Source organism: Microbispora sp. ZYX-F-249, from assembly GCF_039649665.1.
Classification (GTDB): Bacteria; Actinomycetota; Actinomycetes; order Streptosporangiales; family Streptosporangiaceae; genus Microbispora; species Microbispora maris.
The window spans coordinates 1-57208 of record NZ_JBDJAW010000019.1; the positions used below are offsets into that span (position 1 = coordinate 1).

51 protein-coding genes (1 of these 51 cut by a window edge) are annotated in these 57208 nt (G+C 71.5%); 24 read left to right on the plus strand and 27 right to left on the minus strand.

Annotation, left to right across the window (positions count from 1 at the left end; genetic code table 11):
- Positions 1-378, minus strand: a 378-nt coding sequence (locus tag AAH991_RS22365; protein ID WP_346227834.1) for a carboxymuconolactone decarboxylase family protein, incomplete at its 3' end; no start/stop codon positions are given.
- A gap of 136 nt (positions 379-514) precedes the next feature.
- Positions 515-1312 carry a helix-turn-helix transcriptional regulator gene (locus AAH991_RS22370; protein WP_346227835.1) on the minus strand — a complete coding sequence of 266 codons (798 nt, stop codon included), beginning with the start codon at positions 1310-1312 and terminating at the stop codon, positions 515-517.
- 71 nt (positions 1313-1383) lie between these two features.
- On the opposite strand from AAH991_RS22370, the gene AAH991_RS22375 reads away from it, so the two are divergent.
- Positions 1384-2100, plus strand: a complete 717-nt coding sequence (locus tag AAH991_RS22375; protein ID WP_346227836.1) for an SDR family oxidoreductase — start codon at positions 1384-1386, stop codon at positions 2098-2100.
- Between the two features lie 15 nt (positions 2101-2115).
- Here the strand turns inward: AAH991_RS22375 and AAH991_RS22380 are convergent, their stop codons facing one another.
- From AAH991_RS22380 to AAH991_RS22395, 4 genes are all read right to left on the minus strand, one after another.
- Positions 2116-6534 (minus strand): cation-translocating P-type ATPase, encoded by a 4419-nt coding sequence (locus tag AAH991_RS22380; RefSeq protein WP_346227837.1) that lies wholly within the window; start codon positions 6532-6534, stop codon positions 2116-2118.
- A gap of 216 nt (positions 6535-6750) precedes the next feature.
- Positions 6751-7101, minus strand: a complete 351-nt coding sequence (locus AAH991_RS22385; RefSeq protein ID WP_346227838.1) for an STAS domain-containing protein — start codon at positions 7099-7101, stop codon at positions 6751-6753.
- A gap of 201 nt (positions 7102-7302) precedes the next feature.
- Complete coding sequence (locus AAH991_RS22390) at positions 7303-8160, minus strand: SAM-dependent methyltransferase (protein WP_346227839.1); 858 nt, start codon at positions 8158-8160, stop codon at positions 7303-7305.
- Positions 8161-8476: 316 nt separating this feature from the next.
- On the minus strand, positions 8477-8980 hold the full coding sequence (locus tag AAH991_RS22395) for a VOC family protein (protein ID WP_346227840.1): 504 nt from the start codon (positions 8978-8980) through the stop codon (positions 8477-8479).
- 194 nt (positions 8981-9174) lie between these two features.
- Here AAH991_RS22395 and AAH991_RS22400 point away from each other — a divergent pair, with 194 nt between their 5' ends.
- Complete coding sequence (locus tag AAH991_RS22400) at positions 9175-9387, plus strand: hypothetical protein (protein WP_346227841.1); 213 nt, start codon at positions 9175-9177, stop codon at positions 9385-9387.
- Between the two features lie 64 nt (positions 9388-9451).
- Positions 9452-9904 (plus strand): hypothetical protein, encoded by a 453-nt coding sequence (locus AAH991_RS22405; RefSeq protein ID WP_346227842.1) that lies wholly within the window; start codon positions 9452-9454, stop codon positions 9902-9904.
- On the opposite strand, the gene AAH991_RS22410 is transcribed toward AAH991_RS22405, so the two are convergent.
- Positions 9901-11397, minus strand: a complete 1497-nt coding sequence (locus AAH991_RS22410; RefSeq protein ID WP_346227843.1) for an ROK family transcriptional regulator — start codon at positions 11395-11397, stop codon at positions 9901-9903. The genes AAH991_RS22405 and AAH991_RS22410 overlap by 4 nt on opposite strands.
- 202 nt (positions 11398-11599) lie before the next feature.
- Here AAH991_RS22410 and xylA point away from each other — a divergent pair, with 202 nt between their 5' ends.
- The 3 genes from xylA to AAH991_RS22425 all read left to right on the plus strand — a co-directional run bounded on the left by xylA (position 11600) and on the right by AAH991_RS22425 (position 14925).
- Positions 11600-12745, plus strand: coding sequence for a xylose isomerase (xylA, locus tag AAH991_RS22415; protein WP_346227844.1), 1146 nt, complete (start codon positions 11600-11602; stop codon positions 12743-12745).
- 28 nt (positions 12746-12773) lie between these two features.
- The gene (gene xylB, locus AAH991_RS22420; RefSeq protein WP_346227845.1) at positions 12774-14144 is read left to right on the plus strand and encodes a xylulokinase; all 1371 of its coding nucleotides are present in this window, start codon (positions 12774-12776) and stop codon (positions 14142-14144) included.
- 133 nt (positions 14145-14277) lie between these two features.
- On the plus strand, positions 14278-14925 hold the full coding sequence (locus AAH991_RS22425; protein ID WP_346227846.1) for a DUF998 domain-containing protein: 648 nt from the start codon (positions 14278-14280) through the stop codon (positions 14923-14925).
- Positions 14926-15062: 137 nt separating this feature from the next.
- On the opposite strand, the gene AAH991_RS22430 is transcribed toward AAH991_RS22425, so the two are convergent.
- Positions 15063-16088: a PLP-dependent cysteine synthase family protein gene (locus AAH991_RS22430; protein ID WP_346227847.1), complete on the minus strand. Its 1026-nt coding sequence runs from the start codon at positions 16086-16088 to the stop codon at positions 15063-15065.
- 139 nt (positions 16089-16227) lie between these two features.
- On the opposite strand from AAH991_RS22430, the gene AAH991_RS22435 reads away from it, so the two are divergent.
- Complete coding sequence (locus AAH991_RS22435) at positions 16228-16440, plus strand: DUF4287 domain-containing protein (protein WP_346227848.1); 213 nt, start codon at positions 16228-16230, stop codon at positions 16438-16440.
- A 52-nt stretch (positions 16441-16492) separates the two neighbouring features.
- Here AAH991_RS22435 and AAH991_RS22440 read toward each other — a convergent pair whose 3' ends face one another.
- Genes AAH991_RS22440 through AAH991_RS22455 form a run of 4 tightly spaced genes read right to left on the minus strand, consistent with a single transcriptional unit; the run spans position 16493 to position 20507 of the window.
- Positions 16493-17068 (minus strand): GTP-binding protein, encoded by a 576-nt coding sequence (locus tag AAH991_RS22440; protein WP_079314623.1) that lies wholly within the window; start codon positions 17066-17068, stop codon positions 16493-16495.
- Positions 17049-17414, minus strand: a complete 366-nt coding sequence (locus AAH991_RS22445; RefSeq protein ID WP_169985556.1) for a DUF742 domain-containing protein — start codon at positions 17412-17414, stop codon at positions 17049-17051. The genes AAH991_RS22440 and AAH991_RS22445 overlap by 20 nt, the downstream gene beginning before the upstream one ends.
- A 13-nt stretch (positions 17415-17427) precedes the next feature.
- Positions 17428-17835 (minus strand): roadblock/LC7 domain-containing protein, encoded by a 408-nt coding sequence (locus AAH991_RS22450; protein ID WP_346227849.1) that lies wholly within the window; start codon positions 17833-17835, stop codon positions 17428-17430.
- Complete coding sequence (locus AAH991_RS22455; RefSeq protein WP_346227850.1) at positions 17832-20507, minus strand: sensor histidine kinase; 2676 nt, start codon at positions 20505-20507, stop codon at positions 17832-17834. Before AAH991_RS22455 ends, AAH991_RS22450 begins: the two co-directional genes overlap by 4 nt.
- Before the next feature lie 186 nt (positions 20508-20693).
- Here AAH991_RS22455 and AAH991_RS22460 point away from each other — a divergent pair, with 186 nt between their 5' ends.
- The 4 genes from AAH991_RS22460 to AAH991_RS22475 all read left to right on the plus strand — a co-directional run bounded on the left by AAH991_RS22460 (position 20694) and on the right by AAH991_RS22475 (position 24677).
- Complete coding sequence (locus AAH991_RS22460) at positions 20694-21506, plus strand: SDR family NAD(P)-dependent oxidoreductase (RefSeq protein WP_346227851.1); 813 nt, start codon at positions 20694-20696, stop codon at positions 21504-21506.
- A gap of 201 nt (positions 21507-21707) precedes the next feature.
- Entirely contained in the window at positions 21708-22751 is a 1044-nt protein-coding gene (locus AAH991_RS22465; RefSeq protein WP_346227852.1) for an acyltransferase family protein, read from the plus strand.
- Between the two features lie 172 nt (positions 22752-22923).
- On the plus strand, positions 22924-23124 hold the full coding sequence (locus tag AAH991_RS22470) for an NfeD C-terminal domain-containing protein (RefSeq protein ID WP_346227853.1): 201 nt from the start codon (positions 22924-22926) through the stop codon (positions 23122-23124).
- Between the two features lie 44 nt (positions 23125-23168).
- On the plus strand, positions 23169-24677 hold the full coding sequence (locus AAH991_RS22475; RefSeq protein WP_346227854.1) for an SPFH domain-containing protein: 1509 nt from the start codon (positions 23169-23171) through the stop codon (positions 24675-24677).
- A gap of 103 nt (positions 24678-24780) precedes the next feature.
- On the opposite strand, the gene AAH991_RS22480 is transcribed toward AAH991_RS22475, so the two are convergent.
- On the minus strand, positions 24781-25626 hold the full coding sequence (locus tag AAH991_RS22480) for a helix-turn-helix transcriptional regulator (RefSeq protein ID WP_346227855.1): 846 nt from the start codon (positions 25624-25626) through the stop codon (positions 24781-24783).
- 143 nt (positions 25627-25769) lie between these two features.
- Here AAH991_RS22480 and AAH991_RS22485 point away from each other — a divergent pair, with 143 nt between their 5' ends.
- Positions 25770-26798: an aldo/keto reductase gene (locus AAH991_RS22485; protein WP_346227856.1), complete on the plus strand. Its 1029-nt coding sequence runs from the start codon at positions 25770-25772 to the stop codon at positions 26796-26798.
- A 7-nt stretch (positions 26799-26805) separates the two neighbouring features.
- Here AAH991_RS22485 and AAH991_RS22490 read toward each other — a convergent pair whose 3' ends face one another.
- The 6 genes from AAH991_RS22490 to wecB form a co-directional block, all read right to left on the minus strand.
- Positions 26806-28326 (minus strand): MDR family MFS transporter, encoded by a 1521-nt coding sequence (locus AAH991_RS22490; RefSeq protein ID WP_346227857.1) that lies wholly within the window; start codon positions 28324-28326, stop codon positions 26806-26808.
- Between the two features lie 130 nt (positions 28327-28456).
- The gene (locus tag AAH991_RS22495; protein WP_346227858.1) at positions 28457-29116 is read right to left on the minus strand and encodes a response regulator transcription factor; all 660 of its coding nucleotides are present in this window, start codon (positions 29114-29116) and stop codon (positions 28457-28459) included.
- Entirely contained in the window at positions 29104-30387 is a 1284-nt protein-coding gene (locus AAH991_RS22500; RefSeq protein ID WP_346227859.1) for a sensor histidine kinase, read from the minus strand. The genes AAH991_RS22495 and AAH991_RS22500 overlap by 13 nt, the downstream gene beginning before the upstream one ends.
- A gap of 54 nt (positions 30388-30441) precedes the next feature.
- Positions 30442-31371, minus strand: coding sequence for a CPBP family intramembrane glutamic endopeptidase (locus AAH991_RS22505; protein WP_346227860.1), 930 nt, complete (start codon positions 31369-31371; stop codon positions 30442-30444).
- 212 nt (positions 31372-31583) lie between these two features.
- Positions 31584-33653, minus strand: a complete 2070-nt coding sequence (locus tag AAH991_RS22510; RefSeq protein ID WP_346227861.1) for a glycosyltransferase family protein — start codon at positions 33651-33653, stop codon at positions 31584-31586.
- Positions 33654-33719: 66 nt separating this feature from the next.
- Positions 33720-34847 (minus strand): non-hydrolyzing UDP-N-acetylglucosamine 2-epimerase, encoded by a 1128-nt coding sequence (gene wecB, locus AAH991_RS22515; RefSeq protein ID WP_346227862.1) that lies wholly within the window; start codon positions 34845-34847, stop codon positions 33720-33722.
- A gap of 62 nt (positions 34848-34909) precedes the next feature.
- Here wecB and AAH991_RS22520 point away from each other — a divergent pair, with 62 nt between their 5' ends.
- From AAH991_RS22520 to AAH991_RS22550, 7 genes are all read left to right on the plus strand, one after another.
- On the plus strand, positions 34910-36577 hold the full coding sequence (locus AAH991_RS22520) for a glycosyltransferase family 4 protein (protein ID WP_346227863.1): 1668 nt from the start codon (positions 34910-34912) through the stop codon (positions 36575-36577).
- A gap of 98 nt (positions 36578-36675) precedes the next feature.
- The gene (locus AAH991_RS22525) at positions 36676-37938 is read left to right on the plus strand and encodes a nucleotide sugar dehydrogenase (RefSeq protein ID WP_346227864.1); all 1263 of its coding nucleotides are present in this window, start codon (positions 36676-36678) and stop codon (positions 37936-37938) included.
- Positions 37939-37952: 14 nt separating this feature from the next.
- Positions 37953-39041 (plus strand): glycosyltransferase, encoded by a 1089-nt coding sequence (locus tag AAH991_RS22530; RefSeq protein ID WP_346227865.1) that lies wholly within the window; start codon positions 37953-37955, stop codon positions 39039-39041.
- Between the two features lie 113 nt (positions 39042-39154).
- Complete coding sequence (locus AAH991_RS22535) at positions 39155-40981, plus strand: DUF4434 domain-containing protein (RefSeq protein ID WP_346227866.1); 1827 nt, start codon at positions 39155-39157, stop codon at positions 40979-40981.
- A 604-nt stretch (positions 40982-41585) separates the two neighbouring features.
- Positions 41586-42167 carry a hypothetical protein gene (locus AAH991_RS22540; RefSeq protein ID WP_346227867.1) on the plus strand — a complete coding sequence of 194 codons (582 nt, stop codon included), beginning with the start codon at positions 41586-41588 and terminating at the stop codon, positions 42165-42167.
- 118 nt (positions 42168-42285) lie between these two features.
- On the plus strand, positions 42286-42942 hold the full coding sequence (locus tag AAH991_RS22545; protein WP_079314646.1) for an NUDIX hydrolase: 657 nt from the start codon (positions 42286-42288) through the stop codon (positions 42940-42942).
- Between the two features lie 101 nt (positions 42943-43043).
- On the plus strand, positions 43044-44249 hold the full coding sequence (locus tag AAH991_RS22550) for an acyltransferase family protein (protein ID WP_346227868.1): 1206 nt from the start codon (positions 43044-43046) through the stop codon (positions 44247-44249).
- On the opposite strand, the gene AAH991_RS22555 is transcribed toward AAH991_RS22550, so the two are convergent.
- A complete protein-coding gene (locus tag AAH991_RS22555; RefSeq protein ID WP_346227869.1) occupies positions 44228-44953 on the minus strand; it encodes a polysaccharide deacetylase family protein in 726 nt (241 codons plus the stop codon). The genes AAH991_RS22550 and AAH991_RS22555 overlap by 22 nt on opposite strands.
- Before the next feature lie 219 nt (positions 44954-45172).
- On the opposite strand from AAH991_RS22555, the gene AAH991_RS22560 reads away from it, so the two are divergent.
- Positions 45173-45649: a hypothetical protein gene (locus AAH991_RS22560; protein ID WP_346227870.1), complete on the plus strand. Its 477-nt coding sequence runs from the start codon at positions 45173-45175 to the stop codon at positions 45647-45649.
- A 70-nt stretch (positions 45650-45719) separates the two neighbouring features.
- Positions 45720-46778, plus strand: coding sequence for a histidinol-phosphate transaminase (hisC, locus tag AAH991_RS22565; protein ID WP_346227871.1), 1059 nt, complete (start codon positions 45720-45722; stop codon positions 46776-46778).
- 91 nt (positions 46779-46869) lie between these two features.
- Here hisC and AAH991_RS40660 read toward each other — a convergent pair whose 3' ends face one another.
- From AAH991_RS40660 to purD, 6 genes are all read right to left on the minus strand, one after another.
- On the minus strand, positions 46870-47325 hold the full coding sequence (locus AAH991_RS40660; RefSeq protein WP_346227872.1) for a Clp protease N-terminal domain-containing protein: 456 nt from the start codon (positions 47323-47325) through the stop codon (positions 46870-46872).
- Positions 47326-47468: 143 nt separating this feature from the next.
- Positions 47469-48425: an EamA family transporter gene (locus tag AAH991_RS22575; RefSeq protein WP_346227873.1), complete on the minus strand. Its 957-nt coding sequence runs from the start codon at positions 48423-48425 to the stop codon at positions 47469-47471.
- A gap of 36 nt (positions 48426-48461) precedes the next feature.
- Positions 48462-49706 carry a transcriptional regulator gene (locus tag AAH991_RS22580; RefSeq protein ID WP_428834010.1) on the minus strand — a complete coding sequence of 415 codons (1245 nt, stop codon included), beginning with the start codon at positions 49704-49706 and terminating at the stop codon, positions 48462-48464.
- 262 nt (positions 49707-49968) lie between these two features.
- Entirely contained in the window at positions 49969-51246 is a 1278-nt protein-coding gene (murA, locus tag AAH991_RS22585) for a UDP-N-acetylglucosamine 1-carboxyvinyltransferase (protein WP_346227874.1), read from the minus strand.
- Between the two features lie 175 nt (positions 51247-51421).
- Entirely contained in the window at positions 51422-52270 is an 849-nt protein-coding gene (locus AAH991_RS22590; protein WP_346227875.1) for a phosphoribosylaminoimidazolesuccinocarboxamide synthase, read from the minus strand.
- 228 nt (positions 52271-52498) lie between these two features.
- Positions 52499-53740: a phosphoribosylamine--glycine ligase gene (gene purD, locus AAH991_RS22595; RefSeq protein WP_346227876.1), complete on the minus strand. Its 1242-nt coding sequence runs from the start codon at positions 53738-53740 to the stop codon at positions 52499-52501.
- A gap of 419 nt (positions 53741-54159) precedes the next feature.
- On the opposite strand from purD, the gene corA reads away from it, so the two are divergent.
- Both corA and AAH991_RS22605 read left to right on the plus strand, forming a co-directional pair.
- A complete protein-coding gene (corA, locus tag AAH991_RS22600; RefSeq protein ID WP_346227877.1) occupies positions 54160-55278 on the plus strand; it encodes a magnesium/cobalt transporter CorA in 1119 nt (372 codons plus the stop codon).
- A gap of 149 nt (positions 55279-55427) precedes the next feature.
- Positions 55428-56063, plus strand: a complete 636-nt coding sequence (locus AAH991_RS22605; RefSeq protein WP_346227878.1) for a flavin reductase family protein — start codon at positions 55428-55430, stop codon at positions 56061-56063.
- On the opposite strand, the gene wrbA is transcribed toward AAH991_RS22605, so the two are convergent.
- Positions 56053-56706 (minus strand): NAD(P)H:quinone oxidoreductase, encoded by a 654-nt coding sequence (gene wrbA, locus AAH991_RS22610; RefSeq protein ID WP_346227879.1) that lies wholly within the window; start codon positions 56704-56706, stop codon positions 56053-56055. The genes AAH991_RS22605 and wrbA overlap by 11 nt on opposite strands.
- 145 nt (positions 56707-56851) lie before the next feature.
- On the opposite strand from wrbA, the gene sigJ reads away from it, so the two are divergent.
- A protein-coding gene (sigJ, locus tag AAH991_RS22615) for an RNA polymerase sigma factor SigJ (RefSeq protein ID WP_346227880.1) crosses the window boundary here: on the plus strand, positions 56852-57208 show its 5' end (the start). 573 nt of this gene lie beyond the right edge of the window; the window shows 357 of its 930 coding nt (coding positions 1-357); the start codon lies at positions 56852-56854; the stop codon falls past the right edge of the window.

The window sequence follows — 57208 nt, forward strand, 5'->3', positions numbered from 1 at the left end:
GTCGCGCACCTGCTCGACCAGGTCCATGCCCTCGGGCAGTCGTACGGCGGCGAACGCCGCATGGGTGTGGAAACAGAATCGGCAGCGGTTCAGCGCGGAGACGTAGGTGGCGATCAATTCGCGTTCTCCGCGGCTGAGCGTGCCGTCCCCGCGTAACAGAACGTCCACCAGTTGGTTCAGCGGCAGCGCGGCCTCCGGGCGGAACCGGAAAAGGCCGCGAACTCCGGGCTCGTCGGTGGCGAGGGCGATATACGGCCGGGTGGACCCGCGGTGATTGGTGTGTTGCGGCCCGGTCCGCCCGCCCTGTCGTGGAGAAGGGACGATGGACAGTTCCGTGGCGACGTTCGGGCGTGCCGCGGGCGTTACGGTGTGTGTCATTTCCCTGACTTTCTCCTCGTGGTTTTTCCTCCCACCACCACGATGCGAAGAGAAAGGCGGGACAGCCAGGCGGAGGCGGATCAGCAAGATGTCCGCCGCTGGCATTCTTCTGTCAATTCCCGAACTTGACGGCGTCTCAGCCGGCGGCGACCAGGTGGCGCAGGGCCCGCTCGGAGGGGCTGCCCGGGTCCGCGGTGACGAACACCACGTGCTGGTCGTCGCCCGGGACGACGAGCACGTCGCAGTTCAGCCGCAGCCGGCCCGCCCTCGGGTGGACGACGACCTTGGTGCGGTGACCGGGATCGTGCACCGGGTCGGAATCCCAGATCTGGGTGAACTCCTCGCTGCCCGCCCGCAGATCCGCCAGCAGGCGCGCGAGCGCCTCGTCGTGCGGGTAACGCTGCGCGGCGAGGCGCAACCGGGACACGACGACGTGGCCGAACTCCTCGCTGCTCGAACTCTCGTGGTAGCCGCCGAGGAACCGCCTGCGGGCCAGGTTCGGCTGCGTCTCGAGATCGCCCAGCAGCGCGTACGCGAGCGGGTTCCAGGCCACGACGTCGTAGGTGGCGTCGGTGACGATGACCGCCGTGCCGGGGATGCGGTGCAGCAGTTCCGCCACATGGGGGCGGACCCGGCGCACCGGACCCGCGGGCGGCGTCGGGCCCGTGCCGGCGAGGTGGAACAGGTGGATCCGCTCGGCCGGATCCAGCCGGAGCGCGCCGGTGAGGGCGTCCAGGATCCGGGGTGAGGGACGCGGGCCCCGCGCCTGCTCGAGGCGGGTGTAGTAGTCCACGGACATGTGGGCCAGGTCGGCGACCTCCTCCCTGCGCAGGCCGGGAGTCCGGCGGCGCTCGTCGTCGGGCAGGCCGACGTCGCCCGGGCGCAGGCGCTCCCGCCTGTCGCGGAGGAAACGAGCCAGATCCCGTCTCACCACGGTGCCTCCTTCCGCTGCCAGGGATTCGTTGTCCCTGGATGGGTCGCCGCCGCCACGGAATGGTCGATGTCATGAACCTATCCACAGCACTGGTCACGGGTGCGAACAAGGGCATCGGCAAGGAGATCGCGCGGCAGCTCGCCGCCGAGGGGCTGACCGTCTACGTCGGATCGCGCGACGCGGACCGCGGCCGGAGGGCGGTCGAGGAGATCGGCGGCGACGCCCGGCTGCTGGTGCTCGACGTCACCGACGCCGGGAGCGTCGCCGCGGCGGCCAAGGAGGTGGAGAGCCTGGACATCCTGGTCAACAACGCCGGTGTCCAGGTGGACGGCGGATCCGCGCCGGACGCCGGCGTGGACAGCTTCCGGCGTACGTACGAGACGAACGTCTTCGGCGTCCTCGCGGTCACCAACGCGTTCCTGCCGGCGCTGCGCCGCTCGGCTTCGCCCCGGATCGTCAACGTCTCCAGCGGGACCGGATCGCTGACGTGGAGCGCGGATCCGGAGCACCACTTCGCCGCCTCGGCCGGCGCCGCCGCGGCCTACCGCTCGTCCAAGTCGGCACTCAACGCGTTGACGCTCTTCTACGCCCAGGCGCTCGCGGACGAGGGGTTCAAGGTGAACGCGCTGGCCCCGGGCCTGCGGGCGACCGACCTCGCCCCGGGGATCGCCGAGAGCGGTGGGGACCCGGCCGAGGGCGCGGCCGGCGCCGTCAGGCTGGCCCTGCTGCCCGGTGACGGCCCCACCGGCGGCTTCTTCTCCTGGGACGGAACGCCCGTCCCCTGGTAGGACCGGTCGCTCCCGTCAGACGGGGACGGGAACGGGCACGTGGGCCGTGCTCCGGCGGCGCTCGGCCTCGGCGCGGGTCGTCGCCTCCCTGACGGGGCGCCGCACGAGCATCCCCACCAGCGTGGCGGCGGCCGCGCTGCCCAGTCCGATGACCCAGCCCGCCGGGCCGAGCGGCCGGCAGCCGAAGACCGTGCTGACCCCCGGCACCGTGACGATGAGCCACAGGACGGCCAGCGACGACAGCGACGCGAGCACGACGATCCTGTCCCGGCCGCCGCCCGAGAGCGTCTGCAGGAGCTGGGCGGACACGAGCGCGACCAGGCCGATGGTGTCCGCGCGCACGCGGGTGCCGGTCATGCGGCCCAGGATCCACGCGGCCGTCGCCGCCGCCGTCGTGACCGCCGCGCGCAGGTAGATGTCGCGGGTCAGCGACGCGCCCAGCGACGCCTCCGGGCCCTCGGCGAGCAGCTTGTCCGGGTCGGTCGAGGCGGGCGGCCGCACGGCCACCGCCATGGCCGGCACCATGTCGGTGAGCAGGTTGACCAGCAGGAGCTGCCGGGCGTTGAGCGCGCTGCCGCCCGCCAGCAGGTTGGACCCCACGGTGAAGGCGATCTCGCCGATGTTGCCGCCGAGGAGGATGCTCAGCGCGTCGCGCACCGAGGTCCACATCGCCCTGCCCTCGACGATGGCGTCCACGATCGTCTCGATGCGGTCGTCGGTGACGACGAGGTCGGCGGCGGCCCGCGCGGCGGGCGTCGCCCGCGAACCGAGGGCGATGCCCACGTCGGCCGTGCGGATGGCGGGCGCGTCGTTGGCGCCGTCTCCGGTGACGGCGACGACCTCACCCGCCCGGCGCAGGCACGTGACGATCCTGGCCTTGTGCGCGGGGGTGGTCCTGGCGAAAACCGCCACGTCGGGCAGCACCTTGGTCAGCGTCTCGTCGTCCAGTTCGTCCAGCTCGGGGCCGGTCATGACGCGCTGGCCGTTCAACGCGTTCAGCTCGACCGCGATCGCCTCGGCGGTGCTGGGATGGTCGCCGGTGACCATGACGATCCGCACCCCGGCCCGCATGAGGCGCCTGACGCTCTCCGCGGCCGTGGACCTGACCGGGTCGGCCAGGCCGAGGAAGCCGAGGAAGCACAGCTCCTCGATGCGCGACTCGTCGAGGTCGCTCCGGTCGGAGGCGGGCCGCTGCGCGACGGCGAGCACGCGGTATCCCTGCCGGGCCAGCCGTTCCACCTCCTGCTCCAGCTCGGCGCGTACGGTCTCGTCGCAGGGGACGGGACCGGTGTCGCGGTGCACGGTGGTGCAGTGGGTGAGCACGATCTCGGGGGCGCCCTTCACACTGAGCAGGTGCCCGTGCTCGGTGCGGCCGAGCACCGCGTGGTAGCCCCGGCCCGGCTCGAACGGCATCTCGTCCACGCGCTCCCAGCTCTCCAACCCTTCGGCGGGCGTGACGTTCAGCCGCTGGGCGCCGTCGAGCACGGCGCGGTCGGTCGGGTGGGCGATCACCCGTCCCACACCGGACTTGGGACTGGCCCGTACGGCCGCGGCGAGGACGCGCCGCAGCCCGGCGTCCGTCTCCTCGAGCAGCTCCTCGACCGGGCGGCCGGCGCGCCCGTCCGACACGTGCCGCAGGTTGATGCGGCCCTCGGTCAGCGTGCCCGTCTTGTCGAAGCACAGCACGTTGACCCGCCCCAGGGCCTCGATCGTGGACGGGTTGCGCACCAGCGCGGCACGCCTGGACAGCCGCCGCGCCGCGGCCAGCTCCGCCACGGTGGCGATGAACGGGAGCCCCTCGGGCACGGCGGCGACCGTCAGGCTCACGGCCGGCGTGAGCGCCGCGGCCAGCGACCGTCCGCGCAGGAGGTCGGTGACGAGCAGTGCCAGCCCGGAGGCGATCGAGATCGGCAGGATGCGGCTGCTCAGCTCCCGCAGGCGCAGCTCCACCCCCGTGGGCGGGCTCGGCTCGCCCGCGAGCCTGGCGCTGCGCCCCGACTCGGTCATGTCGCCGGTCGCGACGACCACCGCACGTCCGCTGCCCGCCGCGATCGACGTGCCCAGGTAGACCATCGAGCTGCGGTCGGCGATGGCCGCCGCCACGGTCGGCGCGGCCGTCTTGGCGACGAGCTGGGACTCTCCGGTGAGCGTGGACTCGTCCACCTCCAGCCCGACGGCCTTGATCACGCGGGCGTCGGCGGGCACGGCGTCCCCGGCGCGCAGCTCGATGACGTCGCCGGGCGCGAGCTCGGCCGTCGTCGTCTCGACGACTCCCTCGGGGCGGCGCAGCCGTACGAGGACCTCGGTCGACTCGGTCAGGCGGTGCAGCGCCCGGTCGGCCTTGAACCGCTGCACGCCCCCGAGGAACGCGTTGATGACCATCACGCCGCTGATCAGCACGGCGTCGAGGGCCGAGCCGACGAGGGCCGATATCCCCGCGCCGGTGGCGAGGGCGGGCGTGAGCGGGTTCGCGAGCTCCTCCACCGTGGCCCGGGCCAGCGAGTGCGGGCCCTCCGCCTTCTCCGGCGCGGCCTCGGCGCGGCGCCTGCCCGCCTCCTGCTCGGCGATTCCCTGGACGGAGGAGCGGAGCCGGGAAAGCACCTCGTCGGCGGACATGGCGTGCCAGGGCGTGGTGTCGGCGCGCGGCGGGGTGGGGACGCGTCCCGCGTTCTGCCCGGACCATTCGCCCAGCACGATGGCGGCCAGCGAGACGACGGCGCTGGCCAGCTGCGCCCGGCGCAGGGCCGTGGCGGCCGGGCCCGCGACGGCCAGCAGGGTGCCGACCACCGCGCCGGCCGCGCCGAGCCGTACGGCGTTCCCGCTGGTGGCGCGGGCGCGGGGCAGGCAGCGCAGGAACAGGTGGACCCCGTGCAGCTCGCCGGCCACGTCGGCGTCCCAGGGCACGATGCCCTCCGGGCCGGCGGCCTCCGGGACGACCACTCCCACGCCGATGTCGGCCTGGGCGAGCGCGTGCGCGGCGCCCCGGGACACGACGACCACGCACCGGCCCTTCTCCTGCAGGTCGTACACGTGTCCGGCGAGTTCTTCGCCGCCCGGCAGCGTACGGCCGATCGCGAGGCGCTGCGCCAGGCCCTCGTCGCCGCCCGCGAGGAAGACGGCGCCGGCCGCCTTGGCCGCGCCGACGACGGGCACGGCCAGGGCGTCGATCTCCCGCGCGAGCCCGGCGACGGCGACCCGGGTGCCGTTCCTGGACACCTCCACCGCCCGCAGCCCGCGCGACCGCCACAGGGCGGCGTCCGCGACCAGGCCTTCGAGATCGGGCAGCGGCCGGACCGACCAGCCCTTCAGGGTCCGGGCGCGGCCGGGGTCGGAGAAGTCGATGAGGGAGTAGAGCCGGGAGTACAGCTCGTCGGTGTCCTGCCCTTCGAGCAGCGGCTCGACGCGGTCGATCGTCCACGAGCCGGTGGTCAGGGCGGCGGCGTCCAGGACGACGGTGTCGACGCGGTCCATCGTGCGCAGGCAGTCGGCGTCGAAGACGACCGTGTCGTGCTTGCCGAGCGCGCGGCTGATCGCGCCGGCGAACGCCTCGCGGCTGAGGTCGGCGACCCTGGGGGTGGCCGAGATGAGAACGGCGGCGGCCCGCTCGCCGCGGGCGAACACCCGGGCCACCGCGTAGGCGGCGGCGCTGATGGGGGCGACCACGTCCGCGTAGCGTTCGACCGGGCCGTGCGGCAGGTGCGTCGGGCGCCGCCGGGCCTCCGCCCGGATGTGGCGCCAGGCCCCCGGGCGGGAGGCCAGCCGCTCCTCGAGCTCCTCCCAGGCGTACCGGCTCGCCCTGGTCTCGACGTAGCGGCTCACGTTCGCGAAGGCCTGCACGAACAGTGCCACGGGGCGGAGCGTGAGCGTCTGGGTGACGAGGTTGGCGGTGGTGAACAGGGCCTCGGTGGGACCGCGCCCCAGCCGGTGGTCGAGCTGCTCGCGGATGGCGGGCGTGGCGTTGACCAGTTGCACCATCGCGGGGACGGCCGCCGGGAGCTGCGGGGCCCGCAGCGCCCTGCCCAGGAAGATCAGCCCGATCCCGGCGACGCCGGCCGTCAGCCGTACGGTCGCCCGCAGGTGTTCCTCCACGAGGTGGACGGGACTCTCCCGGGCGTGCTCCTCCTGCCCGTCGAGCTCCGCGGTCACGGCCAGGAGCTCGTCCTGGTCGACCCGGCCCGGGTCGCAGGCGACGAAGACGGCGCCGACGCGGCCGTTGACCTCCGCACGCTCGACGCCGTGGACGGCCTCCAGCCGTTCCTCCAGCCGTCCCGCGGCGGCCTCGGAGCCGGGCCGGCCGATCCCGCGCAGGTCGATGCGCAACCCACCGGGGCACAGGCGCATCTCGCGGGGGCACGGAAGCAGATCTCGGAACGGCTCGGGCAGCACGCCGCGCAGCAGGGCCGCGGACGTGTTGAGCACCCGGTTCAGGATCACATCACCCCTCCTCGCGAGAGTCGGGGGGAACTCACGGATGAATCCCGCCTGAACCCGTATGAAGGCTCAGACGCTGGTCATAACGGTCGTACGACCGTCGTCGGTTACCTTTCCTCCATCCGGAGCAGGAGAAACGCGGGATATGGGAAACCCGGAGAACGGTAGACGCGCCGCCCGCGATGGGCGCGGGCGGGGGGCCCGGGTGGAACCGCGGGGTCAGCCGACGGTGAAGGCGGGCCAGTCGAGGAGGGCGAGCAGCCTCCGCAGCGCCGGCGTGGCGTTGTGCAGCCGGATCGGCCGGCCCAGGGGCATGTCGGACAGCAGTGCCAGGGCGCGCAGGCCGTAGAGGTCGATGAACTGGAGTTCGGCGACGTCCACGGTTCCCGTCCCCGGCCTCGTCCACTCCCTGAGGAGGGTGTCGGCCATCGCGTCGCCGTTGGTGAGATCGATCTGCCCGATCAGTCGTACGGAGCCGTCGTCGGAGGTGCGTACGACCAGTTGCTTGTCGAGATAGAGCAGGTTCTGCTTGCGCAGAGCGGATTCGAACGAACCATTGATGGTCATCATGTCGGAGCCGCCTTCCTGTAGAGGGGCAGCCAACTCCGAGCATCACCGTCGCCGCTCGCCGCTGTCAACCGAAGCGCGGTCCCCGCGCCCGCCCCGCCGATCACCGGCCCGCCGTCGCATGGCCCGCGGCCTGCGCCGAAGCCCTATGGGCCGCACGGCGGGACGGTGACGTATTTCACGTTTATCGCCCCGGACGACGTCTCAGGGTTTGTGGGCGACGGCACCGACGAACGTGTGGTAGGTGATGCCGTGTTCGACAAAGTCGCCGGGATCCGGCCGCCACTCGGCGAGCGGCACCAGGCCGGGCTCGAGGATCGGCAGGTCGCCGAAGTAGGCGAGGATCTCGTCGCGGGTGCGCCACCGGCCCGTGCCGAGGTTCTCGTTGAACAGCCTCTCGGCCGACGTGGCCTGCGCCGACACCTCGGGCATGGCCGGCCCCGGGTTGTGGAAATGGGACAGCGCCAGATAGCTGCCGGAGGGCAGGGCCGAGCGGAAACGGGCGGCGATGCCCTGGGGGTCCTCGTGGTCGTTGACGTGGTGCAGGATCGCGAACAGCAGCAGGGCCACCGGCTGGTCGAAGTCGATGAGCGCCCCGACCGAGGGGTGGTTCAGGATCGACTCCGGGTCACGGATGTCGGCCTCGACGACCGTGGTGCTCCCGTTCGTGGCGAGCAGCGCCCGGCCGTGCGCGAGCACGATCGGGTCGTTGTCGACGTAGACGACCCGCGCCTCCGGGGCGATTTCCTGGGCCACCTCGTGCACGTTGCCCTGGGTCGGCAGACCCGAGCCGATGTCGAGGAACTGCCGGATGCCCGCCTCGGCCGCGAGATAACGGACGACGCGCCGGAGGAAGGCGCGGTTCGCGCGGCCCGCCGCGGGAGCGTCCGGCGCGATCAGCAACGTCGCCTCGCCCACCTGCCGGTCGATGGCGAAGTTGTCCTTCCCGCCGAGGAAGAAGTCGTAGACACGGGCGATGCTCGGTTTGCTCGTGTCGATCCTGGTCGCCGCCTGCTCGTCGTCCGCCGGGGCACCGCTCACGTGCTGGTCGTCGTCGGCCATGATCCGTCCTGCTCCCTCGCTGTACGGGTCCAGATCGCGATCATGGTAAATCCCCCGGGGGCCGCGGGGAGGATGTTTGCGATAACTGGCACGAACAGCTCGCCCAACGGGCGAAGCCGGGCGCATCCGGCCAGTCGTGCCTGTCGGACCAGTCGGGGCATTCGGCCGGCCGGGCGCATCGGGTCGGCGGGGTCGGCGGGTGTGGGTCAGTCCGGGTCGGCGGGGTCGGCGGCTGTGGGCCGGCCCGATCGGTCCGGATCGGCCGAGTCGACCGGTGGGCGGCCGCCGAGAGGACGGCCGCCCACCGGTCGCCGAATCAGACGCTGACGCCGACCCCGCCGCGTGTCTGCGCGCCGTACCGCTCCAGCTCCTTGGCCAGGTCGAGCGGCCTGATCTGGCTGCGCCCCGCCAGGGTCTCCTCGGTGAGCAGGTCCGCGGGCACCAGCCAGGAGACCTCGAACTCCAGCCCGTCCGGGTCCTTCGCGTACAGGGCCTTGGTGGTGGAGTGGTCGGAGGCGCCGACCAGGGCGTTCATCTCGGTCAGCGTGGCCGCGATCCGCTGCAGCTCGGCGAGCGTGTCCACCTCCCACGCGAGGTGGTAGAGGCCGACCGTCGCGCGCCCGGCGGACGACGGCCCCGCCTGCGTCCCGATCTGGAACAGCCCGAGGTCGTGGTCGTTCGAGGATCCCTCGGCCTGCAGGAACGCGGCCCCGGGGAACGCCTGGACGACGCGGAACCCGAGGGCTTCCTGGTAGAAGGCCACGCTGCGGGAGACGTCCCGCACGTAAAGCACGGCATGGTTGAGTCGCTGGACCGGCATGACGCCCTCCCGAAAACTTGAACTCTCAAGTAATTGTACCTCGCCGGTTCTCCCGGAAACTGTCGGTGGCAGGTCGTACGGTGGCCAGCGGCAGAGCCGCCAGGGGGTGGCGGGCCGCCCACCGGGGTTCCGTACGGCGCCGGAGCGGGCGGTCAGTAGCGGCGCCGGCGTCGGGGCCGGCAGAGGGGGGCGTCATGATCGTCGACAGGGCGACGCGGGAGCGCGAGGACAACCTGGTCCTGTTCCGGGCGGTGCACGAGGTCGCCGTCCGCCATGCCGGTGCGCCATTCCACCAGGTGATCGCGGCGCTGACCTCCTGCCTGCCCGGCACGCCCCGGCTGGCCGCCGACGAGCTGCGGCGCATCGCCGAGGAGATCAGCCTCGGCCGCGATCCCTCGGGCCTGTGATCCCCGTGGGCCGCACGTGCCGGGTGGGTCCCGGGATCGCCGTCCGGGACAGTGGGGGGCCCGCGTGAACGTCGTGGAGTTCCGCCTCGACCCGCCTGCCGGAGACTGGGCTTTCGGGAACGTGGAGATCCTCGTCGACGGGGTCCCGCTCCGCGACCTGGCCAAGGTCGTCGAAGCGCCCTTCGCCGCATCCGAAGGGCACCCCGGCATCGCAGGCGCGTATGAGGGACTGTCGGAACGGTTGTGCTGGCCCAGCCGCCATTTCCTCGGCGAACCGGAACTGCGGTGGTTCGACGAGGGGGAGACCGTCCTGCTGGGCTGCGACTGCGGTGAGTGGGGCTGCTGGCCTCTGACCGCCCGGGTGGAGGTCACCGGTACGACCGTCGTCTGGAGCGGCTTCCGCAACGGTCACCGGGACGGCCAGTGGGATCTGAGCGCGCTCGGGCCCTTCGTCTTCGAGCGCGGGCAGTACGAGGCCGCGCTGCGGGCCACTCAGCGGGACGACGGCGCCCGCTAGCCCTGCAGGAGGGCGGCGGGGTCGGCCATGACCTGCTCGATCACCTGGCCGGCGGCGCCGAGGGCGGCGGCCTCGGCGCCGAGCCGTGAGACGACCACGGGCGGCACGGCGCCGCGCATCTGCCCGAGGTGGGCCTTCAGCGTGTCGGCGACCGTGTGACCGATCCAGGGGAAGAGCGGTGCGTAGATCCCGCCCAGGACGATCGCGTCGGGGTCCACCAGGTTGACCGCCGACGACAGGGCCACGCCGAGCGCCCACGCGGCCCGCTCACACGCGGCACGCGCGTTCTCGTCGCCCTCCCGGAGCCGGGAAAGCACCCACGACAGGCCCTGCTGCGCGGGAAGGAGCATCTCCGGCGAGGGCGACGCGGACGTCACCACCGCCTCCGCCCAGCTCGTGCGGCCGAGATGCGGCGGCGGCCCGTCGTCGTCCCCGGCCCCTGCGCCGGAGGCCGCGCCTGCTTCGGCGCCGTCCGCCACACGGTGGCTCGTCCCCGCTCCGCCGTCGGCCGTGGTCCCTGCTCCGCCGTGATCCGGCACGCCGGAGGTCGTCAGCGCCCTGTCGCGGGCTCCACCGGTCGCCTGGTCCGTGCCTTCGCGCGGCTCGTCTGCCGGCACCTCCACGGACGCCCCCGCCCGCCGCGTACCGGCGGCGGGACCGATCGGCGCGGCGCCGCGGACGGCGGTCAGGAGGGCGTCCTGCCCGGCGTACTGTTCGAGGCAGCCACGGCCGCCGCAGCGGCACGGCGGGCCGCCGGGGGAGACGACGATGTGCCCGAGCTCGCCGGCCAGGCCGTGCGCGCCCCGGAAGAGCCGGCCGCGGACCACGAGACCGGCGCCGATGCCGATCTCTCCCGACACGTGCAGGAAGTCGGGCAGGCCGGATCCGAACCACAGCTCGCCGAGCGCGGCCAGGTTTGCCTCGTTCTCCACACCTACGGGGAAGGGGAACCGCAGGAGCGACGCCAGCGGCACATCGCGCCAGCCGAGGTTCGGCGCGTTGTGGACGACCCCGCTGGTCATGTCCACAGGACCCGGTACGGCCAGCACGCCGCCGACCACCCGCAGGCCTTTCTCCACAGCTTCGTCCACAACCGTGGCGGCCAAATCCCCAAGTCGCGCGATCACATCCACAGGGGCCGCGGTCCGGTTGTCCACAGCCTGTGTACGGCGCAGCCGTACCGTCCGGGCGAGGTCGACCACGCACACCGCGAGGTAGTCGACGTTGACCTCGAGCCCGAGGGCGGCGATGCGCCGCCCGCTGATCCGGATCTCGACCCCGGGCCTGCCGCGCTCGCCGTCGCGCACGGTCCCGGTCTCCACCACGAGCCCGCCCTCGATGAGGTCGGCGACGAGCTTGGACACCGTCGTCTTGGTCAGGCCGGTGATCTCGGCAAGGGCGGCGCGTGTCACCGACCCCCGGGCGCCGACCGCGCCGAGGACGAGCGCCAGGTTCCGGGCGCGCATCGCGTCATGCCGCAGGGCCTGCGTCATCGCACCTCCTCGCCCGTGGTGCGCACCACCGGTAACGCGGGCGTCATCGCGCTCCTTCACGTGTGTCCCGTCTCACACCCCGCGGCCCGCGTCATCACATCCTCCACTGAGTGGCGTTGATAACACCGACACACCCTCTTGACCGTACGGCTTGTCACGTCCGATATTTAGTCCACAACATAGACTAATTCGGAGGCGATTCATGTACACCCCCACTCCCGAGGACCGATTCACGTTCGGGCTGTGGACCGTCGGCTGGCAGGCGCGCGACCAGTTCGGCGACGCGTCCCGGGCTCCGCTGGACCCGGTCGAGAGCGTCCACCGCCTGGCCGAGCTCGGCGCGTACGGTGTGACCTTCCACGACGACGACCTCCTCGCGGTGGAGCCGGACCGGGCCAAGGCGATCGAGAACCTCAAGAAGGCGCTGGCCGACACCGGCATGAAGGTGCCGATGGCCACCACCAACCTCTTCACCCACCCGATCTTCAAGGACGGCGGGTTCACCAGCAACGACCGCGAGGTCCGGCGCTACGCCCTGCGCAAGGTCATGCGCAACATCGACCTCGCCGCCGAGCTGGGCGCCAAGACGTACGTGTGCTGGGGCGGCCGTGAGGGCGCCGAGTCCGAGGCCGCCAAGGACGTGCGGGTCGCGCTCGACCGCTACAAGGAGGGCTTCGACCTCCTGTGCCAGTACGTGATCGACAAGGGCTACGACATCCGCTTCGCCGTCGAGCCCAAGCCGAACGAGCCGCGCGGCGACATCCTGCTCCCGACGATCGGGCACGCCCTGGCGTTCATCAACTCGCTCGAGCACCCCGAGATGGTGGGCCTCAACCCCGAGACCGGTCACGAGCAGATGGCCGGCATGAACTTCGTGCACGGCATCGCGCAGGCGCTGTGGCACGGCAAGCTGTTCCACATCGACCTCAACGGCCAGCACGGCCCGAGGTTCGACCAGGACCTCATCTTCGGCCACGGCGACGTCAAGAACGCGTTCTTCCTCGTCGACCTGCTGGAGAACGGCGGCTACGACGGCCCGCGCCACTTCGACTACAAGCCGCTGCGCACCGAGGACAAGCAGGACGTCTGGGACTCGGCCGCGGCCAACATGCGGACCTACCTCATCTTCAAGGAGAAGTCGAAGGCCTACCGCGCCGACCCCGAGGTGCAGGAGGCGCTGGAGGCCAGCAAGTGCAACGAGCTGGCCCAGCCGACCCTCGCCACGGGCGAGACCTACGAGGACATCCTGGCCGAGTCGATCGACGTGGACGCGGTGGCGGAGCGCGGCTACCACTTCACCCGGCTCAACCAGCTCGCGCTGGAGCACCTCCTCGGCGTGCGCGGCTGAACGGATCAGTGAGAGCGGAGGGACGACTGTGACGCTGGTCGCGGGGGTCGACTCGTCGACCCAGAGCTGCAAGGTCGTCATCCGGGACGCGGAGAGCGGGGCCCTCGTGCGCGAGGGCCGCGCCCCCCACCCCGACGGCACGGAGGTCCATCCCGACCACTGGTGGACCGCGCTGCAGAGCGCGATCGAGCAGGCGGGCGGCCTGGCGGACGTCGCCGCCGTCAGCGTGGGCGCGCAGCAGCACGGCATGGTCTGCCTCGACGAGGACGGCGAGGTGGTCCGGCCCGCGCTGCTGTGGAACGACACCCGCTCGGCCGGGGCGGCGACCGACCTGGTCGCCGAGCTGGGCGGCCCCAAGGCGTGGGCCGAGGCCGTCGGCAGCGTGCCGGTGGCCTCCTTCACGGTGACCAAGCTCCGCTGGCTCGCCGCGAACGAGCCGGACAACGCGCGCCGTACGCGGTCGGTGTGCCTGCCGCACGACTGGCTCACCTGGCGGCTGGCCGGCCGGCCCGGCACGATCACGACGGACCGGGGCGACGCCTCCGGCACCGGTTACTGGTCGCCCGCGACCGGGGAGTACCGGACGGACCTGCTCGAACTCGCCATGGGCAGGGTGCCGGAACTGCCCCGCGTGCTCGGTCCCGCCGAACAGGCGGGAACGGCCGAGCAGGGCGGCGCGCTGCTCGCGCCCGGCACGGGCGACAACATGGCGGCGGCGCTCGGCGTCGGCATGCGGCCCGGTGACGTGGTCGTGTCCATCGGCACCTCCGGGACGGCGTTCGCCGTCGCCGAGGGGCCGTCCGCCGACCCCTCCGGGGCGGTCGCCGGGTTCGCCGACGCCACCGGGCGCTATCTCCCGCTGGTCTGCACGCTGAACGCGGCGCGGGTGCTGGACGCGGCGGCCCGGATGCTCCGGGTCACTCCCCAGGAGCTGAGCGACCTGGCTCTGCGGGCCCCCGCGGGTGCGGACGGGCTGGTGCTCGTGCCGTACCTGGAAGGGGAGCGCACCCCGAACCGGCCCGACGCCACCGGTTCACTGCACGGCCTGCGGCTGGGCAACTCCACCCCGGAGCACCTGGCAAGGGCCGCGGTGGAGGGCATGCTCTGCGGGCTCGCCGACGCGCTGGACGCTCTCGGCCTCGAGCCGCAGCGCGTGCTGCTCATCGGCGGCGGCGCCCGCTCGGAGGCCGTACGCCGCATCGCGCCGACCGTCTTCGGGCGTCCGGTGCTCGTGCCCACCCCCGGCGAGTACGTCGCGGACGGCGCGGCCAAGCAGGCCGCCTGGCTGCTGTCCGGGGATCCGGAACCGCCGGTGTGGGACACCGGCGCGACCGAGCGGTACGAGGCCGACCCCACCTCCGGCCTGCGTGAGCGGTACCACGAGGCCGCGCAGGAGTGACGTCCCGGGTGGGGCCCCCGGAGACCCTGGGGACCCCGGGGACCCCACCCTGAGACGACCCTGACCCCTTCTCGGGGGGATCTACGCGTTGTCCCGGATGTTAGGAACGGGCCGTACGCGGGATTCTCAACGTATGGTCAAGAGGCTTTACCCCCTGCTCGCCGGCGGCGGCATCCTGCTCGCGGTCGTCACCGTGGTGACGGCGCAGGTGGGCGGGGACGCCTCCTTGAACCCCGTCTCCATGACGATCAGCCAGTACGCCGCCCGCGACGAGGGCGGCGCCATCGAGACGGCCATGGCCGTCCTCGGGCTGGCCTCGCTCGCGCTGCTGGCCGGGATGCGCGCGCTCGACGCGCCGGTGGACGGCTGGCCCGCCCGCCTGATCGGCCTGTGGAGCGTCTCGCTCATCGGTGCCGCCGTGATGCCGTCGGGCACGGCCTGGCAGGGGGACGTGCACGGCGTACTGTCCGCGGTGGCCTTCGTGAGCGTGCCCGCCGCCGCGATCCAGCTGGTGGGCCGCCTGGGACAGGACGAGCGCTGGAAGGCCGCCGCCCGGCCGCTGGAGTGGCTGGCGCTCGCCTCCGGCCTCGGCCTGGCGGTCATCACGTACGTCGCGCTGCCCGGCCACGGCGTCATGATCGGCCTGGTGGAGCGCCTGCTCCTGACCGCCGAGGTGGCCGTCCTCGGAGTGCTCGCCGTACGGCTCGCGCAGCTCGCCTGGGGACCGTGGCTGAGAGTGCGTGCCGCCGGCCGGCGCGCCGGTTTCCTCGTGCACCGCTGACGGTGGGGGGACATCGGGCCGCGCGGGCGCGGGGGCGCCGCGCGGCCCGGTGCTGTCCTGTGGAAGCAGATCCGGTCTGTGGAAGCGGGGTGCGGTCTGTGGAAGCCGGGCGAGGCTTTTGTGGAGAGCGGAGCGGGTCAGGGCGCGCCGAGCAGATCGCGCAGCCGCTCGGCGTACGGCCGCCAGTCGAGGCCTTTGCCCGCCGCCCAGGCGTCGTCGTGGCAGGTCGCGAGATGACGCTCGCCCGCGTCGCCGATCACGCCGACCACCTCGCCGCGCTCGCCCCGATCGCGCATCCGGATGATCAGTTCGAGGGCCGCCCACAGGTTCGTCCCCGTGGCGGGGCCGACCGCGAGCCCGGTCACCCGCCGGACGTGGCGGGCGGCGGCCACGCTCGCCGCGTCGGGCACGGGGACGACCAGGTCGACGAGCGCGGAGTCGAAGGCGGGCTCCATCCGCGGCCGGCCGACGCCCTCGATGCGGCTGGGCATGCCCGTGGCGTAGTCCGGGGCGCCGGTGGCCCAGCCGGGGAAGTAGGCGGAGTTCTCCGGATCGGCCACGGCCAGCCTCCCCGGCAGATCGTGATCCCGCAGATGCCGGCCGATCGCGGCGGACGTGGCGCCGGTGCCCGCCCCGACCACGATCCAGCGGGGGCAGCCGTCGACCTGCCCGAACAACTCGTCGGCCAGGCTCGCGCCACGCCAGTCGACCGCGGCGGCCGAGCGGTAGTGATCGAGGTAGTGCCCGCCGATCTCGTCGGCGAGGCGGGCGGCCTCCTCGTAGACGGCGAGCGGAGGATCGACGTGCCGGCAGGCGCCGCCCAGCCGCTCGACACCGGCCCCGGACGACTTCTTCGGCATCACCGCGATGTACGGCAGGCCGAGCAGCCGGGCGAACCACGCCTCGGCGACCGCCATGGGACCGCCGGTGGCGTCGACCACGGTCGTCCCCTCGGTGATCCGTCCGGAGGCGATCGCCCGGGCGAACAGGGCGCGGGCCAGGCGGTGCTTGAGACCCCCGGTGGGCTGCGCCGACTCGTCTTTCAGCCGCAGCCGCACCCCCCACTCCGCAGGCAGGGGGAACTCGCGGAGCGGAGTCGTGCCGGCCTCCGCCCGCTCCCGGTCGAGGAGCGCGACGGCCTCGGCCGCCCATTCAGAGATCACGGTCGCACCCTAGACGACCGCCGGGGTGGCCGATCCGCGATGCCGGAGATGCGTCCCGCATGCCGGTGAGGCAGACTTGCGGCGCGGCCGCCGGTGCCGACGCGATCGCGATCACGAGTCGGACGGGACAGGACACGACATGACCGAAGCGGTGAAGGGCCCCGCCAGTTACTTCCCCTCGATTGAGAAGAAGCACGGCAGGCCGATCCCCGAGTGGAAGGACCTCATCCGCAGCTCCCCGCTGACCAAGCACATGGAGCTCGTCTCCTGGCTGAAGGAGGAGCACGGGCTCGGGCACGGGCATGCGAACGCCCTCGTCGCGCACACCCTCGCCGAGGACAGCGCCGAGTAGGAGCCGGGGGCAGGGCCGGGGCCGGCACGCGGTCCCGGCCCCGCCGGGCAGATCAGCGCTGGGCGGCCGTCAGCATCTTGAGCGCGTGCTCCACGAGCGTGACGAGCACGACCTTGGCCGAGGCGCGGCGCCGTACGTCGCAGAGCAGGACGGGGACGTCGGGGTCGAGATCGAGGGCGATCCGCACGTCCTCGGGCTCGTGCCGATCGGCGCCGTCGAAGCAGTTCACGGCGACGATGAACGGCGTGCCGCGCTGCTCGAAGTAGTCGATCGACGGAAAGCAGTCGGTCAGCCTGCGGGTGTCGGCCAGCACGACGGCCCCGAGCGCGCCGTAGGACAACTCGTCCCACATGAACCAGAAGCGCTCCTGTCCGGGGGTGCCGAACAGGTAGACCACGAGCCCTTCCCTGATGGTGATGCGGCCGAAGTCCATGGCCACGGTCGTGGTCGTCTTTCCTTCCACGCCGTCGGTGTCGTCGACGCCGACGCCGCGATCGGACAGCACCTCCTCGGTGCGCAGGGGGCGAATCTCGCTGATCGCGCCGACCAGCGTGGTCTTGCCGACGCCGAAGCCGCCGGCCACCAATATCTTGAGGGCGACCGGCTCCTCAGAGGGCGCGAAGGCCATTGATCACTTCCTTGAGAATGCGCTCGCTTGGCAGCGGCGCCACCTTGCCCGGAGCCCGTACGTCGACGAGCCCGAGGTCGTGCAGATCCCCGATCAGAACCCGGACCACGCCCAGCGGCAGGTCGATGTCGGACGCGATGTCCGCCACCGACGCGCCACGGCGCGCGAGCTCGAGGATCCGCCGCTGCTCGGGGCCCATGCCGGGGACGTCCCTCGGTGAGCCCGAGGTGGTCACCATGGTGATCAGGTCGAGCTTGGCCCCGGAGTGCCGTGCCCGGCCCCCCGTCAGCGCGTAGGGCCGGACCAACGGTCCGGCCTCCTCGTCCATCCACTGGGGTCCCGTCATGTGGCCGCCAATCTCATGGGGCGATTCGCCGCGGGTTGGTGGAAATGTGCTGCCCCACCCGCTTGACCAGCATCGCCATCTCGTACGCGATGTGCCCCACGTCGGCGTCGGAGGCGGCCAGGACGGCGAGGCAGGTGCCCTGTCCCGCGGCCGTGACGAACAGGAACGCGGCCTCCATCTCGACGATGGTCTGCCTGACCTCGCCCCCGCCGAAGTGCCGTCCGGCACCCCGCGCCAGGCTCTGGAAGCCGGCCGCGACCGCGGACAGGTGTTCCGCGTCCTCCCGGCTCAGCCCCTGGGAGGCTCCCACGACGAGGCCGTCGGTGGAGAGGATCACCGCCTGGCGGACGGCGGCGACCCTGCTGATGAGATCGTCGAGCAGCCAGTTCAGTTCGCCGGTCGACGACGCTTTGCCGGTCATTCCTCACCCTTTTCGCCGTGCGTGTTGTGTTCGTGGTGGCCGGGTGTGGCCACACCCGGCCGATCGGAGTCCTCCCGGCCCCGCAGTGCACCGCGCTGGAAGGCGCTGAACATCGCTCTCGCCTCCTCGGGCGACCGCTCCTCCACGGTCGGGGCGGACAGCGGCGGCCTCTGCGGGGGCTGTTCCTGCGGGGATTGAGCCTGCTGGTACTCGGGGCGAAGCTGCGGGGCGATGTTGGCCTGGCGGACCCTGCGCGGCAGCCCGGCATGGGTGCCGTTGGAGACGGATGTTCCGGACCGCTTCGTGCTCGTCCGCTGCGCCAGGCCGTTCGCCGCCACCCCGGCGGTCGCCGGCTCGGGGGCGGGCGAAACCGCGGGCGAGACGGAGGGCGAAACCGCGGGCGAGACGGAGGGCGAAACGCTGGGCGCGGCCGCCGCGCGCGGGCTTTCGAAGCCGGAACCGGCGCCGAAGGGCCGGGGGGAGAGATCGTCGCGCGCCGCGGAGGGCACGGCCTCGGTCCGCAGGGCGGCCGGCGTGAAGAACGGGGACGGCTCGGACGCGCTCGGACGCTCCTCCGGATCCTCCGTCCCCTCGCGAAGGTTCACCGTCTCCCCGCGAAGGTTCACCGTCTCCCCGCGGAGACCCGCCGTCTCGCCGCGGAGACCCGCCGGGACGTCCCCGGCGACCTCTCCGGCGATCGTGCGGATCTCCCGGAGGTCGTGGGACGGGCGGCCCGGTCCCGGGTCGGCGTCGAACGCCTCGCCGGGCCGGACGTCGGTGTCGCCGCCGCCGGAGGCCAGCGCGAACTTGGCGTGGGCGCCGCGGCCGGCCGGGTCCGCCAGCGCCGCGGGCGAACTCTCGTCGACCATCAGGGCCCGGGGGATGAGCACGATGGCGGTCGTCCCGCCGTACGGCGATCCCCGAAGGACCACGCCGATCTCGTGGCGGGCGGCGAGCTGGCCGACGACGAAGAGCCCGAGCCGGTCGCTGTCCGCCAGGTCGAACTCCGGCGGGTCGGCCAGCCGTGCGTTGATCTCGTCGTACTCCTGGGGCATCAGGCCGAGACCACGGTCCTCGATCTCCACCGCGAGCCCGTTGGCGACGACCTCCCCGCGCACCTCCACCTTCGTCTGCGGGGGCGAGAAGATCAGGGCGTTCTCCACCAGTTCGGCGACGAGGTGCACCACGTCGGCCACGGTCGCGCCGGCGATGGCGGCGTCCGGCATCGGGGCCATCGAGACGCGGGTGTAGTCCTCGACCTCGGAGATCGCCGCGCGGATCACGTCGATGAGCGGCACCGGCTTGCGCCAGGACCGCCCGGGGGCGGAGCCGGACAGGATGATCAGGCTCTCCGCGTGGCGGCGCATGCGGGTGGTCAGGTGGTCGAGCCGGAACAGGTCCTCCAGGCTCTCGGGGTCCTCGGCGCGGCGCTGCATCGTGTCGAGCAGTGTGAGCTGGCGGTGCAGCAGGGTCTGCTTGCGGCGGGCCAGGTTGAGGAAGACCTGGCTGACGCCCCGGCGGAGGGCGGCCTGGCCGACGGCGGCCTCCACGGCCGTGCGCTGGACGGAGCTGAACGCGTGCGCGACGTCCTCGACCTCGTTGGCCCCCGTCGCCTTGATCGGGGGCGCCTCGGCCTCGACGTCGACGTCCTCGCCCCGCCGCAGCTTCTCGACGACCTGCGGCAGCCGTACGTCGGCGAGTTCGAGCGCGGCGTCGCGCAGGCCGGCGAGGTCACGGGCGAGGCGGCGGCCGAACCGGACGGAGAAGATGATCGTGGCGACGATGACCACGAGCCCGAGGCCGCCGGCGATCAGGATGCGGAGCATGATCGCGGTGGCGACCGAGGTGGCGGAGCCGCTGAGCGCGTCCGAGGCCTTGACCCGGGCCGAGTCGAGCCTGACGATCAGCTGGTCGACGGTCGCCGACCACCTCTCGGCCTCAGCGGGCAGCGGGCCGCCGGAACGCACCTGGTCGACGATCTGGTTCTCCAGGGCGGTGAACCGGTCGAACAGCGGCGAGGTGAGCACCTGCTCGTACGGCGCCCGCATCTCCCCGCTGAGGACCGGCCGGTTCTTGCTGTAGAGGAACCGCCGGGTGGCGACCCACTCGCTGAAGGCGTTCTGCTCCTGGGCCGTCATCGTGCCGCTGGCGAGGGCGCCGCGGACGAGGGCGTCCTCACGAGTGATCATCTCGTGCGCGTTGCCCATCCCCTGCATCGCGCTGGCCACCTGGAAGGTGGCCAGGTCGGGCACGGAGACGAGCCGTTCGTACAGCGCGAACAGGTCGTCCATGATCGCGTTGTACGACGTGATCGCGGTCAGCCTGTCGGCCCTGCCGAGCGTGACGGACTCCCTGACGGACGGCAGGCGGTCGAGGGAGGACAGCAGGGCGTCCAGGGACGCCACGAGCTCGTCGCTCATGGCGGCGCGGGTCGCCCCGTCGTCGGCGGACTTCCTGAACCTGTCCGCGGCGGCGGTGGTCTTGGCCTGCTGGGCGGTGAGCGCGGTGGAGCCGGTCTGGCCGCTGCTCAGCACGCCGGCGGTCAGCGCCCGCTCGGTCTGGATCTGGGTGCCGAGGTCGGTGGAGGTCACCCCGATGGTGTCGTACAGCGTCTTCGAGTTGAGGAGGACGAGGCCATCGCCAACCGTGAGCTTTAGGGCAAACCCCCACATAGCACTCAACATGAGCAATGGCAGGAGCAGCAATAAGAAGATCTTGAACCGAATCGACCGGTTTCTCGAACCCATGGCCACTCCTGCAGTGCTGGAGGCTCGCGCCGCATTTATGGGGGAATGCACCTCCGGAAGATCGCACAGAAGGCTAGCACCGATACAGTGCTGGCGCAGTGGGAGGATTCGATGATTACTGTGATCACTGGGGCGGGTGCCGGAATCGGTGCAGCTTCTGCCCTTGATCTCGCCCGGCGAGGTCATCAAATCGTGCTCGTCGGACGCACTCCGGACAGGCTCCGCGCCGTCGCCGACCGCGCGGAGCGGGCCGGTGGCAGCCGTCCGGACACGCTCGTCGCGGACTTCTCCTCCCTCGACCAGGTGCGCCGGCTGGCGGCCGAGTTGCTGGAGCGGTACGAGCGCATCGACGTGCTGATCAACAACGCCGGCGTCATGACACCCGAGCGCCGCACCACCGTGGACGGCAACGAGTGGATGATGCAGGTCAACCACCTGGCGCCGTTCCTGCTGACGAACCTGCTCCTCGACCGGCTCGCGGAGTCGTCCGCCCGCGTCGTCACCACGTCGTCCCGGGCCGCGAAGACGGGCCGCCTCGACCCCGCCGACCTGTCCAGGGAGTGGCGGCGCTGGAACGGCTGGCTGCAGTACGGCGACTCCAAGCAGGCCAACGCGCTGTTCACGGTGTCGCTCGCCGAGCGCGGCCTGGCCGCGACGTGCCTGCACCCGGGCGTCTTGAAGACCGGCTTCGCGGAGGGCACGTTCTTCATGAAGGTGGTGTGGCATCTGCCCGGTATGGGCGAGCCGGTCGAGGCCGGGGCGGCGCGGATCGTCCACCTCGCCACGCACTCTGACGGCGTCGACCACCCGGGCCGGTACTTCGTGAAGAACGCTCCCGCACGGGCGCCGCAGAACATGTCCGACCCCGCACTCGCCGCCGCCCTGTGGGACGCGAGCCGCGCCGCCACCGGCCTGTCCGGCTGAAGGGGCGGCCACGCCGCCGGCGTGGTGCCGGCGGTTAGGGGACGACGGGTTATCCGGCCGCTCACCCTGCCGGCTCCGCCCGCCCGATCCCCGGGTGCCACAGCGGAGGAGACGCACGGGTGGCCGGGCCGGGGAGAGTTCGGGCAGTGTTCGCCCGCGGTTGTGCCGGTGCTCACGGACGGGTGACTAGGGTCCGGCCGCATGACCGTGATCGCGCCCGCCCGCCCCTCCGGCGCTGCCGTCGCCCGCGACCCGCTGCTGGACAACGCCAAGTTCCTCGCCATCGTGCTCGTCGTCTCCGGGCATCTCGTCGAGGAGCTGAGGGACGTCCCGGCGGCGCACGCGCTCTACTTCTTCGTCTACCTCTTCCACATGCCACTCTTCATCGTCGTCAGTGGCTATTTGTCCCGAAATTTCACGTTCTCTCCGGGTAAGGCGCGCAAGCTCATCAGCGGCCTCGCGGTGCCGTACGTCATCTTCGAGGTGGCCTACTCGCTGCCCCGCTTCTTCCTGTACGGCAAGCTCGAAATCAGCCTGCTCGACCCGTACTACCTGACCTGGTTCCTGATGTCGCTGTTCCTGTGGCGGCTGTCCACGCCGGTCTGGCAGCAGTTGCGGCACCCTCTGGTGGTCGCGGTCGGGCTGTGCCTGCTGTCGGGGACCAGCGCCCTGCCCGACGAGCTGTCGATGAACCGGACGTTCGGCCTGCTGCCGTTCTACGTGCTCGGCCTCATGCTCACGCCGGAGCACCTCGGCCGCCTTCGCGGGCGGCGGGCGAGGATCGCGGGCGGGGCCGTGCTCGCGACGGTGCTCGCCGGGGCGTTCGCCGTCCACACGCTCGTGCCGACGGAGTGGATCCGCTGGCGTCACTCCAACCACCAGATCGGCGTGGACGACCTGACCGGCACGCTGATCAGGCTCGGCATGCTGGCGGTCGGCGCCCTGCTGGTGACGGCGTTCCTCGCGGTCACCCCGAGCCGCCGCACCTGGTTCACCGGCCTCGGCGCCGCCACGATGTACGCCTATCTGCTGCACGGGTTCGCGGTGAAGGTCGCCGAGCGCTTCCACGACGCCCTCCTCAACCCGCTCGGCGTGGCCGCCATGGCGGCCCTCGGAGCCGTCCTCGCGGCCCTGCTCTGCACGTCCCCGGTGCGCAGGGCGTTCCGATGGGCGGTGGAGCCCGACGTCTCCTGGGCCTTCACGAGACTGCGCCGGCCAGTGAAGAGGGAACCCGCCGCGACGTAGTGGAACTTTGCGCGACGACCCTCCGTTGGCCGAAGTGATGGTGCAGAGTTGGGCGAATCGCACATCCGGCGGGACGGGCCATCGAAAACGGCCCTGTCACGGCACGGTGATACGGGGTAACGTGCGCATTCGCGGTGCAGCCAGGAGCGGTGGAAACGACGGGGTGACGCGGGTGGTCGGCAGACAGGGCAGGGTCACGGGGAAGATCGGGCCCGGCCTCGTCGGCGAGGTGATGGTGCCCATCCGCGGGGGTGTCGAGGCGTTCTACGCCTATCCAAGCCTTCCCGACGAGGAGATCCCGGTGGGGTCGATCGTCGTCGTCGTGGAGTATTCGCCCCCGCGCACCGTCTACGTCGCTCGTGCGGTCGTCTGACTCGCTCCCTCGCTCTTATCTCCCCCCACTACACGGAGGCTCCCATGTCCCCGGAGATCCTGGTCGTGGGCGGTGTGGCCGTTGTCGCCCTCATCGTCCTCATCCTCCTGTTCAAAGCCATCTGGCGGGTGGCCGAGCCCAACGAGGCGCTCATCATCTCGGGCCTCGGCGCCCACACGAAGAACGAGCTGGCCGACAGTCTCGGCTTCAAGATCGTGACCGGCAAGGGCACCGCGGTGCTGCCCGGCTTCCAGACCGCCCGGCGCCTGCGGCTCGACAGCCGGGCCACCAACCTGCAGGTCAACTGCGTGACGCAGCAGGGCATCCCGGTCCAGGTACGCGGCGTCATCATCTACAAGGTGGGTGACGACTTCACCAGCATCGCGAACGCGGCGCGGCGCTTCCTCGACCAGCAGGACTCGATGAACGGCGCCATCCACGAGCTGTTCACCGGTCACCTGCGCTCGATCATCGGCAACCTGACCGTCGAGGACCTCATCCTCAACCGCGAGCGGCTCACCAGCGAGACCCGCAGCTCCGCGGCCGACGAGATGAGCAAGCTCGGCCTGGTGGTCGACTCGCTGCAGATCCAGGAGATCGAGGACGAGACCGGCTACATCACGAACCTCGGCAAGCCGCACGCCGCGAAGATCGCCGCCGCCGCGCGCATCGCCGAGGCGCAGCGCGACCAGGAGGCCACCGAGGCCGAGCAGGTCGCGGCCGCCAAGAAGGCCTCCGCCATCCGCGAGTCGCAGATCCAGCAGGCCGGCTACCAGGCGGAGGTGGACCAGGCGGCGGCCAAGGCCCGGCAGGCCGGCCCGCTGTCGGAGGCCACCGCGCGCCAGGAGGTCGTCGTCCAGGAGACCAGGGCCGCGGAGCTGGAGGCCCAGCTCGCCGAGCAGCGGCTCCAGTCGCAGGTTCGCAAGCCCGCCGACGCCAAGGCGTACGAGACCGTCACGCTGTCCCAGGCGGAGCGCGACGCGCGCATCGCCCAGGCCGAGGCGGAGGCCAGGGAGACCGAGCTGCGCGCCGCGGCCCAGGCGTCCCAGGTGAAGCAGGCGGCGGCCGCCGACGCCGAGTCGGTACGGGTGCGCGGTGAGGCCGCCGCGGCGGCGACCAAGGCGACCGGTCTGGGCGAGGCGGAGGCCGCCAAGGCGCGGGGTCTCGCGGAGGCCGAGGCGGCCAAGGCGAAGGGCCTCGCGGAGGCGGAGGCCGCCAAGGCCAAGGGTCTGGCCGAGGCCGACGCGATCAGGGCCCGGTCCGAGGCGCTGCGCGAGAACCAGGAGGCCGTCATCGCCCAGCAGCTCGCCGAGAACTGGCCGCAGATCGTGGAGGCCGGCTCGAAGGCGTTCGGCAACGTCGACCACATGGTGGTCCTCAACGGCGCCCAGGGCATCGAGGAGATGCTGGCCAAGGCGCTCACGCTCGGCGGCACCGGCCTCGGCCTGGCCCGCTCCCTGCTGGCCGGCGGCGCCCCGGCCGAGAAGGACGGCGCGAGCGTGAACGGCGCCGAGCCCCCGGCCACGAGGAACGCCATCGACACCACGTCCTGATCCCACGGCCCGCGTTCGTCCCCGTCCACCGGACGGGGACGAACGTTCTGCGTGGTGCGCAGCCATCCGTCGTCGCGGGCGCCGGCGGGCCTGACCCGGCCGTTCAGCCGCGGGTCAGGTCCTGGAGGCCCACCACGCGCAGCAACGCCAGCCGCTCGTGGGACCGGCTGCCCGGGCGGGCGGTGTAGACGACCAGCCGCTGGTCGTGCTCCGGGCTGAGCAGCACCTCGCAGTCCAGCTCCAGCAGGCCGACGACCGGATGCAGGAAGCGCTTGACGTCGGAGCGGCGTACGGCGACGTCGTGGGTGTCCCACAGTGCCGAGAACTCCTCGCTGTGGGCGCGGAGCCGGCGTACGAGCCCTGCCAGCCGCGCGTCGTCCGGACGGCGGGCGAGTGTGGCGCGCAGATCCGCCACCGCCGCGCGGGCGGCGCGGTCACGGTCCTCGGCCGGGAAGAGTTCCCGCGCGGACGGGTCGGTGAAGTAGCGCCAGGCGACGTTGTGCTCCGCCTCCGGCCGGGCGGACACGTCGCCGTGAAGTGCTCTGGCCATCGCGTTCTGCGCGAGCACGTCGCCGCGGTCGCTCACCACCCGGGCGGGAACGTCGGTCAGCCGGTCGAGGACGAGCAGCAGGCCGGGGCGGACATGCTCCGTGGCCGGCCGCCGGTCCCGCGGCGGCTCCTCTCCGGCCAGATGGAAGAGGTGGTCCCGTTCGTCGCCGGTCAGCCGCAGCGCGCGGGCGACGGCGGCGAGCATCTGGCGGGACGGGCGTGAGCCCCTGGCCTGCTCCAGTCGCGTGTAGTGGTCGGTGGACATGCCCGCGAGCTGCGCGACCTCCTCGCGGCGCAGTCCCGGGGTGCGCCGCCGCGCGCCCTGCGACAGCCCCACGTCGGCAGGCGTGAGCCGGGCACGGCGGTGACGCAGGAAGTCGGCCAGTTCGGTTCTGTCCACATCCCCCACCATGCCCGGGATGCCGGGAGGCAGCCAGGGACCGCCCGTCCCCGGATAAGGGCGTCTCTCCCGCCGGCGCCCGCACCGCCGGACGCTGGGAACCGGAACGACCCGGATCTCCCGACGAAGGAAAGCTGGTTCGCATGGAGTACCGCACGCTCGGCCGCACCGGTATCAAGGTCAGCCCCTATGGACTCGGCGCACTGATGTTCGCCACGTCCATCGGCAACCCCGATCCCGGCGACTCGGCCCGCATCATCCACAAGGCACTGGACGCGGGGATCAACCTCATCGACACCGCCGACGCCTACGGCGACTCCGAAGAGGTCGTGGGCAGGGCGATCGAGGGGCGGCGGGACGACGTCGTCCTCGCGACCAAGGTGAGCCGCCCGATGGGCGACGATCCCAATCAGCAGGGCGCCTCGCGGCGCTGGATCATGACCGCGGTGGAGAACTCGCTGCGCCGCCTGCGGACCGACCACATCGACCTCTACCAGATCCACCGGCCGGACCCCGCCACGGACGTCGAGGAGACCCTCTCCGCGCTCTCGGACCTGATCCACAGCGGGAAGGTCCGGGCGATCGGGACGTCCGCCATGCCGGCGTCCGACATCGTCGAGGCCCAGTGGGTCGCCGAGCGGCGCGGCCTGGAGCGGTTCCGCACCGAGCAGCCGCCGTATTCGCTGCTCAACCGCGGCATCGAACGCGAGGTGCTGCCGGCCGCGCAGCGCTACGGAATGGGCACGCTCGTGTGGGGCCCGCTCGGGCAGGGACTGCTCACCGGACAGGTCCGCAAGGGGCAGCGGAACGAGCTCCGCCGCGCCGGCTTCCTCAAGCACGTCAACGACGAGCACCGCATCGAGGCCGTCGAGCGGTTCATCTCGCTCGCCCGGGAGGCGGGACTGCCGCTGACCCACCTCGCCATGGCGTTCGCCATCGCCCATCCCGGCGTGACCAGCGCGATCATGGGGCCGCGCACGATGAGCCACCTCGACGACCTGCTCGCCGGCGTCGACGTCGCACTCACCGACGACATCCTCGACCGGATCGACGAGATCGTCCCGCCCGGCACCGACGTCGGCACACTCGACCAGGCCTACGTGCCGCCGGCACTCCGGCACGCGAGCCTGCGCCGTCGTCCGGTCCCGCCGCAGCCGCGACCGGTGCGGTAACGCCTGGTCAGTCGAACGACAACTCGGTCGTACGGCGGGGCATGAGCAGCAGCGCGGCGACGCTGAGCACGGCCACGACGACGAGCGCGAGGAAGATGTGGTGGACGGCGTCGTACAGCGCGCCCCGGACGAAGGACGCGGCGGCCGAATGGGCCTGCGCGCCCTGCGCCTTCAGCACCAGGCTCGTGGCGTCGAGGCTGTCGGGCAGTTGTCCCGCGACACCGGCCGGCGGGTGGGCGAAGCGGTCCGACAGCGTCGCGTTGGAGACGGCGCCGAGCGCCGCGGCGCCGACCGTGCTGCCGATGGAGCGGAAGAACATGTTGGTCGCGGTCACCACGCCGCGGCGCTCCCAGCCGACGACCGACTGCACGGCGACCATGGTGGGACTGGCGGACAGGCCGAGGCCGACGCCGACGACGAAACAGGCGGCCGCGACCTGCCAGATCATCGCGTTCTGCCCGAGCAGCGCGCACAGCACGGTGCCGGCCACCACGACGACGATGCCGATCAGGGCGGTGTCGCGGAACCCGATGCGCATGTAGAAACGGCCGGACAACGTCGCCGCGAGGGGCCAGCCGACGGTGAGCGCGGCCAGCGCGAAGCCCGCCACCAGCGCGCCGGTGCCCAGCACGCCCTGCGCGTACGTCGGGACGTACGAGGTGAGACCGATGGTGAGGGCGCCGACGCCGAGGGAGGTCAGGTTGCCGCCGGTCAGCGTGCGGCGGCGGAAGACCCACAGCGGCAGCACCGGCTCGGCCGCGCGGCGCTCCACGAGCACGAAGGCGACGATCATGAGCAGGCCCGCCGCGAAGATCAGCAGGCTGGGCGCGGAGTTCCAGCCCCAGGCGACGCCGCCCTCCAGCAGGCCGAGGATGAGCAGCGAGGAGCCGCCGGTGAGCAGCGCGGCGCCCGTGTAGTCGATCCGGTGGGAGCCCCGCTTCACCTGCTCCTTGAACCGGCGGGCGAGCATCCAGGCGGCCACCGCGCCGAGCGGCAGGTTGATGAAGAAGATCCAGCGCCAGGAGACGTACTCGGAGAAGACGCCGCCGAGCGTCGGGCCGACGACGGCCGACATGCCCCACACGCTGGCGAGGTAGCCCTGCACGCGGGCCCGTTCCTCGACCGTGTAGAGGTCACCGGCCATCGTCATGCTGATCGGCTGCACCGCCCCGGCCCCGATGCCCTGGATCGCCCGGAAGGCGATCAGCGCGGGCATGCTCCAGGCGATCCCGCACAGCACCGACCCGAGCAGGAACGCCCCGATGCCGAAGAACATCACCGGCTTGCGCCCGAACACGTCGGCGAGCTTGCCGTAGATGGGAACGGTCACGGCCTGGGTGAGCAGGTAGATCGAGAAAAGCCAGGGGAACTGGGAGAACCCGCCGAGGTCGGTGACGACCGAGGGCACCGCGGTCGCGATGATCGTGCTGTCCAACGCCACCAGAGCGGTGCAGAGCATGATGGCGCCGAGCACGGGACCGCGTTCTGACCGCAGGCCGATGCCCTTCGATGTCGTCGTCGTGGTCACGTGGAAGGCTCCCCTGAACGTTCGTGCACGTACGCGGGACCTCCCCACGTGGGCGGGAAGGTCCCGGAACAGGGCAACTATCGCAAACCGCCCGGCATTCCTTGTCGAGTGCCGGCCGCGTTCCACGGCGTCAGCCGCGGCGCTGGGTCTCCTCCAGATAGCGCAGGACGGCCGTGACCCTCCGGTCCGCCCGGTCGGTGGGCGCGAGGTCGAGCTTGGCGAAGATGCTGCGGATGTGCTTGTGCACGGCGCCTTCGCTGATGAACAGCCGCTCGGAGATGGCGGTGTTGCCCAATCCCTCGGCCATCAGGGCGAGCACGTCGCGTTCCCGCGCGGTCAGCCGCTCCAGCCCGCTGTCGGAGCGGGTGCGCGTGAGCAGTTGTGCGACGACCTCGGGGTCGATGGCCGTGCCTCCGGCGGCCACTCGATGCAGTGCGTCGAGGAACTCGTCGACGCGGCCGACTCTCTCCTTGAGCAGATATCCGAGCCGGTCGGTTCCGGCGGCGAGCAGTTCGGTGGCGAACGCCTGCTCGACGTAGGCGGACAGCACGAGCACCGCCAGCCCGGGCTGACGGCGCCTGGCCTCCACGGCCGCGGCGATGCCCTCGGTGGTGTGGGTCGGCGGCATCCGGACGTCGACGATGGCCACGTCGGGCCGGTGGGCGTCGACGGCCGCCAGGAAGGTGTCCGGAGAGTCGGTCGTGGCCACCACGTCCAGGGACTCCGCGCGCAGCAGCAGTGCGACCCCTTCACGCAGCAGCGGGTCGTCCTCGGCTATCACGATCCGCACGGCAACTCCACGTCGAGGGTGGTCGGCCCACCGGGTGGGCTGGTCAGGGTGAGACGTCCGTCGTGCGCCTCGATGCGGCTGCGCATGCCGGTGAGCCCGGAGCCGTGGCGTTCGTCCGCGCCGCCGACGCCGTCGTCCTCGATGCGCAGGGACAACCGGCCGCCCGCCCGCCGTACGGTCACCGTGGCGTGCCCGGCCCGGCTGTGCCTGGAGATGTTGGTCAGCGCCTCGGCGCTCACGAAGTAGGCGGTGGCCTCGATGGAGGCGGCGCACCTGCCGGGCGCGTCGACGTCCACCCTGCAGGGCACCCCGCAGTTCGCCGCGAGCCCGGCGAGCGCGTCGGCGAGCCCCCGGTCGGCCAGCACGGGCGGCAGGATGCTGCGGACGACCGTACGGAGCTCGGCCAGCGCCTGCTCGGCGGTCTCCTGGGCGCGTTCGAGCATCTCCTCGGCGCCCGGCCGGTTCTGCGCCAGCGCGCGGCGGGCCGCGCCGAGCAGCACGGTGACGGCGACCAGCCGGTTCTGCGCCCCGTCGTGCAGTGAGCGTTCGATCCGCCGCAGCTCCGCGGCGTGGGCGTCCAGCGCCGCCGCGCGGGTGGCCGACAGCTGTGCGATGCGCAGGGACAGGTCCATGTCCGCGGTCGGCGCCAGGAGCCGGCGTCCCGGCCAGGCCTGCAAGCGGGCCATCCAGGTCCCGAGGACCAGGAAGCAGACGGCCAGCCCCACGCCGAGGATCGCGACCGCCCAGGCGCCGGCGTCGTCGTGCACGTCCCAGAACACCATGGTCGGGGCGGGGTCCTCCACCGGCAGCGCCCGCCACCACAGCGGATACGTGATGTCCTGCACGGCGTCCACCACCAGGGTCAGCGCCGCCAAGCCGAGGAACAGGCCGAGCGTCGCGTGCACGAGGAGCCAGCACAGCTCCCGCCGTACGGCGGGGTCGGCGAGGGCGGCGCGTACGCCGGCCGGCGCGGGTCCCAGATTGGGGATCTCCGGCCCCCAGCGGGACAACCGGTTGCGCTCCCGCTCGGCGACGGACCGCACGGCACGCGGCACGGTGGGCGCCAGGAGCAGGCCGAGACCGATCACGCAGGTGACCGCGACCAGGATGAGCCACAACAGACCGGCGAGCGCCAGCAGCGCGGTGCCGAGACCGCCGACGAGGTGTTCGAAGGCGTCGAAGAGGCCACGGGCGCGTGCGGCGACACCCCTCCGGCCGTCGTGCCGGCCGTCTCGCCGGCTGCCGGCCGGCCTCCGCTGGCGCGCCGCCATGATGCACACCCCCTCGGGCCCACGAGCTTAGATCATCTTTGTCGCAGCGGTCGTTCAACGCTGCGGGGCGAGCTCCGGCGCGGGTTCGTCGCTCGGGCGGTAGCCGAGGCGGCCGCGGGTCGCGATGAGCACCAGGACCGCCGCCGTGGTGGCCGCGAGCAGGGTGACATGGCTCGCGTGCTCCGGGGTGTCGATCGCCGGGAACATGCCCGAGTAGACGATCGACATGAAGTTGTTGACGCTGACGTGCAGCAGCATGACCAGCGGCAGGCTCTGGCCGGTCCGGTTGAACACCCAGGTGACGACCACGCTGAAGACGGTGGCGAAGGCGACGAACTCGCCGATCCTCATCCAGGTGACGTCCGGCCACCCGCCCCACTGGCTCAGGAACAGCGGCAGGTGCCAGACGCCCCACAGCGGGCCGAGGATGGCGGTGGCGCCCAGGGGGCCGAACTTCCGCTGCATGCGGGGCAGGGCGAAGTCGCGCCAGCCGGGCTCTTCGGCCAGACCCGTGGTGACCATCTGGAGCACCAGGCTGGGCACGTAGGCGACCAGCGCGGCGACGGGCGGCATGTGGAAGTCCTCACCGGAGAGCGCGAAACCGGTGACGATGATGGCGGCGGGGACGCCGAGGGCGGTCACGAGGTACCAGACCCAGCCGACCCGCCACTTGGTCATCCGCCGGACCCACAGGCGGACGCCTTCCTTGCCGTCCGCGACCCTGGTCACGATGTACGCGGCGAAGATGGGGCCGAGGTAGGCGCCGGGGAGAACGCCGGAGAACTGGGTCGTGCCGAGCAGCGAGGGGAAGTCGAAGTCCCAGACCCCCAGGCCGTTGTTCGACAGGACGTAGGGCAACCAGGCCGCCCAGCTCATGAGGTTGGCCAGGACGAAGAAACTGATCAGCGGGCGGCGGCGGATGACGCCCCGGATCCCGGTCTCGCTCGTGTGGTGCGCGGCCCGCGGCCGGCTGTCGACTGTCATTGCACTTTCTCCTGTGGGAGCGCTGGACTGACAGTGATCAGCACACCAGCCGCAGGCCCTCCCGGTCGCTCCCGCGGACTGCCCAATGGAGGTACAGCCAGGGGTACCAAGCGGAGAACGGCCAGGTCGGAGTGGGGCCGGGAAAGGCCGGAGGCGGTCGTCCAGGGCCGCGACGGGCTCCCGGACGACCGCCTCCCGCAGGAGCGGCAGGGTCAGATGAGAACGTGCGCCTCGGGGTTGCCGGCGAAGCAGAACTGCGCGTTGCGGGTCAGCTTGTAGTCCGCCGCCTGCCAGGTGTGGGCGGTGGCGTCCGAGCCGCGCATGTAGATGAAGTTGTACCGGTCGGCCGAGTAGATCCGGACGCCCTCCTCCTTGCAGCGCCGTACGAGCCGGGTGTCCTCGCCCGCGTTGACCGCCTCGAACGGGAACGCCCGCAGCAGGTCGGCCTTGGCCAGGATCGTCGCCCCCTGGATGAGGTGGGCGTAGCGGTGCTCCAGCCCGGGCAGCCGGAAGATCGTGACGTCCTGCTCGGGGAAGTACGTGTAGTGCGCGCCCTTGCCGACCATCTCGGCGTCGGCGTAGTCGAAGGAGCGGACCAGGTCGGACAGGTAGTGCTCGCCGTAGATGTTGTCGTCGTCCATCTTGGAGATCAGCTCGCCCTCGGCGTGGGCGATGCCGTGGTTGAGCACCTCGCCGAGCGTCCAGGCCGGGTCGGCGGTCAGCACCTTCACGGCCGGGATGCCCGCCGCGAGGGCCTTGTCGCGCACGACCGCCGGGTCCTCGGACAGGCCGTGCATGACCAGCACCAGCTCCAGGTTGCGGTGCCGCTGCCGCGCCACCTGGCTGATCGCGTGTTCGAGCTGCCCGGCGCGGTTGGTGGGGAGCACCACGGAGATCGACCGCGACCGGGAGACCACCGGCAGGCCGAGGTCGGCGAGGATCTGATCGACCCGGTGGGAGAACAGGTGCTTGTCGAACACCTCGCGCATCGCCAGGTGACCCTGGCGGGCCCGCAGCTCCGGGCTGTTGATCAGGTAGATCGCCCGGTTGTACGCCTCCTCCTGCGAGTGCGCGACCGGGATCAGCGGCCCGAACGTCTCCTCGATGGCCCGTGACCACCCCGACAGCACGGTGGTCGAGCAGGCCGACAGCTCGAAGACCCGGCGCGCGCACATGGTCGGCGAGTCGATCACCGAGTTCACGTTCAGGAAGACCTTGTACATCTTGTACGCGGCCAGCATCTGCTCGTACGGCAGCTCGCCGACGATGTGCGGGCGGTACTCCTCCGGCCAGGCGTACTTGTCGGCCACGGAGGCGTTCCTGGCGAAGATGTGCAGGCCGAGCGGGCGTACGGGCGCGAGGATCGTCTCCATCTGCTCGCGCCGCTCGGGGTGCTTGTCGCGGAAGTACATCCCCGCGAAGACGATGTCGTACGGCCGGCCCTGCTTGGTCTGGATCGGGTTGTGGATCCGGGGCTGGGCGGCGAACTGCAGCACACCGACACGGTCATGACCCAGAACCTCGCGATATTTCGGGATCATGTCGCCGTCGCACGTGTACACGTAGTCGAACAGCTTGGCCGTCTCGATGAAGAAGTCGAAGTTGGGCGGGTCCTCCTTGTTCCAGAAGACCGTGGGGATGCCCTCCTCGCGGCACCAGGTGATCAGGTCGCGCAGCTCCTGCTTGGGCGCGTTGGTCCCGGTCATCTGGTAGCGCCAGCGGCCCTGGTTGCCGTGCCAGGCCGACTCGCAGAACAGCATCTCCGGCCGCTTCTCGGCGAAGATCTCCCGCCAGTCCTGCAGGCCGAACTCGATCTGGTCCCACTCGTACTTGAAGGCCATGCGGGAGAAGTCGTCGAGGATCACCGCGACGCGCATGTCCGGCCGTACGACCGGGCCGTCGGGCCACTTGAGACCCGGGATCTTGACCTCGGGGCCGCGCGCCTCGGCCTCCGCGGCGACCTCGATCGCGGACGGCGGCGCCTTCGGCGCCTTCCTGCCGTCCTTCATGGCCTTGCTGAGGTCGCGCGGCAGCCGGACGATCTTCTTGGGCTTCGACGCGTTCGTCAGCACCTGCGCGACCCGGTACGGCTTCTGGGTCTGGGTGGCCTGCAGCCTCCACAGGGCGTAGTCGGCGCGGGCCTCCTGGTAGGCGAGCCGGTTCTCCAGGTCGCGGATCCGCTGCTCGTACTGCTCGACGTGCTTGCGCTCCTCGGGCAGCCAGTTCACCGGCCCCAGCCGCTGGAAGCGGGGCTCTTCAGGAGTCTCTTCGGTCTCAGCCATACCTCTCCCCTTTACGGAAGGGTCATCGTACGGGGGTCAACGCGGCCTTTATGCCTATTCGCGCAACTAGCGGACCTGACCCTTGGCCGCGGGGGAGAGGCTGTCGCCGCGGAGCCAGGCCTCGATGACCCGGGCGATCCGCGGCCCGGCCGCGCCGTCCCACAGCGGCGGCAGCTCGCCGCTCGGCGTGGCCGCGCCGTCCGCCAGCGCCTTGGACGCCGCGGCGGGCAAGGAGGCGGGCGTGACGAGCCGGTTGGTGCCGTGGGTCACGGTGATCGGCCGCTCGGTGTTGGGCCGGACGGTCAGGCAGGGGACGCCCAGCATGGTCGTCTCCTCCTGCACGCCGCCCGAGTCGGTCACCACGAGGGCGGCGCCCCTGACCAGCGACAGGAAGTCCACGTAGCCGAGCGGGTCCACGATCTTCAGGTGCGGCCGGTCCACGAGCCCGGCCTCCGCGAGCCGCTGCCGGCCGCGCGGGTGGAGCGGGACGACGACGGGCACCTGCTCGGCCACGCCGAGCACCGCGTCGACCAGCTCGCGGGCCGCCTGCGGGTCGTCGACGTTCGCCGGGCGGTGCAGCGTGGCGACCGCGTACCTGCCCTCGATCGCCAGGCGCTCCTGAACGGGCGCGGGGTCGAGCTTCGGCAGCGCCGCGAACAGGCTGTCGATCATCGGGTTGCCGACGAGGTGCACCTTGGCCGGGTCCACGCCCTCGTTGGCGAGGTGGGACAGCGCCTCCGGCGAGGTGGCGAAAAGCAGGTCGGACAGCGCGTCGGTGACGACCCGGTTGACCTCCTCCGGCATCTCCCGGTCGAAGGAGCGCAGGCCCGCCTCCACGTGCGCGGTCGGCACGTGCAGCTTGGCGCAGACGAGGATCGCCGCGAGCGTCGAGTTCACGTCGCCGTAGACCACCACGAGCGCCGGGCGGTGTTCGAGCACGACGTCCTCCAGCCCCGTGAGCAGGGCGGCCGTCTGCCGGGCGTGGGTGCCGCTGCCGACGCCGAGGTTCGCGACCGGCTCGGGCAGGCCGAGGTCGGCGAAGAACACGTCCGACATCAGCGCGTCGTAGTGCTGGCCCGTGTGGATGATGCCCTGCCGGATGCCGAGCTCGGCCAACCCCTTGACGACCGGGGCCGCCTTGACGAAGTTGGGCCGTGCGCCCAGTACGTGCAGGACGAGGGGGTTGTCTCTCATCTACCTCGCCTTTCGCCTTTTCTCCAGCCTGGGACAAACGTTGCCTATGGTACGGTCGCGCCGTGGAATCCGAGGCCAACAAGCCCGTGAAGGCCGTGTCCGCCGCGTCCGCGAAGGCCGGCCTCGGCGGCTTCCTCCGGGGGTTCGCGAGGAACCCGGTGCTCGTCTCCCGGATCGTCGTGAGCAAGGTCAAGTCCGACCCGATGCGGGTGGCCCAGGCCGCCGCCGACGCGATGCCGCCCGGGATGCGCCCGGTCGTCGGCCGCGTCGCCTGGCCCGCGGCCCGGTTCGTGAAGGTGCGGACCCGCAAGATCCTGCAGCGAGCGGCCAAGGGCCCGCTGCGGGACGCCAAGGCCCACTTCGACGCCGGCCGGCTCACCGACGCGGTCCAGGCGCTCCAGCCGCACGCCCGATGGCCGTTCGTCCGCCGGAGGATGGCCTACTACGAGGGTGAGAAGGCCGCGCTCGGGCCGAACCCGATCCCGCCCAAGGCGAAGATCATCATGGGCGAGCGGATGCCCGGCCGCGTGCTGCACATGGTCACCAACGCCCTGCCGTACACGCAGGCGGGCTACACCGTGCGCACCCACCGCATCGTCACCGCGCAGAAGGCGGCCGGGCTCGACCCCCACGTCGTGACGAGCTGGGGCTGGCCCATGCTCCAGGGGCACACCGACGCCGAGCCGTACGAGGAGATCGACGGGATCCCCTACTACCGGCTGCTGCCCAAGGACGAGGTGCCCTTCGAGAGCCAGGGGCGGATGATCCGCGGCGCCGCGGACGTGTCGGAGCTGGTCAGGACCCTCCGCCCGCAGGTCCTGCACGCGGCGACCGACCACCGCAACGGCTCGGTCGCGCTCGCCGTGCGCGAGCGGACGAACACGCCCTTCGTGTACGAGGTGCGCGGCTTCCTGGAGGAGACCTGGGTCTCCCGCGACCCCGCCCGTGTCGGCAGCGAGCGGCACAGGATGCAGCGCGACCGCGAGGCGCAGATCATGCGCGAGGCCGACGCGGTCGTCACGCTCGCCGAGACGATGGCCGCCGAGATCATGGAGCGCGGCGTGCCGAGGGAGCGCATCTTCCTCGCGCCCAACGCCGTGGACGACTCCCTGCTGACGGCCGACTACGACGGCGAGGCGTTCCGCGACCAATACGGGATCGGCCGGGACGAGATCGTCGTGGGCTCGGTGTCGAGCATCGTCGCCTACGAGGGTTTCGCCACCCTGCTGAGCGCCGCCGCGCTGCTGCGCGACGCGGGCACGCCGGTGAAGGTCCTGCTCGTCGGCGACGGGGCCGAACGGCCCGCGCTGCTCGAACAGGTCGAACGGCTCGGCCTGAAGGACGCGGTCCTGCCCGGCCGGGTGGGCCCGGACGAGGCCCTGCAGGCCCAGGCGGCCATCGACATCTTCGTCTGCCCGCGTGAGGACCTGCGGGTCTGCCGCCTCGTCACGCCGCTGAAGCCGGTCGAGGCGATGGCGCTCGGCAAGCCGGTCGTGCTGAGCGACCTGCCCGCGCTCTCGGAGCTCGTCGGCGGCGAGGGGGCCGGTCTGCTGGTGCCGCCGGGAGACCCGGCCGAGCTGGCGAAGGCGCTGGCCGCCCTGCGTGACGATCCCGAGCGCCGCCGGGCGATGGGTGAGGCCGGCAAGGCCGAGGTCGCGGCGCACCGGACCTGGAGCAGCCTGGCCCGCACCTACCAAGGGATCTACCAGTCCTTGACCGAAGCTCGATAAACAGCAGGAAGTCCGATGTGTTGCATCAGGCATGCTTGGTGCCGAGTTGAGATAACCTTTGCCACCATGAAGTGTTGTTTCCGCCCTCAGGCCACATCGTGACAGCCTTCGATCTGACGATCATCGGGCTGGGGTACGTGGGCATGCCGCTGGCCAAAGAGGCCACGGCGGCGGGCCTGCGGGTGGCCGGTCTGGACGTCGACCCCCGCAAGGTCGACGCGCTCAACGCCGGCCGCTCCTACATCGACGACCTGACCGACGCCGACCTCGACGCGATGCTCTCCGGCGGCTTCACGGCCACGCTGGACGCGTCCGTGCTGTCGCGGTCGCGCACGATCGTCATCTGCGTCCCTACGCCGCTGGACGAGGACCACCGTCCCGACCTGTCGGCCGTCGAGGGCGCCACCCGAACCGTCGCAGAGCACCTTCAGGCGGGCACGCTCGTCGTGCTGGAGTCCACCACGTGGCCCGGCACCACCGACGAGCTGGCGCGGCCGATCCTGGAGAAGTCCGGGCTGGTGGCGGGTGAGGACTTCCACCTGGCGTTCTCGCCGGAGCGGATCGACCCGGGAAACCCGAAGTTCGGCCTGCGCAACACTCCCAAGGTCGTCGGCGGCTACACCCCCGCGTGCAAGGAGCGGGCCGCCGCCTTCTACGCCCAGTTCGTCGAGCGGGTCGTACCGGTCAGCGGCACCCGCGAGGCGGAGATGGCCAAGCTGCTGGAGAACACCTACCGGCACGTGAACATCGCCCTCGTCAACGAGATGGCGATCTTCTGCGACGAGCTCGGCGTGAACCTGTGGGAGGCCATCGAGGCGGCCTCGACCAAGCCGTTCGGCTTCCAGAAGTTCCTGCCCGGTCCCGGCGTCGGCGGCCACTGCATCCCCGTCGACCCGTCGTACCTGTCGTACACGGTGCGCAAGCTCGGTTATCCGTTCCGGTTCGTGGAACTGGCCCAGGAGATCAACGAGCGGATGCCGTCGTACGTGGTGGCCCGCGTGCAGCGGCTGCTCAACCGGGCCCGCAAGCCGGTGAACGGCTCGCGCGTGCTGCTCCTCGGCGTGACGTACAAGCCCGACATCGCCGACGAGCGGGAGACGCCCGCGATCCCGGTGGCCGAGGCCCTCCTGGAGCTGGGCGCCGAACTGTCGTTCTGCGACCCGTACGTCAAGGAGTGGTCGGTCGAGGGCACGGCGATCCCCCGCGAGGAGGACCTGGCCGAGGCCGTGGCCGCCGCCGACGTGGTGGTCCTGCTGCAGCAGCATTCGGCCTTCGACCTTGACGTGGTGGAGGAGCGAGCCTCTCTCGTGCTGGACACTCGCGGCGTGCTCGCCACGAGCGAACGCGTCGAGCGGTTGTAGGAAGGGTCCCGCGCGTGCACGTGCTCGTCATGACGGTGGTGCATCACCCCGAGGACGCCCGGATCTTGCACCGGCAGATCCGTGCGCTCGTCGACGCCGGTCATGAGGTCACGTATGCCGCGCCGTACACCGCCCGCGGGGTCGTGCCGCGGTCGTTCGTGACGGGTGTGGACCTGCCCAGGGCCGCCGAGCGGCGCCGCCTGGCGGCGGTGCGGGCGGCCCGCAAGCTGTTCAAGAGCATGCGCGGCAAGGTCGACCTGGCCCTCATCCACGACCCCGAGCTGCTGTTCGCGGTCGCCGGGGTGCGCGGGCGCCCGCCGGTCGTCTGGGACGTCCACGAGGACACCCCCGCGACGCTGTCGCTCAAGCCGTGGCTGCCGGCGTTCCTGCGCCCGCCGACGCGGTTCCTCGCCCGGCTGCTCGAAACCACCGCCGAGCGCCGGCTGCACCTGCTGCTGGCCGAGACGGCGTACGCGGGCCGGTTCAGACAGCAGCATCTCGTGGTGCCGAACGAGACGTGGGTGCCCGACAGGGTCAGCCCGCCCGGTGACGACCGCGTGGTCTACCTCGGCTGGCTGTCGGAGGCCCGGGGCGTCCAGGAGGCCGTCGAGGTGGCCCGCCTGCTCCAGCCGCACCGCGTGGCCGTGGAGCTCATCGGCTACGCCGACCCGCAGAGCAGGCCCCTGCTGAACGAGGCCGTCGCCCAGGGCCTGCTGGAATGGCGCGACTTCATGCCGAACGACGAGGCGCTCAAGCGGCTCGACGGCGCGCTCGCGGGGCTCTCGCTGCTGCACGACGAGCCCAACTACCGCCACTCGATGCCCACGAAGATCGTGGAATACATGGCGCACGGCATCCCGGTCATCACCACCCCCTCGCCGCGGGCCGTGGAGCTCGTCGAGCGCTACCAGTGCGGCGTGGTCGTCCCCTGGCAGGATCCCCAGGCGGTGGCGCGGGCGGTGCTGCAGCTCAGGGACAACCCCTTCGAACGGCACGGGACCGGCGGCCGGGGCTACGCCGCCGCGCGGGCGCACCACCACTGGCCCAACTCCGCACGCCGGTTCGTCGCGCAATTAGAGGCCTGGGCCGGCGTCAAGAGCTGAACGCCCGGTGAACACCGCCCCGGACGGCCTTCGACGGCGACCGGGCAGCGCGACCTCCGGGTAGGCTGGGCACCAGCAAGATCATTTGAACGACGGGCGGTAGTGTCCTGAAAGTGCGCTGGCTCACTCTGATCCTCGGCGTGGCGATCCTCGCCGGTGTCGCATCAGTGGTGATCGTCTTCCGCGACGGGAACACCGGGTCCGGCACCGCCAGCGCAGGGCAGACCGCCCCCGCGACCCCGGCGCTCGGGTCGCCGACGCACAGCGAGTTCACCGACCCCTGCGGGACGTTCGAGACCGCGGCGACCACGCCGTACGCCGTGAGCGGCTACTGGCTGATCCCCACCTCCGATCCCTGCACCTGGCGCCGCCAGCTGGAGGCCATCCACCGGCTCGGCGGGGACACGGTCGTACGCCTCGGGTTCGGCCTGTCCCCGCGCAAGACCGACGACGCGGGCCAGGTCCTGGAGGCGTCGACCCCCGAGGGCAAGGACCCCAAGCCCGACGCCAGGTACGCCCGCTGCGCCGAGAACGGGCTCTCCTGCGTGCGGGCGGCGGAAAGCGACCTCAAGGCCGCCAACCCCGGCAACGAGATCACCGGGACGTACGTCTACCGCACCGACGAGCGGTTCGGCCCCGGCATCCTCCGCTGCCCGCAGATGGAGCACGAGATCGTCGTGGGGGACGCCGTCTTCTTCCGGCTCGTCGCGCCCGAGGACGGCTCGGACGACCCCACCTGCGACTTCACCTCCCAGGGGCGCGGCTATCACCTGATCCTCGTCTCCGCGGGCGCCAAGGACAGCCTCACCGAGCTGCTCGGCCTCGGTGACCGGTTCGGCATCAAGGTCTTCCCCGCCCTGCCGCTCGCGCCGCGCGATCCCGAGGAGTCCACGCGGGCCGACCCCAGGCACATCGGCACGCTCACCACGCTGACCCGGCGGATCCTGCAGGACTACGGCGACCGCTTCAACGGCCGCGAGTCGCTGGGCGGGGTCTACCAGCCGTTCGAACTGCAACTGCGGGACTGGCCCGACCCGAGCAAGGTCCAGACGCTCCAGGTGTACGCGGAGCAGCACCTGATCGTCGAGCAGGAACTGCCGGACAAGCCGATCCTGGTGAGCCCGTACATCGACAGCCGCAGACGGGTGAAGTACACCTCCACGCCCAGCCAGGTGGCCCAGGGCTTCAAGGCCCTCGCGCGCACCGGCGTGGAGATCATCGCCCCGCAGGACGGCCGCGGCACGGGCAAGGTCGGCCTGTTCTGGCCGAACTGGAAGAACAAGCCGGTGGACGACGCCCTCAAGCCGGTCGTCGGCGAGAGCACGTACGCCACGGCCTACTACGGCAGCACCCGGGACTACTACCGGGCCATGTCGCTGGCCCGGCAGGAGCTGGTGCAGGAGGGCGTCCAGGTCGAGCTGTGGGCCAACGTGGAGGCGTTCGAGCCGTCCACCTCCACCGAGACCTGCGGCCGTCAGGGCACTCGCGGACGTACGGACAAGCCCAGGCTCGACACCCAGGTGACGCTCGCCGCGCCGTACGTGTCGAAGATCATCTCTTACATGTGGAGCGACTTCTTCACCTGCGGCTCGCCGTCGCTGTCGGAGGAGATCGCGGCCGACTGGAACCGCCCGATCCCCATCGAGGCGCAGCGGCACGCGCGGCAGATCCAGGACGGCCTGGAGATCCGCGGCTACCACCTCGGCTCGGCCAAGGTCACGCTGAGCTGGCCGGACCTGGACACCCCCCGGGTCGTCGACTCGGCCACGGTCGGCTGGCACGACTCCACGCCGCTCCCGGGGTTGCCGGCGGGCACGGAGCAGATCTGGATCCCGGTCGACTGGGAGACGGTCCCCGAAGACGTGTGGATCCGGGTGGAGGTCACCTCCGCCGACGGCAGGAAGTCCGCCGAGCCGGTCTACTACCACAACACCCGCTGACCGGTCCCGCTCCGCCGGTCCGCGGCTCGCGGCGGTGCGGGCCCGGGCCTGTGCGAGAAGCGATCGGTTGTTCCGCCCATTCGGAGAGCCCGGCCGTGAGCCCGAGCATGAGCCTGGCCTCGAGCTCGGACATGAGCCCGGCTATGAGCGCGATCACGAGCCCGGCCATGAGGCCGACCGCGCGGGCGGTTCGTCGTCGCTCCGCGCTGCTCGGCGACCAGGCCGGTCAAGGCCGCCTTGGCGGCGCTGAGGATCTCCTCGGCCGCGGGCGGTGCGTGAGTGGTCGTGCGTCCGGCCCACATCACCACCGGTGCCGCGAGTGCCAGCGCACTCAAGACGAGGGACGCGAAATCGGCACGGTTGACCGTGTCGTCGGGGTCGAGGACATGATGCCGGTTCCCCGGCCGTTCCCGGGCCCGGCAATGTCCGCGCAAGGAACGGACAATGCCGCGGCGGGGCGTCCCCGCGGCCGCTTCCGCCCGCTGATCTCCTTGCCTGCGCCGCCCGGCGGATCTTGCCGCGCGGGCGGAGACCACAGGCCGGTTCGCCGGCTTCACGGTGCCCGTCGCATCAGGGCATTGGACGATCGACAAGGAGACCGCCCATGAACCGACTCCGTCACCTGCCCGCCGCCCTCACGGCGGGTGCGCTGGTGGCCGCGATGGCCCTGGCGGCCCCCGCGGCCACCGCCCAGGCCGCGAGCGAGCGTGCGACCGTCGTCACCGCGCTCGGCTACGACAGCACGGGCTGGACGTACCGCCAGGTGCCCGCCACCACCCAGGTGCCGGGCTTCGCCGAGCAGGGCTTCGACGACAGCGCCTGGCCGACGGGACAGGCGGGCTTCGGCACCACGAACGGCACCTGCTCGTGGAACAACCAGGCCAATGTCAAGACGCCGTGGGCGGTCAACACCGACCTCCTGGTGCGGCACTGGATCCACCTGCCGCGGGACGCGCAGCAGGTGCGGATCCAGGGCACGGTGGACAACGACGCGCAGGTCTACTTCAACGGTCACCTGCTGAAGAGCGTCACGAGCGGCAAGTGCGCCGCCGGGGCGATCGACGTCGTCGTGCCCGTGACCGATCTGGACTGCTGCAACCTGCTGGCCGTCCGCGCCCACGACGCCGGCGTGGCGGCCTACCTGAACCTCCGGGTGACCTACGTCAAGCCCACGCAGGCGCTCTGACGTTCCCGGCGGCACGTCGCCCGGCGCCGCCCGCGCCGGGCCGGGCGACGTACGGGGGCCGGCCCGCGTGCCCGGCGGACGGCCCGAGGTGCGGCCCGCGTCCTGTAGCGTGCTGGGCATGATCCCGCGTATCCCCGTCAGCGTGGATCTCGTCGTGCTCACCGTCAGGTCCCAGCAGCTCAGCGCCCTCGTCTGGCGGCGCGACAGGCCACCGTACGAAGGCCGGTGGGCGCTCTCCGGCGGCTTCATCAAGCTGGAGGAGGACCTGCCCGCCGCGGCGGCCCGCGTGCTGGCCGAACGGGCCGGCCTGCCCGGTGCGCCGGTCCATCTGGAGCAACTCCAGACCTACGGCTACCCGGACCGCGATCCGCGCCAGCGGGTCGTCAGCGTGGCCTACCTGGGCCTCGCGCCCGACCTGCCCGCCTCCACCGAGGCCCACATGAGCTGGCAGCCGGTGGCGGAGCTGACCGAGATGGCCTTCGACCACCGCAGGATCATGCTCGACGGCGTGGAGCGGGCCAGGGGCAAGCTCGAGTACACCTCGCTCGGCGCCGCCTTCTGCCCACCCGAGTTCACGGTCGCGGAGTTGCGCCGCGTCTACGAGATCGTCTGGGGACGGCCGCTCGACCCGCGCAACTTCCACCGGAAGGTCACCAAGACGGAGGGCTTCCTCGTGCCCACCGGGCGCACCACGACCCGGGACGGCGGCCGTCCCGCCATGCTCTACCGCCGTGGCCCCGCCGTGCTGCTGCACCCGCCCATGCTCCGCACCTGACACATACCGCCGGACGCCTGCGGGCGCGGAAAAGCGCTCATATCGGGACGTCAGCGCAGAAGGTACGCCTCACAGCGATCTTTCAGGATATATTCCGGCCTATGCTGGCTGCGGCCCCCCGCATCTCCGATGCGCCGGCCAACCTCCCCGGACCGTCCCGGCTGCGCGTTCTCGACCTTCTGCGGTTCTGCGCGGCCCTCGGCGTCGTCCTGTTCCACTTCGGTGAGACGCGCGCCTGGGGCACGCCCAACGCCTTCCCCGCGCTGAGCGCGGTGACCATGTTCGGCGTGTACGGCGTGCGCCTGTTCTTCCTGATCAGCGGATTCGTGATCCTGATGAGCGCCTGGGGCCGCACCCCCGGTCACTTCGCGGCGTCGCGGATCGCCCGGCTGTACCCGGCGTACTGGGCGAGCGTGCTCGTCCTGGGCGGCCTGGCCGTCGGAGGGCTGATCACCGACCACCGCCCGAGCCTCACCGAACTGCTGGCCAACATGACCATGCTCCAGCACGGTTTCCGCGTACGCGACCTGGAGATCGTCTACTGGACGCTGTGGCAGGAGCTGGTCTTCTACGCTCTCATCGCGTGCCTGGCGGCCGTGGGGATCACCTACCGCCGGTGCCTGGCGTTCATGGGGGCATGGGTGATCCTGCTGGCGATCGCCGACCGGGCGGACGCCGATTTGCTGCAGCAGTTCCTCGTCCCGTTCAGCGCGCCGTACTTCATCGCGGGGATGGCGCTCTATCTCATCCACCGCTTCGGCGGGTCGCTGTTCCCCTGGCTGTTCGTGGCCGTGGGCTGGGCGCTCGGGCTCTACACGGCGCTCGACGGGGAACCGACGGCGGTCCGGAGATACGGGCAGGCGCTGGGCTCGGCGCTCGTGGTGGGCGTGATCTCGCTGATCTTCCTGGTGATGATCCTCGTGGCGGTCGGCGTGTTCGACCGGCTCGACTGGCGGTGGCTCACGTTCCTCGGCACGCTGACCTACCCGCTCTACCTCTTCCACCACCACGTCGGGTTCCTGCTGATCCAGTGGCTCCACCCCGCGCTGGGCAACCGCCTCACGCTCCCCCTGGCCGTGGCCGCGGTGCTCGTGGTCGCGTACGGCGTGCACCGGCTGGTCGAGCGGCCCCTGCAATCGCGGATGCGGGCGGCCCTGGACCGCTCGCTCACGGCCGACGCCGCCCGCGTCCCTACGGCCGGGACGGCGGCGGCCGCTCCCATGCCCGCGATGCCCGCACCCGCACCGATGCCCCCGCCGTATGCGGAGACGGCGCCCGGAGCCGGCTACTTGCCGCGCGGCGGGTAGATCTCGCCGGGACGCAGTTTGCGGCCCTGGAGCAGGGTCGTCAGCGTGACGAACTTGTAGCCCTGCTTCTCCAGCGCGGTGAGCACGCCCGGCATGGCCTTGACCGTCTCGGGGACGATGTCGTGCAGCAGGATGACGCCGTTGCGCTTGGCGAGCTTCAGCGTGCGCTCGGCGATCACCTTGGTGTCGCGGGCCTGCCAGTCGAGCGTGGACCCGGTCCACAGGATCTGCGGCAGCCCCAGGTCGACCATGAGACCGGAGACCCGGGAGTCGGTCGCGCCGTTCGGCGGGCGCATGTACTCGGGCCTCTTGCCGATCGTCTGGTAGATGATCTCCGAGGTGGTCGAGACCTCCTCGAACACCTCGCCGTCGGACAGCTTGGTGAGCGAGGGGTGGGTCCAGGTGTGGTTGCCGATGTCGTGACCCTCCTCGTAGATCCGCCTGGTGAGCTCGGGCCGGTAGGCCACCTTCCTGCCGAGCAGGAAGAAGGTGGCCTTCGCCTTGTGCTTCTTCAGCGTGTCGAGCAGCCCGGGGGTGTAGGGCCACGGACCGTCGTCGAAGGTGAGGGCGATGCACTTGTACCGGGCGCAGTAGGGCTCGGTCTTCTTGTTCGTCTCCGTCTGCTTCGCCTCGGCCCGGGTCACGGCCGCCGTCTTCGTGGTGGCGGCGGTCGCGGATCCGGCCGGGGTGGGGACGACGCTCACGCCGGCTGCGCAGACACCGGCCATTACGATTCTTGCTTTCCGCCACATGTCGCGGGATCTTAGTGAAAACACGGCGAGATGGTCATCAAAGCGGCGAACTGGAATAGTCATCGCATCATCCCGGCCACGCGGTTCCCTTCGGTGTACAGCGGGTGTCAAGGGGCTTGAAAGCGTCGCGGCGCAGACTGCGTGCAACGACGCAGGAAAGGAACCCCAGCCATGACCCTCACCCGTTCCCTGGCAGGCCTCACGCTCGCGGCCGGCATCCTGGCTCTCGCCCCGCTCGCCACCGCCACGGCCGCCCAGGCGACCGCGGCCAAGCCCTGGGGTCCCTACTACGCGGCCGGGTCGAAGGCCAAGGCGAGCGGCTCGCTGACCGCCGCGGCCAAGGCCGACCGGAGCGCGCCCGCGCCGTACGTCAAGGTCGGCGGCAGTGTCACCAGCCTGAACCGCAAGGCGTCCACCTGCGGCTGGGCCCTGTTCCGGGTCAGCTACTTCGACGCCGCCAACCAGCCGCACCTGGTGTACCGCAACTACCGCGCCTGCTCCTACAAAGCGAAGATGCAGTTCGCCTTCACCGTCAAGAACGTCGCGGAGGTCGATTTCAAGGTCTGCTCCGAGGCCAAGGCCGCCAAGCCGTCGGTCGACTGCCAGGTGTCCGGCGCCTGGAAGACGATCTACGCCTACTACAAGTAGGGACGCCTGCGCGGCCCACAGGGGGCGTGCGGGGTGCCGCGCGAACAGGTGCATCTCCTATCGTTAGGGCATGCCTCGATTCCGCTCGATCCTCGACACCATGCCGGCCTACAAGCCCGGCAAGGCCGTGGTCTCCCCGGACGGCCGGTCCTACAAGCTGTCCTCCAACGAGAGCCCCTTCGGGCCCCTGCCGTCGGTGGTGGAGGCGATCGCGCGGGCGGCCACGGAGATCCACCGTTATCCCGACCCCGGTGCGGTCCGGCTCACCGAGACGGTCGCCGAACGGTTCGGGGTGCCCTACGACCACGTCGCGCTCGGCGCCGGATCCGTGGCGGTCGCCCAGCAGATCCTCGAAGCGGTCGGTGAGCCCGGCGCCGACGTGGTCTACGCCTGGCGCTCCTTCGAGGCCTACCCCCTGCTGGTCGGCCTTTCGGGCGCCAACGCCGTCGAGGTGCCGCTGCGCGACGAGACGCACGACCTCGACGCGATGGCCGAGGCCATCACGCCCGAGACGCGCCTGGTCTTCGTGTGCAACCCCAACAACCCGACGGGGACGGCGAACCGGACCGAGGAGCTCGTCCGCTTCCTCGACCGGGTGCCGGAGAACGTCACCGTCGTCCTCGACGAGGCCTACCGGGAGTACGTCAGGGACGTGGACGTGCCCGACGGCCTCACGCTCTACCGCGACCGTCCCAACGTCGCCGTCCTGCGCACGTTCTCCAAGGCGTACGGCCTCGCGGGGCTGCGGGTCGGTTACCTGATCGGGCACGAGCCGGTGGCCGCCGCCGTCCGCAAGACGCTGCTGCCCTTCGCGGTCAACCACCTCGCCCAGGCCGCCGCCATCGCGTCCCTGCAGGCGGAGGACGAGCTGCAGGAGCGGGTCGACAACGTGGTCAAGGAGCGCGCCCGCGTCCGGGAGACGCTGCTGTCGCAGGGCTGGACCGTCCCGCCCACCGAGGCCAACTTCGTCTGGCTGCGTCTCGGCGAGCGCACGATGGAGTTCGCCGGCGAGTGCGCGGCCGTGGGCGTCGCGGTGCGCCCGTTCGAGGGCGAGGGGGCCCGGATCTCCATCGGCGACCCCGAGGCCAACGACGTCTTCCTCGCCGCGGCCGCGGAGTTCAGGCGCTGACACGGGCGCCGGGCCGCTCCGGCGGGCCCGGCGCCCGGAAACTGCGGAGACACCGCGGCCGGGAACGCGTGGCCGGCGGCGAGAACGGGTCCTAGCGAGCGGGGTAGTACTGCTGGACGAGCGCGTTCGTGCTCCGCTCGATCCGGTCGAGGCCGGCTCCGAGCGCGACCAGGATCCGCGCCGCCCCACTCTCGCCGTCGCGGATGAGCCCGAGCAGGATGTGCTCGGTGCCGATGCGGTCGTGGCCGCGCCCCAGGGACTCCTGGTTGGCCGACTCGAGGACCTTGCCGCCCGACGGAGTGAACGGAATGGGCTCGGCCGGGTTCGGCGCGGCCTGGCCGTGCCCGGCGATCGCCTTGACCTGCAGACGCACGTCCTCGAGGGTCAGGCCAAGGCTCTTGAGCACCTGGGCGCCGATGCCCTCGTCCTCACGGATCAGGCCGAGGAGGACGTGCTCGGTGCCGATGGACGGGTGACCGAACATCCTGGCCTCCTCCTGGGCCAGGATGACGACGCGTCGCGCTCGGTTGGTGAACTTCTCGTACATACCGCCGCTCCTCGCAAGGCAGGTCAGCGAACCCCGTCCGGGTCCGGCGGACGGTCGTCCGCTGTGGTGACTGAGTCGTCCTGCGACGGTAGTGGATCTCGGTGACTCTCGCAGACGCCCGGCCGGCGGGCGCCATGGAGCCGTCAGGGTTCGGAGGCCGGACGGCTCCCGGCAGTCGCGGGAGTCTCCTGCTCCGCAGGACTACTGCCGTCCGGCCGGTTGCGCCGCTCGGTGGAGACCACCAGCGCGACCCCGACGACGATCAGGCCTCCCGCGACGAGCATGGCCGCGGTGACCGGTTCCGACAGGATCGCCGCTCCGAGGATCACCGCCACCACCGGGTTCACGTACGCGTAGGTGGACACGAGCGAGATCGGCGCGTGGCCGAGCAGCCAGATGTACGAGGTGAAGCCGACCAGGGAGCCCACCAGCACCAGGTAGGCCAGGGCCGCCCAGGACTCCCAGCTCACCGCGCCGAGATGCAGGCGCTCGCCCTGCGCGGCGCCCATGACCAGCAGCGCGGCGCCGCCCACCGCCATCTCGATCGTGCTGGCCACGAACGGGTTGGCCGGCATCGGGATCCGGGGGGACAGGAACGACCCCAGCGACCACGACACCGAGCCCAGCAGCACCACGGTGATGCCCGCTCCGCTGCCCGAGGCGTTGCCGCCGTGCAGCGAGAGGAAGGCGACGCCGGCGAAGCCGACCAGCACCCCGGCCAGCGTCAGCACGTGCGGCCGGTCGCGGAAGACCGTCCTGAGCACGATCAGCCACAGCGGGGTCGAGGCGACGAGCAGCGCGGCCAGGCCGCTGGAGATGTGCTGCTCGGCCACGGCGACCATGCCGTTGCCGCCGGCGAGGAGCAGGAGCCCGACGAGCGCGGCGCCGCCGAACTCCTGCCATCTCATCCTGAACGGCACGGCCCTGACGAGCAGGACCCCGCCGAGGACCAGGGCCGCCGCGACGAAACGGAGTCCACCGCTCGTCATCGGCGGAAGGGTCCGGATGGCGATGGCGATGCCGAGGTACGTCGAGCCCCACACCACGTACACGGCCGCCAAGGCCAACCACACCCGTACGTCATGACCGTTCCGTTCCATGGGTCATGACGATAGAGCGTCGCTTCCGGACGCCGATTACCGGTTCAGCTTCTCCACGATGAGCCGGTAGAGCTGGCGCGGCCGGCCCGGCTGGGGAGTGCGGTTCGGCGGAAGCGGCCACGCGAGTCCCTCGTCAACCAGCGTGCGCAGCAACCGCCTGGCCGTACGCGGGGTCACTCCGAGCATGCGCCCGGCGCCCTCCGCGTCCACGACCGTGTCCCCGCCCTCCAGCTTGGCGGCCAGGCGCGCCAGCACCTCGACGCCCTTGGGCTTGATCGGTCCGCCGGGCTGGGGCGGCATCCGGGGCGGCGGCACCAGTGCGCGGCCCTCCCTGTCCACCGCGAAGCCCTGCGGCTGCTTGCCGCCCTGGGTGCGGGCGAGCGCGCCCCTCGCGTGCGTCTCGGCCTCGTGCGTGGTGCGGCCCATCCCCACACCCACCTCGACGGCCAGGCCCAGCTCCTCGCGGATCCTGGCGGCGAACGGCAGGATCCGGAACCCGTCCGTGGCCGTCGCGATCGAGCCCTTGGTGGCCACCACCAGATAGCTGTGGTCGTCGATCGGCCACACGCTCGCGTTGATCCGGTTGGCCTCCTGCACGAGCAGGCGGTGCAGCGACAGCCGCAGCTCGTCACGCCAGTAGCGCGGCGCGGCCCGCCGAACCGGTTCGCGTAGCGTCGGCACCTCGACCAGCACGACCGTGAGCTGCGACTCCTCCAGCCGGTGCCGCGCGCCGAGCAGCGCCGCCGTGTGCAGCGCCGTGCGTACGGCCGCGGAGGTCGGCCGTATCGGCACCACCGGCACCCCGGCGGAGGTCAGCCGGTCGGCCACGCCCTGGACGCAGGTGAGCGCGCCCGTCGTGGCCCCCTGGCGGAGCAGCCGCTCGTGGAAGGCCGTGATCGTGCCGACCGGACCCGGCTCGTCCCGGCTGTGCACCTCCCCGGAGGAGAGGTTGAGGTCCGCGTACGCCTCGTCGATTTCCGGCCGGCCGAGCACGTCGATGCTCACCCGGCGCGGATCGATTCGCTCGTCCAGCGCGGCCCGCGCGATCGCCGCCACGAGCGCGGCCCCGCCGAGCTGCACGTGCGTGGCCGGCATCGTCAGCACCCCGGCCCGCCGCGCGAGCTCGAAGGGCACCGGGCTCGCGAACAGGCACGCGTCCACACCCGGACCGAGCCGGGTCACCTTGTCCGCCGCCTCCTGCTCGTCTCGGTACGCGGCGGCCACCAGCCGGCAGGGCACCGGGGCAGCCGAGTGCCCCATGAGCATCACCCGCTCGACCAGATCGTGCGACCCCACCACGCCGATGGTGAGGTCGGGTGTCACCGTGCCCAGACGTGACCCGCGCGGAGTGTCTTCCGTGCGCTCGACCAATGTTCGTCCCATCCCACGTCGCCCTCGTTGTTGTGGCTTCTCTTTGGAACGATCGCTGGTTAAGGCCGTAATGTCACGCCCAGATTTACCGGAATACCATTCTGGGTAGTCCCGGGCGTTCCGTAATTCGGAAGGTCTCTCCTGGTCAGGGCATTAGTAAAGGTTTCCGGACTCAGCCCTCGCCGGAAGTGGAAATTTCACGCACCACATCTGCGCCGAGCGCCTGCATACGCTGGGCGAGCGCGGCGTGCCCGCGGTCGATGAGATATCCGGACCCGATGGTCGTCTCGCCCTCCGCGGCGAGACCGGCGAGCACGAGGGCGATTCCCGATCGCAGGTCGTGGGCCGTCACGTCGGCGCCGCGCAGCGGCGTCGGGCCGTGCACGACCGCCCGGCTGCCCTCGACCTCGACGTTCGCGCCCATCTTGTTGAGCTCGCCCGCCAGTGCGAAGCGGCCGTCGAAGATGCGCTCGTGGATGTAGCTGGAGCCCTCCGCGAGGCAGGCCACGGTCATCAGCGGCGACTGCAGGTCGGTCGCGAAGCCGGGATAGGTGTCGGTGATGACGTTGATCGGGCGCAGCGGCCGGTCGCGGCGCACCTGAAGCACGGCGCCGTGCTGCTCGAACTCGACGCCCATCTGCTCCAGCTTCCACCGGACCACGCCGAGGTGCTCCAGCGACGCGCCGACCAGGCTCACCTCGCCACCGGTGATCGCCGCGGCCATCGCGAACACGCCCGCGTCGAGCCGGTCGGGCATGACCGTGTGCTCGACCGCGGTCAGCTCGTCCACGCCCTCGACCGTGATGAATCCCGTGCCGCCGCCGCGGATGCGCGCGCCCATCCGGCTCAGCATCGTGATGACGTCGAGCACCTCGGGTTCGAGGGCCGCGTTCTCGATGACGGTGGTGCCCCGCGCCAGCGCGGCGGCCATGATCAGGTTCTCGGTGCCGGTGTGCGACGGGGTGTCGAGGTAGAGCGGGGCGCCGACCAGGCCGCCGGCCTTGATGTGGATGACGGCCTCGCCCTCGTCGACCATCGCGCCCAGGCGCTTGTAGCCCAGGTAGTGGAAGTCGAGGTTGCGGCTGCCGAGGTTGCACCCGCCGATGCCCTCGATGATGGCCTCGCCGAGACGGTGGAGCAGCGCGGGGACGAACAGCACCGACCCCCGGAACCGGCGCGCGATCTCCGCGGGCAGGACCGGGCTGGTGAGGCGGGAGGCGTCGATGACGAGCGTCCGCTCGCTCTCGTGGAACTCGACCTTGGCGCCCACGGCCTCGGCGAGTTCGACGGCCCGGCGCACGTCTTCGATGACGGGCACGTTCCGGAGCACCGTGCGGCCCTCGGACGCGAGCAGCGCCGCCCCGATCATGGGCAGTACGGCGTTCTTCGCGCCCTGGATGAAGGCGGTTCCACGCAGTACATTGCCACCGCGCACGCGGTAACGGACCATGGGTTCGACTCCTATGTATGGGGGAAGGCGGGGGACTCCCGTCAGCCGGCGGCCGAGTCGTCGGCGAGGACGATCGGCCTAGAGTAGCCGCTGTGCCGGGAGTTTCGGGGTGGAACTACCCCCGGAACGCGCGGGGGAACGGGTCACTTGAGACTACTCGTGTGACCTGTGTGATTCAGCCGCGGAAGCGCTCTCCGGTGAGCCGTTCGTACGCCTCGACGTAGCGGTTGCGGGTGCGCTCGACGATTTCCTCCGGCAGCGGCGGGGGCGCCTCGCCGGACGACCTGTCCCAGCCCGACTCGGGGGACAGCAGCCAGTCTCTGACGAACTGCTTGTCGAACGACGGCTGGGAGTGGCCCGGCTCCCACTGGTCGAGGGGCCAGAAGCGGGAGGAGTCCGGCGTCAGCACCTCGTCTCCCAGCGTCAGCACGCCGTCGGCGTCGAATCCCAGCTCGATCTTGGTGTCGGCCAGGATGATGCCGCGTTCCAAAGCGATCTCGGCCCCGCGGCTGTAGACGTCGAGGGTGATCCGGCGCAGCCGCTCGGCCACGTCCCCGCCGACCTCCGCCACGACCTCCTCGTACGTCATGGGCTCGTCGTGCTCGCCCATGGGGGCCTTGGACGACGGTGTGAAGATCGGCTCGGGCAGGCGCGAGCCGTCGGTGAGCCCTTCAGCAAGCCGCACGCCGGAGACGACGCCCTCCCTGCGGTAGTCCACGAGCCCCGAGCCGGTGAGGTAGCCGCGCGCCACGCATTCGACCGGCACCATCCGCAGCCTGCGGCACAGCACTCCGCGGCCGGCGAACTCCGCCGGGACGTCGGTCGAGACCACGTGGTGCGGGACGACGTCCTTGAGCTGCTCGAACCACCACAGCGACAACCGGGTGAGAATCTCTCCCTTGTCGGGGATGCCGGGTTCGAGCACGTAGTCGAAGGCCGAGATGCGGTCGGACGCGACCATCAGCAGCAGCCCGTCGGGGGTCTCGTAGAGGTCGCGTACCTTGCCGGAGTGCAGGTGCTTCACAGCTCCATCTTCCCAGCTCTTCATCCCGCATCGAGCAAGGGGAGAGTACGCAGCCGCGTGTCGACGTGGTCGGCCGCGAACGGGGGGACGGGAGCTGCCCCGGGCGGATCCGGCACGAGTCGTGGCCTGGGGACCGCGGCCATGCGCCCGCCTCTCCGCTGATCGAATGGTATGTCCGCGTACGATCCGCGCACCAATCGTTACGCGGACATCACCGATCGTCAGGGGTCAGGAGGACGCGGCGGCCAGGGCGATGTCGGAGCGGTGGTGGGAGCCGCGCAGCGTGATCTGCTCCAGGGCCTCGTATGCCCGCTCCCTGGCCTGGGCGAGATCCGCGCCCGTGCCGACCACGTTGAGGACCCGTCCGCCGTTGGACACCAGCCGGTTCTCCGCGTCGAGGGACGTGCCCGCGTGCAGCGCGTACGCGCCCTCCACCGTCACCGGCAGCCCCGCGATCGGGTCGCCCTTCACCGGGTCGGCGGGGTAGTTCTCCGCGGCGAGCACCACGGTCACGGCCGCGCCGTCGCGCCACCGCAGCGGCGGGTGCCCGGCGAGCGTGCCCGTCGCGCACGCGAGCAGCAGCGCGCCGAGCGGGGTCTCCAGCCGGTCGAGCACGACCTGGGTCTCCGGGTCGCCGAACCGCGCGTTGAACTCGATCACCCGGGGACCGGCCGAGGTCAGCGCCAGCCCGGCGTACAGCACTCCCGCGTACGGCATGCCGCGCCGGGACATCTCGGCCACGGTCGGGCGAACGATCTCGTTCATGACCCGCTCGGACAGGTCCTCGGGCGCCCAGGGCAGCGGAGTGTAGGCCCCCATTCCGCCGGTGTTGGGACCCTTGTCGCCGTCGTAGGCCCGCTTGAAGTCCTGGGCCGGCTGCAGCGCCACCGCGCTCGTCCCGTCGCACAGCGCGAACAGCGACACCTCGGGACCGTCGAGGTACTCCTCGATGACGACCCGCCCGCACGCCCTGGCGTGCTCCAGGGCCTCCTCGCGGCTGTCGGTCACGACCACGCCCTTGCCCGCTGCCAGGCCGTCGTCCTTCACGACGTACGGCGCGCCGAACGCGTCGAGCGCCGCCGCGGCCTCGTCCTCCCTGGTGCAGGTGTACGCGCGCGCGGTCGGCACCCCGGCGGCGGTCATCACGTCCTTGGCGAACGCCTTGGATCCCTCGATCCGCGCCGCCCGCGCCGACGGGCCGAAGCAGGCGATCCCGGCGTCCCTGACGGCGTCGGCGACGCCGGCGACCAGCGGCGCCTCGGGACCGATCACGACGAGGTCGGCGCCCAGCCGCTCCGCCAGCGCGGTCACCGCCGCGCCGTCGGTCGCCGTGACCTGGTGCAGGGTGGCCACGTCGGCGATGCCGGCGTTGCCGGGAGCGCAGTGGACCTCTTCGACGGCGGGGTCGAGCCGCAGGGCCCGGCACAGAGCGTGCTCACGACCCCCGGAACCGATGACAAGTACGCGCACCCGTCCATTGTCGCAGTGTTCGGCCGCCTTCCGTTCTCGGGCGTCGGTGCGGGCCAGTTCCGGACCGCCCATTAGGGGCACGCGGTGCTGCCCTGTTTGGGTGGGGATACACACTGATGGCTAGTTTGTTCGGGCTGTTTTTGGCAAGAAGTGCATGATCGACGGCACTTGACGCGGGTACTCTGGAAAAGCCGCCGAGCGGCAATGTGGTAGGTTAGATAGGCTTCGCGCTGTCTCGTGGCGATTGGAGGTGGTCTGGGATGAATTCTGGTGATCCCGTCAGTACGTGCTCGCGCACGTACGTCGTGCGCATTCCCGACCACTCCGAAACTGAAGCCCGAGGGGCAGCTCACGCCTGCATGAAGGGGTGACATCACGTCGCGCGTAGAGCGTGCCGGCTCGGGCGGGAAGGGACCGCCATGCGCTCCTCTCTGCTCTTTCCCCGCATCAACAGGCACACTCGTGTGCTGCCCACGCACATCGGCGCCGCGTCGGTGACCGCCGAGCCCGTCGTCCGCTGCGTGCCGCCGAGCAACTCGCTCGTCGAGTTCGGCGCCTACGTCGCGGGCAAGAAGGTCGCCGCCGGTGGCATACCGGAGGCCGTGCGGCTGGTCCGCGAGCACAACGAGGCCAACGAGATGCCCGACGCGTACGTCTGGGTCGGTCTGCACGAGCCCGCCGCGCCCGAGGTCGAGTGGCTGGCGGAGGTGTTCGGCCTGCACCCGCTCGCCGTCGAGGACGCCATCAAGGCCCACCAGCGGCCCAAGGTGGAGCGGTACGGCGACTCGCTGTTCGTGGTGCTCAAGACCGTCGAGTTCCTCGACCACGAGGTGTCGGCGGCGAGCAGTGAGATCATCGGCACCGGCGAGATCATGGCGTTCGTCGGGCCCGACTTCGTGGTGACCGTACGGCACGGCCGCTACTGCCCGCTCGGCGAGATCCGCGAGAAGCTCGAGTCGAAGCAGAAGCTGATCAGCCGTGGCCCGACGGGTGTCCTGCACGCCATCGCCGACCACGTCGTGGACAAGTACCTGCACGTGGCCGACCTCATGCAGGCCGAGCTCGAAGAGGTCGAGGCGGCCGTCTTCGCCGAGGTCAGCTCCCGCGACATCAACAGGATCTACCAGCTCAAGCGCGAGATGCTGGAGCTCAAGCGGGCGGTCGGACCGCTCCAGACCCCCTTCAACGCCCTTCCTCAGCGGCGCAGCATCCCCTCCGAGATGCGTGAATACTTCCGCGACGTCGGCGACCACCTGTCCCGCGTGTGCGAGCAGGTCCAGGCCTCCAACGAGCTGTCCGACTCGATCCTGCAGGCCGCGCTCGCGCGGTCCAACGCCCTCGCGAACGAGGACATGCGCAAGATCTCCTCGTGGGTGGCGATCATCTCGGTCCCCACGATGATCGCCGGGATCTACGGGATGAACTTCGACCACATGCCCGAGATCAAGTCCGTGTACGGCTACCCCGTCGTGCTCGGCGTGATGGTCGTCGCCTGCACGCTCCTGCACCGCGCCTTCCGCCGCAACGGCTGGCTCTGACCGCCCTTCCCCCCGGGACGCCGTCGCGCGCGTCCCGGTGGGCGTGCCCTGCTCCCTCCGGGAGGCGGTGCGAGGTCCGATCTCCGCCGGAGGTCCTCGCCGGGAGATCGCCAGAATCATCCTGTACTCGGAACATCGAAGGACGTGACGTGCACAGGATCATCGACCTGAAGGTGCTCTATTTCGGGACCCCTGTGGTCCTCATCGGCTCCCGCAACGAGGACGGCTCCCCCAACCTCATGCCGATGTCGTCGGCGTGGTGGCTGGGCGACCGGGGCGTGCTCGGGCTCGGCGACAGCAGCCAGACGTCGCGGAACCTGCGCCGCGAGGGCGAGTGCGTGCTGAACCTCGTGCCGTCGACCATGGTCGCGGCCGTCGACCGGCTCGCCCTGCTGACCGCCAACCCGCAGATCCGGGAGTACCGGCGGAATCAGGGATACCGCCACGAGCGGGACAAGTTCGGCGCGGCCGGGCTCACCGAGCAGGCCGCGGACCTGGTGCGGGCACCCCGGGTCGCCGAGTGCCCGATCCAGTTGGAGTGCGTCGTCGAGACGGCGCACGAGATCGGCACCGGCACGAACACGACCGCCTTCACCGTGAGGGTGGTCCGCGCCCACGTCGACGAGGAACTCGTCATCCCCGGCAAGGAGTACGTGGACCCGCTGAAGTGGGACCCGCTCATCATGAAGTTCTGCGAGTTCTTCGGCGGCGGGAGGAACGTCCACGCCTCCCGGCTCGCCGAGGGCTGGGCCATGCCCCACGACCTCCGGCCCGTCACGGGCTGAGCTCGCGGCGAGGAGAGGAAGGCGGGACCCGGCCGCCGTCCACGCGGCCGGCCTTCAGCAGGGCCGCGATGTCCACGACGCGGCGGGCCTGATGACGGGCCGCCTCCAAGGACACCTCACCGGGTGCGCCGTCGCCGGACACGTGCGAGGTGCCGTACGGATTGCCTGACTTGAACTGGACGGGGTCGGTGTAGCCGGGAGGCACGATGATGCCGCCCCAGTGGTAGAAGGTGTTCCCCAACGCCAGGAGCGTGGATTCCTGCCCGCCGTGGGCCGTGCTGGAGGCGGTGAAGGCCGAGTACACCTTGTCCGCGAGCTTGCCCTGATACCACAGGGGACCGGTGGTCTCGATGAACGCCCTGAGCTGACCGGCCGGGTTCCCGAAGCGGCCGGGGGTGCCGAACAGCACCGCGTCGGCCCACTCCAGGTCGTCGTGGACGGCCTCGGCGACGTCGGCGGTGTCCCGGAGGTGCGCGGCCCACTCCGGTCTGGAGCCGACGGCTTCGGGTGGGGCGGTCTCCGCGACCTTGCGCAGCCGCACGCGTGCGCCGGCCTTCTCCGCGCCCTCGGCGGCGGCTCGCGCCAGGGCGTACACCGTGCCCGTGGCACTGTAGTAGACGATCGCGACGTTCACGGGTTCCATGATCGGTTCCCTCTCCTCGGGGTGGGTCTCAGCGGTACGACGACACACCCCCTCGGGATGTGAGGTGACGCCGACCTCACATCCGGGCGGGTCGTCTCGTCGAAACGGGTGAGGACGGATGCGACCAAGGGGGGCCGGCGACACCATGACCAACGAGTCCGAGCCGGAAGGGCTCGACCCGAGCCTGCGCGTGATCACGGGCGAGCGGCGCCGGCTGCTGAACCTCGCCTACCGGCTCCTCGGCTCCCTGGCCGACGCCGAGGACGTCGTGCAGGAGACCTACGCCCGCTGGTACGCCATGTCGCGGCAGCGGCAGGAGGCCGTCGAGTCCCCCGGCGGCTGGCTGACGACGGTCGCCGGACGCATCTGCCTCGACCTGCTCGGCTCGGCGCGAGCCCGGCGGGAGCGCTACGTGGGGGAATGGATTCCCGAGCCGCTGCCCGAGCCCGCGGAGTGGGCCGACGGGCGGCCGGGCGGTGCCACGGCCGACCCGGCCGACCGG

Bases quoted from the DNA above. Each gene is read 5' to 3' on its own strand.
- AAH991_RS22375 (WP_346227836.1), top strand. From the start codon at position 1,384: ATGAACCTATCCACAGCACTGGTCACGGGTGCGAACAAGGGCATCGGC.
- AAH991_RS22385 (WP_346227838.1), bottom strand. From the start codon at position 7,101: ATGATGACCATCAATGGTTCGTTCGAATCCGCTCTGCGCAAGCAGAAC.
- AAH991_RS22390 (WP_346227839.1), bottom strand. From the start codon at position 8,160: ATGGCCGACGACGACCAGCACGTGAGCGGTGCCCCGGCGGACGACGAG.
- AAH991_RS22395 (WP_346227840.1), bottom strand. From the start codon at position 8,980: ATGCCGGTCCAGCGACTCAACCATGCCGTGCTTTACGTGCGGGACGTC.
- AAH991_RS22400 (WP_346227841.1), top strand. From the start codon at position 9,175: ATGATCGTCGACAGGGCGACGCGGGAGCGCGAGGACAACCTGGTCCTG.
- AAH991_RS22410 (WP_346227843.1), bottom strand. From the start codon at position 11,397: ATGACGCAGGCCCTGCGGCATGACGCGATGCGCGCCCGGAACCTGGCG.
- xylA (WP_346227844.1), top strand. From the start codon at position 11,600: ATGTACACCCCCACTCCCGAGGACCGATTCACGTTCGGGCTGTGGACC.
- AAH991_RS22425 (WP_346227846.1), top strand. From the start codon at position 14,278: ATGGTCAAGAGGCTTTACCCCCTGCTCGCCGGCGGCGGCATCCTGCTC.
- AAH991_RS22435 (WP_346227848.1), top strand. From the start codon at position 16,228: ATGACCGAAGCGGTGAAGGGCCCCGCCAGTTACTTCCCCTCGATTGAG.
- AAH991_RS22440 (WP_079314623.1), bottom strand. From the start codon at position 17,068: ATGGCCTTCGCGCCCTCTGAGGAGCCGGTCGCCCTCAAGATATTGGTG.
- AAH991_RS22445 (WP_169985556.1), bottom strand. From the start codon at position 17,414: ATGACGGGACCCCAGTGGATGGACGAGGAGGCCGGACCGTTGGTCCGG.
- AAH991_RS22450 (WP_346227849.1), bottom strand. From the start codon at position 17,835: ATGACCGGCAAAGCGTCGTCGACCGGCGAACTGAACTGGCTGCTCGAC.
- AAH991_RS22455 (WP_346227850.1), bottom strand. From the start codon at position 20,507: ATGTGGGGGTTTGCCCTAAAGCTCACGGTTGGCGATGGCCTCGTCCTC.
- AAH991_RS22460 (WP_346227851.1), top strand. From the start codon at position 20,694: ATGATTACTGTGATCACTGGGGCGGGTGCCGGAATCGGTGCAGCTTCT.
- AAH991_RS22465 (WP_346227852.1), top strand. From the start codon at position 21,708: ATGACCGTGATCGCGCCCGCCCGCCCCTCCGGCGCTGCCGTCGCCCGC.
- AAH991_RS22475 (WP_346227854.1), top strand. From the start codon at position 23,169: ATGTCCCCGGAGATCCTGGTCGTGGGCGGTGTGGCCGTTGTCGCCCTC.
- AAH991_RS22485 (WP_346227856.1), top strand. From the start codon at position 25,770: ATGGAGTACCGCACGCTCGGCCGCACCGGTATCAAGGTCAGCCCCTAT.
- AAH991_RS22500 (WP_346227859.1), bottom strand. From the start codon at position 30,387: ATGGCGGCGCGCCAGCGGAGGCCGGCCGGCAGCCGGCGAGACGGCCGG.
- AAH991_RS22505 (WP_346227860.1), bottom strand. From the start codon at position 31,371: ATGACAGTCGACAGCCGGCCGCGGGCCGCGCACCACACGAGCGAGACC.
- AAH991_RS22510 (WP_346227861.1), bottom strand. From the start codon at position 33,653: ATGGCTGAGACCGAAGAGACTCCTGAAGAGCCCCGCTTCCAGCGGCTG.
- wecB (WP_346227862.1), bottom strand. From the start codon at position 34,847: ATGAGAGACAACCCCCTCGTCCTGCACGTACTGGGCGCACGGCCCAAC.
- AAH991_RS22540 (WP_346227867.1), top strand. From the start codon at position 41,586: ATGAACCGACTCCGTCACCTGCCCGCCGCCCTCACGGCGGGTGCGCTG.
- AAH991_RS22545 (WP_079314646.1), top strand. From the start codon at position 42,286: ATGATCCCGCGTATCCCCGTCAGCGTGGATCTCGTCGTGCTCACCGTC.
- AAH991_RS22550 (WP_346227868.1), top strand. From the start codon at position 43,044: ATGCTGGCTGCGGCCCCCCGCATCTCCGATGCGCCGGCCAACCTCCCC.
- AAH991_RS22560 (WP_346227870.1), top strand. From the start codon at position 45,173: ATGACCCTCACCCGTTCCCTGGCAGGCCTCACGCTCGCGGCCGGCATC.
- hisC (WP_346227871.1), top strand. From the start codon at position 45,720: ATGCCTCGATTCCGCTCGATCCTCGACACCATGCCGGCCTACAAGCCC.
- AAH991_RS40660 (WP_346227872.1), bottom strand. From the start codon at position 47,325: ATGTACGAGAAGTTCACCAACCGAGCGCGACGCGTCGTCATCCTGGCC.
- AAH991_RS22575 (WP_346227873.1), bottom strand. From the start codon at position 48,425: ATGGAACGGAACGGTCATGACGTACGGGTGTGGTTGGCCTTGGCGGCC.
- murA (WP_346227874.1), bottom strand. From the start codon at position 51,246: ATGGTCCGTTACCGCGTGCGCGGTGGCAATGTACTGCGTGGAACCGCC.
- corA (WP_346227877.1), top strand. From the start codon at position 54,160: ATGCGCTCCTCTCTGCTCTTTCCCCGCATCAACAGGCACACTCGTGTG.
- wrbA (WP_346227879.1), bottom strand. From the start codon at position 56,706: ATGGAACCCGTGAACGTCGCGATCGTCTACTACAGTGCCACGGGCACG.